The 57,671-nt window shown below is 62.8% G+C and carries 46 protein-coding genes (1 of these 46 only partly in view); 21 read left to right on the forward strand and 25 right to left on the reverse strand.

What is annotated here, in order from left to right:
* Positions 1-107 precede the first annotated feature (107 nt).
* Positions 108-911, reverse strand: coding sequence for a VacJ family lipoprotein (locus tag ACIPO9_RS16705; RefSeq protein ID WP_400782170.1), 804 nt, complete (start codon positions 909-911; stop codon positions 108-110).
* Positions 904-2,202 carry a serine/threonine protein kinase gene (locus tag ACIPO9_RS16710; RefSeq protein ID WP_400782172.1) on the reverse strand — a complete coding sequence of 433 codons (1,299 nt, stop codon included), beginning with the start codon at positions 2,200-2,202 and terminating at the stop codon, positions 904-906. The genes ACIPO9_RS16705 and ACIPO9_RS16710 overlap by 8 nt, the downstream gene beginning before the upstream one ends.
* Before the next feature lie 239 nt (positions 2,203-2,441).
* On the opposite strand from ACIPO9_RS16710, the gene ACIPO9_RS16715 reads away from it, so the two are divergent.
* Positions 2,442-2,816 carry a hypothetical protein gene (locus tag ACIPO9_RS16715; protein WP_400782175.1) on the forward strand — a complete coding sequence of 125 codons (375 nt, stop codon included), beginning with the start codon at positions 2,442-2,444 and terminating at the stop codon, positions 2,814-2,816.
* A 629-nt stretch (positions 2,817-3,445) separates the two neighbouring features.
* On the opposite strand, the gene ACIPO9_RS16720 is transcribed toward ACIPO9_RS16715, so the two are convergent.
* The gene (locus ACIPO9_RS16720) at positions 3,446-5,005 is read right to left on the reverse strand and encodes a glycosyl hydrolase family 17 protein (RefSeq protein ID WP_400782177.1); all 1,560 of its coding nucleotides are present in this window, start codon (positions 5,003-5,005) and stop codon (positions 3,446-3,448) included.
* Positions 5,006-5,458: 453 nt separating this feature from the next.
* On the opposite strand from ACIPO9_RS16720, the gene ACIPO9_RS16725 reads away from it, so the two are divergent.
* From ACIPO9_RS16725 to ACIPO9_RS16735, 3 genes are all read left to right on the forward strand, one after another.
* On the forward strand, positions 5,459-6,316 hold the full coding sequence (locus ACIPO9_RS16725; RefSeq protein WP_274135773.1) for a glycine betaine ABC transporter substrate-binding protein: 858 nt from the start codon (positions 5,459-5,461) through the stop codon (positions 6,314-6,316).
* Between the two features lie 334 nt (positions 6,317-6,650).
* Positions 6,651-6,962: a DUF485 domain-containing protein gene (locus ACIPO9_RS16730; RefSeq protein ID WP_274135774.1), complete on the forward strand. Its 312-nt coding sequence runs from the start codon at positions 6,651-6,653 to the stop codon at positions 6,960-6,962.
* Positions 6,959-8,617, forward strand: a complete 1,659-nt coding sequence (locus tag ACIPO9_RS16735) for a cation acetate symporter (protein ID WP_274135775.1) — start codon at positions 6,959-6,961, stop codon at positions 8,615-8,617. Before ACIPO9_RS16730 ends, ACIPO9_RS16735 begins: the two co-directional genes overlap by 4 nt.
* 187 nt (positions 8,618-8,804) lie before the next feature.
* Here the strand turns inward: ACIPO9_RS16735 and ACIPO9_RS16740 are convergent, their stop codons facing one another.
* A complete protein-coding gene (locus ACIPO9_RS16740; RefSeq protein ID WP_020290439.1) occupies positions 8,805-8,963 on the reverse strand; it encodes a DUF3309 family protein in 159 nt (52 codons plus the stop codon).
* Positions 8,964-9,189: 226 nt separating this feature from the next.
* Between ACIPO9_RS16740 and ACIPO9_RS16745 the strand changes: the two genes are divergently transcribed.
* The 3 genes from ACIPO9_RS16745 to csrA all read left to right on the forward strand — a co-directional run bounded on the left by ACIPO9_RS16745 (position 9,190) and on the right by csrA (position 10,816).
* Positions 9,190-9,996, forward strand: coding sequence for an SDR family oxidoreductase (locus ACIPO9_RS16745; RefSeq protein WP_400782180.1), 807 nt, complete (start codon positions 9,190-9,192; stop codon positions 9,994-9,996).
* A gap of 76 nt (positions 9,997-10,072) precedes the next feature.
* Positions 10,073-10,405 carry a YnfA family protein gene (locus tag ACIPO9_RS16750; RefSeq protein ID WP_400782183.1) on the forward strand — a complete coding sequence of 111 codons (333 nt, stop codon included), beginning with the start codon at positions 10,073-10,075 and terminating at the stop codon, positions 10,403-10,405.
* Between the two features lie 213 nt (positions 10,406-10,618).
* Positions 10,619-10,816 (forward strand): carbon storage regulator CsrA, encoded by a 198-nt coding sequence (gene csrA, locus ACIPO9_RS16755; RefSeq protein WP_274135779.1) that lies wholly within the window; start codon positions 10,619-10,621, stop codon positions 10,814-10,816.
* 30 nt (positions 10,817-10,846) lie between these two features.
* Here csrA and ACIPO9_RS16760 read toward each other — a convergent pair whose 3' ends face one another.
* The 8 genes from ACIPO9_RS16760 to mnmC all read right to left on the reverse strand — a co-directional run bounded on the left by ACIPO9_RS16760 (position 10,847) and on the right by mnmC (position 22,630).
* The gene (locus tag ACIPO9_RS16760) at positions 10,847-11,077 is read right to left on the reverse strand and encodes a YheU family protein (protein WP_081566003.1); all 231 of its coding nucleotides are present in this window, start codon (positions 11,075-11,077) and stop codon (positions 10,847-10,849) included.
* Positions 11,078-11,116: 39 nt separating this feature from the next.
* Entirely contained in the window at positions 11,117-12,304 is a 1,188-nt protein-coding gene (locus tag ACIPO9_RS16765) for an osmoprotectant NAGGN system M42 family peptidase (RefSeq protein WP_400782186.1), read from the reverse strand.
* A gap of 54 nt (positions 12,305-12,358) precedes the next feature.
* Complete coding sequence (ngg, locus tag ACIPO9_RS16770) at positions 12,359-14,107, reverse strand: N-acetylglutaminylglutamine synthetase (RefSeq protein ID WP_400610044.1); 1,749 nt, start codon at positions 14,105-14,107, stop codon at positions 12,359-12,361.
* Positions 14,108-14,110: 3 nt separating this feature from the next.
* A complete protein-coding gene (locus ACIPO9_RS16775) occupies positions 14,111-15,883 on the reverse strand; it encodes an N-acetylglutaminylglutamine amidotransferase (protein WP_400782189.1) in 1,773 nt (590 codons plus the stop codon).
* A 231-nt stretch (positions 15,884-16,114) separates the two neighbouring features.
* On the reverse strand, positions 16,115-17,203 hold the full coding sequence (locus ACIPO9_RS16780) for a lipocalin-like domain-containing protein (RefSeq protein WP_400782190.1): 1,089 nt from the start codon (positions 17,201-17,203) through the stop codon (positions 16,115-16,117).
* Complete coding sequence (locus ACIPO9_RS16785) at positions 17,193-19,673, reverse strand: FtsX-like permease family protein (RefSeq protein WP_400782193.1); 2,481 nt, start codon at positions 19,671-19,673, stop codon at positions 17,193-17,195. Before ACIPO9_RS16785 ends, ACIPO9_RS16780 begins: the two co-directional genes overlap by 11 nt.
* On the reverse strand, positions 19,673-20,341 hold the full coding sequence (locus ACIPO9_RS16790) for an ABC transporter ATP-binding protein (RefSeq protein WP_400782196.1): 669 nt from the start codon (positions 20,339-20,341) through the stop codon (positions 19,673-19,675). The genes ACIPO9_RS16785 and ACIPO9_RS16790 overlap by 1 nt, the downstream gene beginning before the upstream one ends.
* A gap of 315 nt (positions 20,342-20,656) precedes the next feature.
* Entirely contained in the window at positions 20,657-22,630 is a 1,974-nt protein-coding gene (mnmC, locus tag ACIPO9_RS16795) for a bifunctional tRNA (5-methylaminomethyl-2-thiouridine)(34)-methyltransferase MnmD/FAD-dependent 5-carboxymethylaminomethyl-2-thiouridine(34) oxidoreductase MnmC (RefSeq protein ID WP_400782199.1), read from the reverse strand.
* Positions 22,631-22,785: 155 nt separating this feature from the next.
* Here mnmC and pap point away from each other — a divergent pair, with 155 nt between their 5' ends.
* Positions 22,786-24,282, forward strand: coding sequence for a polyphosphate:AMP phosphotransferase (gene pap, locus ACIPO9_RS16800; RefSeq protein ID WP_400610054.1), 1,497 nt, complete (start codon positions 22,786-22,788; stop codon positions 24,280-24,282).
* Positions 24,283-24,770: 488 nt separating this feature from the next.
* Here the strand turns inward: pap and ACIPO9_RS16805 are convergent, their stop codons facing one another.
* The 3 genes from ACIPO9_RS16805 to ACIPO9_RS16815 all read right to left on the reverse strand — a co-directional run bounded on the left by ACIPO9_RS16805 (position 24,771) and on the right by ACIPO9_RS16815 (position 29,732).
* On the reverse strand, positions 24,771-26,114 hold the full coding sequence (locus ACIPO9_RS16805) for an HlyD family type I secretion periplasmic adaptor subunit (RefSeq protein ID WP_274136766.1): 1,344 nt from the start codon (positions 26,112-26,114) through the stop codon (positions 24,771-24,773).
* Positions 26,115-26,126: 12 nt separating this feature from the next.
* On the reverse strand, positions 26,127-28,301 hold the full coding sequence (locus tag ACIPO9_RS16810; protein ID WP_400782201.1) for a type I secretion system permease/ATPase: 2,175 nt from the start codon (positions 28,299-28,301) through the stop codon (positions 26,127-26,129).
* Between the two features lie 75 nt (positions 28,302-28,376).
* Positions 28,377-29,732, reverse strand: coding sequence for a TolC family outer membrane protein (locus tag ACIPO9_RS16815; RefSeq protein WP_274136767.1), 1,356 nt, complete (start codon positions 29,730-29,732; stop codon positions 28,377-28,379).
* 422 nt (positions 29,733-30,154) lie between these two features.
* Here ACIPO9_RS16815 and ACIPO9_RS16820 point away from each other — a divergent pair, with 422 nt between their 5' ends.
* Complete coding sequence (locus ACIPO9_RS16820) at positions 30,155-37,393, forward strand: retention module-containing protein (RefSeq protein ID WP_400782203.1); 7,239 nt, start codon at positions 30,155-30,157, stop codon at positions 37,391-37,393.
* A 690-nt stretch (positions 37,394-38,083) separates the two neighbouring features.
* Here ACIPO9_RS16820 and ACIPO9_RS16825 read toward each other — a convergent pair.
* Both ACIPO9_RS16825 and ACIPO9_RS16830 read right to left on the reverse strand, forming a co-directional pair.
* Positions 38,084-38,497 (reverse strand): YbaN family protein, encoded by a 414-nt coding sequence (locus ACIPO9_RS16825; RefSeq protein ID WP_400782206.1) that lies wholly within the window; start codon positions 38,495-38,497, stop codon positions 38,084-38,086.
* Positions 38,498-38,507: 10 nt separating this feature from the next.
* Positions 38,508-39,095 carry a YecA family protein gene (locus ACIPO9_RS16830; RefSeq protein ID WP_274134466.1) on the reverse strand — a complete coding sequence of 196 codons (588 nt, stop codon included), beginning with the start codon at positions 39,093-39,095 and terminating at the stop codon, positions 38,508-38,510.
* 211 nt (positions 39,096-39,306) lie between these two features.
* On the opposite strand from ACIPO9_RS16830, the gene recQ reads away from it, so the two are divergent.
* From recQ to ACIPO9_RS16860, 6 genes are all read left to right on the forward strand, one after another.
* Positions 39,307-41,433, forward strand: coding sequence for a DNA helicase RecQ (recQ, locus tag ACIPO9_RS16835; RefSeq protein WP_274134467.1), 2,127 nt, complete (start codon positions 39,307-39,309; stop codon positions 41,431-41,433).
* A gap of 270 nt (positions 41,434-41,703) precedes the next feature.
* Positions 41,704-42,138 (forward strand): MarR family transcriptional regulator, encoded by a 435-nt coding sequence (locus tag ACIPO9_RS16840; RefSeq protein ID WP_400782210.1) that lies wholly within the window; start codon positions 41,704-41,706, stop codon positions 42,136-42,138.
* Positions 42,139-42,366: 228 nt separating this feature from the next.
* Positions 42,367-44,556, forward strand: a complete 2,190-nt coding sequence (locus tag ACIPO9_RS16845; RefSeq protein ID WP_400782493.1) for a FimV/HubP family polar landmark protein — start codon at positions 42,367-42,369, stop codon at positions 44,554-44,556.
* Between the two features lie 3 nt (positions 44,557-44,559).
* Positions 44,560-44,856 carry a SelT/SelW/SelH family protein gene (locus ACIPO9_RS16850; RefSeq protein WP_274134469.1) on the forward strand — a complete coding sequence of 99 codons (297 nt, stop codon included), beginning with the start codon at positions 44,560-44,562 and terminating at the stop codon, positions 44,854-44,856.
* Positions 44,857-44,871: 15 nt separating this feature from the next.
* On the forward strand, positions 44,872-45,771 hold the full coding sequence (locus tag ACIPO9_RS16855) for a bestrophin family protein (protein ID WP_400610066.1): 900 nt from the start codon (positions 44,872-44,874) through the stop codon (positions 45,769-45,771).
* Between the two features lie 211 nt (positions 45,772-45,982).
* Entirely contained in the window at positions 45,983-46,804 is an 822-nt protein-coding gene (locus ACIPO9_RS16860) for a UDP-2,3-diacylglucosamine diphosphatase (RefSeq protein WP_274134472.1), read from the forward strand.
* A gap of 87 nt (positions 46,805-46,891) precedes the next feature.
* Here ACIPO9_RS16860 and ACIPO9_RS16865 read toward each other — a convergent pair whose 3' ends face one another.
* Positions 46,892-47,203 carry an Mpo1-like protein gene (locus ACIPO9_RS16865; RefSeq protein ID WP_400782211.1) on the reverse strand — a complete coding sequence of 104 codons (312 nt, stop codon included), beginning with the start codon at positions 47,201-47,203 and terminating at the stop codon, positions 46,892-46,894.
* A gap of 134 nt (positions 47,204-47,337) precedes the next feature.
* Between ACIPO9_RS16865 and ACIPO9_RS16870 the strand changes: the two genes are divergently transcribed.
* On the forward strand, positions 47,338-48,345 hold the full coding sequence (locus ACIPO9_RS16870) for an AraC family transcriptional regulator (protein WP_400782214.1): 1,008 nt from the start codon (positions 47,338-47,340) through the stop codon (positions 48,343-48,345).
* A 105-nt stretch (positions 48,346-48,450) separates the two neighbouring features.
* On the opposite strand, the gene ACIPO9_RS16875 is transcribed toward ACIPO9_RS16870, so the two are convergent.
* Positions 48,451-49,905: a TrkH family potassium uptake protein gene (locus tag ACIPO9_RS16875; RefSeq protein WP_400782215.1), complete on the reverse strand. Its 1,455-nt coding sequence runs from the start codon at positions 49,903-49,905 to the stop codon at positions 48,451-48,453.
* 172 nt (positions 49,906-50,077) lie between these two features.
* On the opposite strand from ACIPO9_RS16875, the gene ACIPO9_RS16880 reads away from it, so the two are divergent.
* Positions 50,078-50,638, forward strand: coding sequence for a nitroreductase family protein (locus ACIPO9_RS16880; protein ID WP_400782218.1), 561 nt, complete (start codon positions 50,078-50,080; stop codon positions 50,636-50,638).
* Positions 50,639-50,749: 111 nt separating this feature from the next.
* Here the strand turns inward: ACIPO9_RS16880 and ACIPO9_RS16885 are convergent, their stop codons facing one another.
* The 6 genes from ACIPO9_RS16885 to ACIPO9_RS16910 all read right to left on the reverse strand — a co-directional run bounded on the left by ACIPO9_RS16885 (position 50,750) and on the right by ACIPO9_RS16910 (position 55,082).
* Positions 50,750-52,081, reverse strand: coding sequence for a sensor histidine kinase (locus ACIPO9_RS16885; protein ID WP_400782220.1), 1,332 nt, complete (start codon positions 52,079-52,081; stop codon positions 50,750-50,752).
* A gap of 105 nt (positions 52,082-52,186) precedes the next feature.
* A complete protein-coding gene (locus ACIPO9_RS16890) occupies positions 52,187-52,621 on the reverse strand; it encodes a Spy/CpxP family protein refolding chaperone (protein ID WP_400782223.1) in 435 nt (144 codons plus the stop codon).
* 236 nt (positions 52,622-52,857) lie between these two features.
* A complete protein-coding gene (locus tag ACIPO9_RS16895) occupies positions 52,858-53,535 on the reverse strand; it encodes a response regulator transcription factor (protein ID WP_400782225.1) in 678 nt (225 codons plus the stop codon).
* A gap of 7 nt (positions 53,536-53,542) precedes the next feature.
* On the reverse strand, positions 53,543-53,962 hold the full coding sequence (locus tag ACIPO9_RS16900) for a translation initiation factor 2 (protein ID WP_400782228.1): 420 nt from the start codon (positions 53,960-53,962) through the stop codon (positions 53,543-53,545).
* Positions 53,963-54,172: 210 nt separating this feature from the next.
* On the reverse strand, positions 54,173-54,472 hold the full coding sequence (locus tag ACIPO9_RS16905; protein ID WP_400610078.1) for a YciI family protein: 300 nt from the start codon (positions 54,470-54,472) through the stop codon (positions 54,173-54,175).
* Position 54,473: 1 nt separating this feature from the next.
* On the reverse strand, positions 54,474-55,082 hold the full coding sequence (locus ACIPO9_RS16910) for a septation protein A (RefSeq protein WP_274134487.1): 609 nt from the start codon (positions 55,080-55,082) through the stop codon (positions 54,474-54,476).
* A 65-nt stretch (positions 55,083-55,147) separates the two neighbouring features.
* On the opposite strand from ACIPO9_RS16910, the gene ACIPO9_RS16915 reads away from it, so the two are divergent.
* The 4 genes from ACIPO9_RS16915 to scpB all read left to right on the forward strand — a co-directional run.
* Complete coding sequence (locus tag ACIPO9_RS16915) at positions 55,148-56,008, forward strand: PHP domain-containing protein (protein WP_274134488.1); 861 nt, start codon at positions 55,148-55,150, stop codon at positions 56,006-56,008.
* 13 nt (positions 56,009-56,021) lie between these two features.
* Positions 56,022-56,654, forward strand: a complete 633-nt coding sequence (locus tag ACIPO9_RS16920; RefSeq protein ID WP_274134490.1) for an L-threonylcarbamoyladenylate synthase — start codon at positions 56,022-56,024, stop codon at positions 56,652-56,654.
* 128 nt (positions 56,655-56,782) lie between these two features.
* On the forward strand, positions 56,783-57,481 hold the full coding sequence (locus tag ACIPO9_RS16925; RefSeq protein WP_274134551.1) for a ScpA family protein: 699 nt from the start codon (positions 56,783-56,785) through the stop codon (positions 57,479-57,481).
* Between the two features lie 16 nt (positions 57,482-57,497).
* Positions 57,498-57,671 carry the start of an SMC-Scp complex subunit ScpB gene (gene scpB, locus ACIPO9_RS16930; protein WP_400782230.1) on the forward strand. It continues 585 nt past the right edge of the window, so 174 of the gene's 759 nt are visible here — the first part of the coding sequence; the start codon lies at positions 57,498-57,500; the stop codon falls past the right edge of the window.

Raw genomic sequence — 57,671 nt, forward strand, 5'->3', positions numbered from 1 at the left:
AGATGGTTTACGCCTGTAGGAGCGCGCTTGCCCGCGATTACGGTCTGTCTGTGACATCACTGTCGGCTGACACACCGCCGTCGCGGGCAAGCGCGCTCCTACAGGGGTTATTCCGAAATCTGCAACTTGCGCGCTTCGGTGTACACGTACCGCACCTTCTCGTACTCGAACGGCGAGTTCATCTGCCCGTAGCGGAAGCTGGTGGTGTAGCGCCGGTCGATGGCGCGCAGCAGGTACAGCTCCGGATGGTCCTCGCTGACCTGAGCCACGTTCAGGAAGTTGATCTGCGATTCGGCAGTGAAGTCGAACACCAGGCCACCGGTGTCGCGGAAGTTCGACGGGCCGAGGATCGGCAGGACGAAGTACGGACCGGCCGGTACCCCATAGAAGCCCAGGGTCTGGCCGAAGTCTTCGCTCTGCTTGGGCAGGCCCATCTTGGTCGCCGGGTCCCACAGCCCTGCAATCCCCAGGGTAGTGTTGATGATCAGGCGCCCGGTGGTTTCCATCGAGCGCTTGCCCTTGAACTGCAACAGGCTGTTCAACAGGTTGGGCACATCGCCCAGGTTGCTGAAGAAGTTACTGACCCCGGTGCGCAGGAAACTTGGCGTGACGTATTTGTAGCCATTGACCACCGGCAGGAATACCCACTCGTCGAAGCGGTAGTTGAAGTGGTAGACGCGGCGGTTCCAGGATTCCAGCGGGTCATAGACGTTGAGGGCGTTGAGCGACGAACGCTCGAACTCCTGCTGGTCAAGGCCGGGGTTGAATTTCAGCGACTTCAGGGGCTCGGTGAAACCATCCGGGTTTTCCACGCGCTTGACGGGTGCGGCCTGGGACACGATGGGTGCCTCGGCGGCTTGAACAGCGCCTGCGCAGAGCAGTGCGGCAGTCAGCAAAAGATGTTTAGCCACGGAAGAACTCCAGCATGGCGTCGCTGTTGACGCGATAGTTCATGTTGCCGCAATGACCGCCATACGGATAAACGGTCAGGCGATCGCCAAAGGTCTTGCGCAGGAAGCCGAGGTCGCCCGGGCCCAGGATAACGTCGTCGGCGTTGTGCATGACGGCGATCTTCTTGCTGCCGGCCAGGTAATCCTTGAGGGCGTACAGGCTCACCTGATCGACCAGTTGCAGCAGGCTGCCACCGTCGGTGCGGGCGCGCCACATCGGGATCACCTGTTCGGTCACGTAGCAGTCGAAGTCACACTGCAAGGCGCGCTTGAGGAACGGCGACAGGCTGGTGCCCTCGCTGATCGGCGTCTTGGGCGGGGTGATCAGGCCACGGCGGTTGATCAGGTCGGAGGTGAACGCGATGTCGGCTGCCGAGAAACGGAACGAGGTGCCGATCAGCATCGCCATCTGTTCGTTGGACAGGTGCTGCTTGGACTGCTGGAAGTCGTAGAGCAGCGCGTCGTTGAGGTCGATGTAGCCTTTCTCGCGGAAGTAGCGGGTCAGCTTCTGCAGCACCAGTTCATAGAAGGTGGTGCTGTTGGTGATGCCTTTCACCTCGGTCTGCACCAGTTTGTCCAGGTTGGTGATCGAGGTGTAGAGGTTCACCGGCGGGTTGATCAGCAGCACTTTCTTGAAGTTGAAACTGCGGCGGGTCTCGTCCAGTTTGCTGACGAAGGCTGCGTCCAGCGCGCCGAGGCTGTAGCCGGTCAGGTAATACTCGGTGACTTGCAGCTTGCTCTGCTGGGCGCGCACGGCCTGCATGACCCGGTACAGGTCTTCGGCGTCTTCGCTGGTGACGCCGGGGGTGGCGAAACGCGAGGCGGCGCTCATGAAGTCGTAGCTGGTCGGCGACGAAAGCTGTACGACGTTATACCCGGCTCCGTAATACAGGCGCTTGAGGTATTCGTTGAGTGTGCTGTTGTACGGTGCGCCGGTGCCCGCGATCAGGAAGATCAGCGGCGCCGGCTTGTCCTGCTTGGCCAGGCGATAGCGCAGTTTCTTCACTGCCCAGAAGTTGTCCGGCAGGGTGAACTCGCGATCCGGGCGCAAGGTAAGGCTGTAGTCGTCCTGGTCGATATCGGCGTCTTCAGGCACTTTCGCACGCAGATCGGGAGGCGTGGTGGCGATGGTCGCTTCAAACGGGTTGGTCAGAGGGAAGCCATAGCTGGACGGATCGATGTCGACCGCCATCACGGACGCACTCAAGAACAGGCCGCCAGACAGGGCGGCGAGGCGTAAAAAACGAAGCATGACTGAATCCCTTGGGAAGAAGTGCTGTTGAGATACGCAGGCTATGACCCGGGTACGGGGCGAAAAGTGCCGTAGTGGCATTTTGCACCGTATTTGAGTCATCCCCGTACAGACCCTAGGCGACAATACAGGTTCCAGCACCTTTGGCGTGTCAGCTTGTGCTTTTTATGTGAGGCAGATGCCGTTCGCTGTCTGCTACGGATATGCTGAGCGTCGTTTTTTTGCCCTTGGGGTGTGTTGTGTCCCGTCGTCTGCCGCAGGTATTGCTGTTACTCGCCCTGGCGCTCTGGCTGGCTGCCAGCTATGGCGTGCGCTATGGCCTGATGGAGGATGTGCGTTGGGTGGGGGCCTGTTCCGACGAGGCCGTTGCGCACTGGCAATGTTCGGTGCGTTCGAACCTGGGGCTGTTGATTCACTTCGGGGTGCTGGGCTGGGGCGCGTTGATTGCGTCGGTGCTCGGGTTTGCCGTGCCGAACCGTGTTGGCCGCTACCTTGCCTGGGTGGGGTTGCTGCTGGGGATGCTGGCGCTGGTGCTGTACTCGGCCAGCCTTGCGGTGTTTGCGGTGGTGATTGCCGGGTTGCGGTTGGTGCGTAGAACAAATACGGCCCCGTAGCAGCACGGCTTGCCGGCGGGAGCGTCGTGTCAGGCGATGCATCTTTGGCTGATCCACCGCTCCCGCCGGCAAGCCGTGCTGCTACGGGTAGGGTGTGTTTGAGGACTGCAGACAGCATAAAGGGGAGCCGAGGCTCCCCTTTAAATCGTTGCACGTGCTCTTTTCTTATTGTTTTAGGGCGGTCTGTTGTTGTTTTTGGCAACCGGTCCCTTCACAGCGTTTTGGTGGTCCCCATCCGGGACACAAGAGCAAACGTATTTTTTTGAGCGCTTATCTGCTTTGGTCCACTTCGCTATGGCGACAGACCCAACCCGTTCGGACGCTACCTTGAGGTAGTTTTATTGTTCTCTGTAGGGTGGTGAGGCCGAAGCCCCTGCAAAGCACATCTACTCCAAAAAAATCAGTTGGCTGCGTCTCTGTACCGTTGTTCTTGTTATGTCAGAGCCGATTCATCTTATTTTTATTGGGTTTTCACATTTTGTTCTTGTTATGCAGGAGATATAGCAGGTGCCGTGCCAACTTTTTAAAAGCCTTTAAAATCAATGGTTTGTTGATTTCGCTGATTTGTCGGCTGCTCCGGCGTCAGCTATTCTGTTTCCGTGTTACCCGGATTCTGTTCTGCAATCCCCTCAGCGGTAACACAATGTGTTCCGCACGCTGCGCCACAGCGCCAGGGTCATCAAGGCGCAGGCCAGGGCCCATCCCAGCGCCTGCGGATTGCTCCAGCCCTCGCGCAGCAGTTGCGGGACGATCCCCGCGCCGACGATAAACGCCAGCAGCGCCGTCTCACGCAGCGACACCCTCACGGGCCTGAACAAATAGAAGAGGGCGGGCAGCCAAAGGGTTGCCGTGGGAAAACTGCGGTACCGGGGATCGAACACCATCGCCAGCATCATTACTGCCGCCGCGAACCCAGCCGCGCCCAGCCACCAGAAAGCCCTGGCATCCAGCCAATTGAATGCCCGCCCGCGCCAGCCGGTTCTGGCCGACAGGGTCAAGGCGGCGTGGGCCAGCACCAGCAGATTTAACGCCACCAGTGCCAGCGCCCACAGGTACTCCCCGGTAAAACGGCTGGTGACCCGCGCCAGTTCGCCCCAAGTACCGATGCAACAGCCGCCGAACACCGCCAGCAATGGCAGGATCAGCGCCTGGCGCGGCTGGGTCACCCGTCCGGCCAGCGCCAGCGCGATCAGGGCAATCCCCCCGCTGACGGCCAGCCATACCGGCCACAGTGGCAGGTTCGACACGGGGCCGGCCAATACGCCTTTCTCCTGGCGATCAGCATCGAACAGTCCCCAGTAACCCCCGACCGCACCTTCAGCCCCGCGTTTCCACGGCTGGTCGAAGGCTTCGATCAGGTTGTAGTGCCAGCCGTTGTGCTCGGCCATGGCGACAAAACTGCGAATGAACCTCGCCTCATTGACCCGGCTCGGCAGCGCGGTTTCCCGCTGCCGGCCTTCGCTGGGCCAGCCGGTTTCACCGATCAGGATGTCTTTGGGGGCGAACTTCTCGCCGAAGGTCTGACGGATCTGCGCCACGTGAGCCAACGCATCGTCGATGCCCCTGGGGTCGTCTTCCCAGTAGGGCAGCAGGTGGATGGTCAGGAAATCCACGGCGGGCGCGATGTCCGGGTATTGCAGCCAGTACTCCCAGACATCGGCGTAGGTCACCGGTTGTCTGACCTGGGCCTTGACCCGGCCGATCAGCTTCGCCAGTTGCGCGCCGGTCACTTCCTTGCGTAACAGGGTTTCGTTACCGACGATCACAGCGGTGACAACATCGGGGTAGGCGTTGGCCTCCTTGATCAGCGCCTTGATCTCCTTGTCAGTGTCCGCTGCACTGGCGCTGACCCAGGCGCCTAGCATCACCTTCAGCCCGTGCTTGCGCGCAAGATCCGGGATCGCCTCCAGGCCCGTCATCGAATAGGTGCGGATGCATTCAAAGCGCGTCGCCAGCAAGGCAAGGTCCGCATCCATGCGTGCGGGGCGCGGCTTGAAGGGCTGGTCGAACGGAGACTGATCCTTGTCGAACGGCGTGTAGGAGGCGCATTGCAGCTTGTGCGTGGGTGTCGCGGCGTCAGGCAAAACCACAGGTTTCCCGAGGCCGTACCAATAACCGCACAGGGCAAACAGAGCAATCAGACAGGAGCAAAGGTAAAGGACGACAGGCGAGCGGGAAGTGGCGGGCATGATCGGGCCAAAAGAGGGCAGACGGCCCGCAGCATATCACCGGCCACCGCTGTCCCGCAGGAGCGCGCTTGCCCGCGATTGCGTGGTGTCAGACGCCAAACTTGTCGATGACGCACCGCAATCGCGGGCAAGCGCGCTCCTACGGTTCGGGGCTGGGCGCAGCATTTTCGTTAGCCATGCAATTTTCGGACGGACTGCGACTGCTTTTACGACCTGTTTGTCGTTGATGGCCCAGTGATGTCGTTTCCCGTTGCCTGAGTGTCGCTAAGAGGAAAGGCACAAGGTTGGTGGGGGTTGATGATCGTTTCGTCAACGCAGCGAGTGCGGCTGCGCAGGCAAGTGGTTAAAGCGTGAAGGCCGGGCGATGCGCCAAATGTGGGCGAGCGTCGAAGGCCAAAAAAAACGTTAACGAAATCCGACGACCGTCGGGTTCAGACTACCGGGGAAGTACAGATGAAGATGCGAAAAATCCTGGGTGCCGGTGCCGCTCTGGCACTTGCCATCAGTTCCACGCTGGCCCTTGCCGACACCAAACCTGAGCTGAGCATCGGCTACGTGGATGGCTGGTCCGACAGTGTTGCGACCACCAACGTGGCCGCCGAAGTGATTCAGCAGAAATTTGGCTATCCCGTGAAACTGCAGGCAGTCGCTGCCGGGATCATGTGGCAGGGCGTTGCTACCGGTAAACTGGACATGATGCTGTCGGCCTGGCTGCCAGTGACCCATGGCGAGTACTGGGCCAAGAACAAGGACAAGGTCACCGACTACGGCCCCAACTTCAAGGACGCCAAGATCGGCCTGATCGTGCCTGAGTACGTGAAAGCCAACTCGGTCGCCGACCTGAAGACCGACGAGTCCTTCAAGAAGAAAATCGTCGGGATCGACGCAGGTTCAGGCGTGATGATCAAGACCGACCAGGCGATCAAGGACTACGGCCTCGATGGCTACAAGCTGCAGGCCAGTTCCGGTGCCGGCATGATTGCCGAACTGACCCGTGCCGAGAACAAGAAAGAGTCCATCGCAGTGACCGGCTGGGTGCCGCACTGGATGTTCGCCAAGTGGAAACTCAAGTTCCTGGAAGATCCAAAGGGCGTGTACGGCGCGGCTGAAACCGTGGACAACATCGGCAGCCTGGACCTGGCCAAGAAAGCCCCGGACGTTGCCGACTTCCTGAAGAAATTCCAGTGGTCGAGCAAGGACGAGATCGGCGAAGTCATGCTGGCGATCCAGGACGGCGCCAAGCCTGAGCAGGCGGCGAAGGACTGGGTGGCCAAGCACCCTGAGCGCGTCAAGGAATGGACTGGCAAGTAATCCTGCCATAAAAGATTCATGTTCATCGAAACCGCCCGGCGAGCCCTCGCCGGGCGGTTTTTTATTTGCGCCTGCAACTGTAGGAGCGCGCTTGCCCGCGATTACGATCTGTCTGTGACATCACTGTCGGCTGACACACCGCCGTCGCGGGCAAGCGCGCTCCTACAGGTGTCTCTTTCGCCAAAGTTGCCTCTTCTTTTTCCTGCGACGAGCAAGTTTGCGCGCACGGATGTAACAACTAATGTCGTTCTAATACTAAGGTCGTCTGGAGTACGGCCCAGAGCGGGCTAAAGTTGAATACGTGACATCCATCTGTGCTGCGAGGACAAAAACAATGAACGACAGCATTTACCTCTCGATTCAGAACAGCCCGCGCTTCAAGGAGCTGGTCTCGAAAAGGGAACGATTCGCCTGGATTCTCTCGGCGATCATGCTTGGGCTTTATGCCGCATTCATCCTTCTGATTGCGTACGGGCCTCAGATTCTGGGCGCCAAACTCAGCGCCACATCATCCATCACCTGGGGAATGCCGATCGGAGTCGGGTTGATCGTCTCTGCGTTCGTGCTGACAGCCATCTACGTGCGCCGCGCAAACGGCGAGTTCGATGAGCTGAACAACGCGATCCTGAAGGAGGCACAACAATGAGCCGGCGCCTGTTAGCAGCTCTGGGCCTTGCCGCTTTCGCACCGACACTCATGGCGGCGGACGCCCTGACCGGCGCCGTGCAGAAGCAACCCCTGAACATCGCCGCGATCATCATGTTCGTGGCCTTTGTAGCCTTCACCCTCTGCATTACGTACTGGGCGGCGAAAAAGAACAAAACGGCAGCTGATTATTACTCGGCGGGCGGCAAGATCACCGGTTTCCAGAACGGTCTGGCAATCGCCGGGGACTACATGTCGGCGGCGTCCTTCCTGGGTATTTCCGCACTGGTGTACGCGTCCGGCTACGACGGCCTGATCTACTCGATCGGCTTTCTGGTCGGCTGGCCGATCATTCTGTTCCTGATCGCCGAACGCCTGCGCAACCTTGGCAAATACACCTTCGCTGACGTGGCGTCCTACCGCCTCAAGCAGAAGGAAATCCGTACCCTGTCCGCCTGCGGTTCGCTGGTGGTCGTGGCGTTCTACCTGATCGCGCAGATGGTCGGCGCGGGCAAGCTGATCCAGCTGCTGTTCGGCCTGGACTACAGCGTGGCGGTGGTGCTGGTCGGTATCCTGATGTGCCTGTACGTGCTGTTCGGCGGCATGCTGGCCACCACCTGGGTGCAGATCATCAAGGCGGTGCTGTTGCTGTCCGGCGCATCGTTCATGGCGCTGATGGTGATGAAGCACGTCAACTTCGACTTCAACGTGCTGTTCTCCGAAGCCACCAAGGTTCACCCCAAAGGCGAGGCGATCATGAGCCCGGGCGGTCTGGTCAAAGATCCGATCTCCGCGTTCTCGCTGGGTCTGGCACTGATGTTCGGTACCGCTGGCCTGCCACACATCCTGATGCGCTTCTTCACCGTCAGCGATGCCAAGGAAGCCCGTAAATCGGTTCTGTACGCGACCGGCTTCATCGGCTACTTCTACATCCTGACCTTCATCATCGGTTTCGGCGCGATCCTTCTGGTCAGCACCAACCCGGCGTTCAAGGATGCAGCAGGCGCGCTGATCGGCGGCAACAATATGGCGGCGGTGCACCTGGCCGATGCCGTGGGTGGCAGCCTGTTCCTGGGCTTCATCTCGGCGGTGGCGTTCGCGACCATCCTGGCAGTGGTTGCCGGCCTGACCCTGGCTGGCGCCTCGGCGGTGTCCCATGACCTGTATGCCAGCGTGATCAAGGCGGGCAAGGCCAACGAGAAGGATGAAATCCGCGTCTCGAAATACACGACTGTTGCGCTGGCCATCGTGGCGATCCTGCTGGGTATTGCCTTCGAAAGCCAGAACATCGCGTTCATGGTCGGCCTGGCATTCTCCATCGCGGCCAGCTGCAACTTCCCTGTGCTGCTGCTCTCGATGTACTGGAAAAACCTGACCACCCGTGGCGCCATGATCGGCGGCTGGATGGGCCTGATCAGCGCGGTCGTGCTGATGATTCTCGGCCCGACCATCTGGGTGCAGATCCTGCACCACGAGAAGGCGATCTTCCCGTACGAGTACCCGGCGTTCTTCTCGATCATCATCGCGTTCGTGGGCATCTGGTTCTTCTCGGTGACCGACAAGTCCAAGGCTGCCGAAGGCGAGCGTGAACTGTTCTATCCACAGTTCGTGCGTTCGCAGACCGGCCTGGGTGCCAGCGGTGCGGTGTCGCACTGATTCGCACTGATGTTTGAGTAAAACCCGCTAAAACAAAACGCCCCGATCATTCGGGGCGTTTTTGTTCGCGCGGATTGACTCAACCCTGTAGGAGCGCGCTTGCCCGCGACAGCAGTGTGTCAGGCAACGGTGAGGTCACAGACACATCGCGATCGCGGGCAAGCGCGCTCCTACAATGCGGGGACCGTCATATCCTGCCGAGCAGGACCAATATCAGCAGGATGACCAGAATCGTACCGATGATGCCCGATGGCCCGTAACCCCAGCTTCTGGAGTGCGGGAATACGGGAAGCCCCCCGACCAGCAGGAGGATCAGAATGATGATCAGGATCGTGCCTATGCCCATGATGAGTTCCTTTTCGTTTTTGTGAAGTGGTGTTTCATTCGGGTCGTTGCCCGGCGGGCAAAAAGGCGAACCGCTTGCAGATTCCGACCTGTGGGATGAGCAAAAGGTTCGACGAATCTGACGTAGCGGTTTGCCCGGCATATTCAGCGAGCTAATGAAGGCATTGTCTGACAATGCCGCTGTTTACACTGAGGTCACTTCCTCGGGAAACGACAAGGCACTGGCTATGCAAAATCGCATCATGATCACTGGCGCAGGATCGGGCCTGGGACGGGAAATCGCACTGCGCTGGGCCCGCGATGGCTGGCAACTGGCATTGTCCGACGTCAACGACGCCGGCCTTCAGGAAACCCTGAAGCTGGTTCGCGCAGCCGGTGGCGACGGTTTCGTTCAGCGCTGCGATGTTCGGGACTACAGCCAGCTCACCGCCTTCGCACAGGCCTGCGAGCAGAAGCTGGGGGGCATCGACGTCATCGTCAACAACGCGGGCGTGGCGTCCGGCGGCTTCTTCGACGAGCTGTCGCTGGAAGACTGGGACTGGCAGATCGCGATCAACCTCATGGGCGTGGTCAAGGGCTGCAAGGCCTTCCTGCCACTGCTGGAAAAAAGCAAAGGCACCATCATCAATATCGCGTCCATGGCCGCCCTGATGCAGGGCCCGGCGATGAGTAACTACAACGTGGCCAAGGCCGGCGTGGTGGCGCTGTCCGAAAGCCTGCTGGTGGAGCTGCGCCAACAGGAAATCGCTGTGCATGTGGTGTGCCCGTCGTTCTTCCAGACCAACCTGCTGGACTCCTTCCGCGGCCCGACGCCCGCCATGAAAGCCCAGGTCGGCAAGCTGCTGGAAAGCTCGCCGATCAGCGCCGCCGACATCGCCGAGTACATCCATGAACAGGTGCACAAGGGCGAATTCATGATCCTGCCCCACGAGCAGGGGCGCATGGCCTGGCAGGTCAAGCAACAGAACCCGCAGGCCATTTACGACGAGATGACCCACATGGCCGAGCGGATGCGGGCCAAGGCGCGGGGCTGACCGTCTCGCACGATCCGGGCTGCATTTTCTGATAGGGTGGCGCGCATCTTTTCGCACACCCTTGAAGGCAACCCTCGTGCTCAACTACCTCTGGTTCTTCCTCGCCGCCCTGTTCGAAATCGCCGGCTGCTATGGCTTCTGGATGTGGCTGCGCCAGGGCAAGAGCGTGCTGTGGATCATTCCCGCGTTACTCAGCCTGACCCTGTTCGCCCTGCTGCTGACGCGCATCGAAGCGGCCTACGCAGGGCGCGCCTATGCCGCATATGGCGGGATCTACATCATTGCCTCGATTGCCTGGCTGGCGGTGATCGAGCGCGTGCGGCCACTGACTTCTGACTGGATCGGCGTGGCGTTGTGCGTCATTGGCGCCACGATCATTCTGCTGGGCCCGCGCTGGTCAGTCTCTTGATCGTCCCGGCCAGAGATTGCCCCGGGAAAAATCCTGATTCTGGATGCGGACCTTTCGGCAAGGTTGTGACGCTTTTGGCCGCTTTGTAGGACGTGTCTGTCAGCCAGCGCCTTGCGGTGTTGAAGGGCATGACTGATTTGATCGCGGCGCATTGAAGCGCCAGGGCGGGCGCGTCAACCTGCTCCCTCGGTTACATCCAAGGGAGTAGGAAAAATGCTGGTACTGACGAGAGAAATAGGAGAAACCTTCTCCATCGGTGATGACATCACGGTGCAGATTCTGGGCATCACCGGCAATCAGGTGCGCCTGGGGATCGACGCCCCGCAACACGTGAAGATTCACCGCGCCGAGGTCTATAAACGGATCGCGGCACGGCTTGCGCTGATGGCAAACCAGTCGACGGGCGTCTAGACCCGAGTCCTCACGCCTTGCGGCACTTTTTCATTCGTCGAAATACTCTTTGGGCACTTCGTGCTTGAGCATCAACTGGCATTGCTGGCTGTCCAGATCGAAAAAGATCACCGCCTGACCTTTACTCAACGCATGCCGGACCCGCAGGACGCGGGTCTCAAGCGGCGTGTCGTCGCCATTGTCAGTGCCGTCGCGGGTCACGAAATCCTCGATCAGACGCGTCAAAGTGTCGGCTTCGAGTTGGTCGTGGGGGATCAGCATGGCAGTTCTCGGGTGTGGAGGTGGTCAGATGGCGGGATGCTAGCGCGATCCCACCAAGGTATCCACCGCTGGCACCCGGGTATCGGACTCCATCTGTGCGTCATGCTCCAGTTGATGGCTGAAGTTCTCCAGCGATGCATTGGCGGGTTTGGCGTCACTGGCGAACACCGGCGGGCTCATCATGTAGGCCGCGAGCAGGCGGCTCAGGGTGTTGAGGCTGTCGATGTGGGTGCGCTCGTAGCCGTGGGTCGCGTCGCAGCCGAACGCCAGCAGCGCGGTGCGGGTGTCGTAGCCTGCGGTGATCGCCGAGTGGGCGTCGCTGTAGTAATAGCGGAACAGGTCGCGGCGTACTGACAGCTCTTTTTCCTGTCCCAGGCGCAGCAGGTGCCGGGACAGGTGATAGTCGTAAGGCCCGCCGGAATCCTGCATCGCCACGCTCACGGCATGCTCGCTGGAGTGCTGGCCCGGGGCGACGGGCGCGATGTCGATGCCGACGAATTCGCTGACGTCCCACGGCAGGCTGCCCGCGGCGCCGCTGCCGGTCTCCTCGGTGATGGTGAACAGCGGGTGGCAGTCGATCAAGGGTTCGGCGCCGCTGTCGACAATGGCCTTGAGCGCCGCGAGCAGGGCGGCGACGCCGGCCTTGTCGTCCAGATGGCGGGCGCTGATATGGCCGCTTTCGGTAAATTCGGGCAGCGGATCGAAGGCGACGAAATCGCCGACGTTGATCCCCAGCGATTCGCAGTCGGCCCTGGTTGAGGCGTAGGCATCCAGGCGCAGCTCGATGTGGTCCCAACTGATGGGCATGGTATCGACGGCGGTGTTGAACGCATGCCCCGAGGCCATCAGCGGCAGCACGCTGCCACGGATCACGCCGGTGTCGGTGAACACGCTGACCCGGCTGCCCTCGGCAAACCGGCTGGACCAGCAGCCCACCGCCGCCAGGCCCAGGCGGCCGTTGTCCTTGACCTCGCGCACGATGGCGCCAATGGTGTCCAGGTGCGCGGAAACGGCGCGGTCGGGGCTGTTCTGCTTGCCCTTGAGCGTGGCGCGGATGGTGCCGCGACGGGTGAGTTCGAAGGGAATGCCCAACTCATCCAGACGCTCGGCGACGTAGCGCACGATGGTGTCGGTAAAGCCGGTCGGGCTTGGAATCGCGAGCATTTCCAGCAGGACTTTCTGCAGGTAATTCAGATCCGGTTCGAGGATTTTCTTTGCAGTGGTCATGGGAGCTCCTCAATTGATGGCGCAAGACGCCCCGTGTAGGAGCGCGCGCCGATTTCAGCCGTGCACGGGCAGGCTATGGGGAAACAACAGATCGACGAAGCGCTCGGCTGTCGGCTGTGGCTCGTGGTTGGCCAGGCCGCAGCGTTCGTTGGCTTCGATGAACACGTATTCCGGCTGGTCGGCGGCCGGGACCATCAGGTCCAGGCCCACCACCGGGATGTCCAGCGCTCGGGCGGCGCGGATGGCGGCGTCTTTCAACACCGGGTGGAGGATCGCCGTGACGTCTTCCAGGCAGCCACCGGTGTGCAGGTTGGCCGTGCGCCGCACCGCCAGGCGCTGGTCGGCGGGCAGCACGCTGTCGAAGGTGAAGCCTGCGTCCTCCACGGTGCGACGGGTTTCCTCGTCCAGCGGGATCTTGCTTTCGCCACCGGTCGCGGCGGCACGACGGCGGCTCTGGGCTTCGATCAACTGGCCGATGGTGTGGCGCCCGTCGCCCATGATCTCGGCAGGGCGGCGAATGGCAGCGGCCACCACGTCAAAGCCGATGACGACGATGCGCAAATCCAGCCCTTCATGAAAGCTTTCCAGCAACACCCGTGAATCGAACTGCCGCGCACGCTCGACGGCGTCTTGCACGTCTTCAATGGTGCGCAGGTCCACCGCCACGCCCTGGCCCTGCTCGCCGTCCACCGGCTTGACCACGATGCGTTCGTGCTCGTCGAGAAAACCCAGGTTGTCGTCGGCATTGCCCGCCAGTTGCTGCACCGGCAATTGCAAGCCGGCGGCTTTGAGGGCCTTGTGGGTCAGGCGCTTGTCCTGGCACAGGGTCATGCTCACGGCGGTGGTCAGGTCGCTCAGCGACTCGCGGCAACGAATGCGTCGCCCTCCATGGATCAGGGTGAACAGGCCGGCTTCTGCGTCGTCCACCTGCACATCGATGCCGCGACGATGGGCCTCCTCGACGATGATCCGCGCATAGGGATTGAAGTCCGCCTGCGGGCCCGGGCCGAGAAACAGCTTTTCGTTGATGCCGTTCTTGCGCTTGATGGCGAAGGTCGGCAGGTTGCGAAAACCCAGCTTGCCGTAGAGGTTCTTGGCCTGCTGGTTGTCGTGCAGCACCGAGAGGTCGAGATACGCAAGGCCGCGGCTTTGGAAGTGCTCGATCAGGTGCCGCACCAGCACTTCGCCCACGCCGGGGCGGGTGCATTGCGGATCGACCGCCAGGCACCAGAGGCTGCTGCCGTTTTCCGGATCGTTGAAGGCCTTCTGGTGATTGAGGCCCATGACGCTGCCGATCACCGCGTTACTGGTTTCGTCCTCGGCGATCCAGTACACCGGGCCACCCTGATGGCGCGGGGTCAGCAGGGTCGGGTCGATGGGCAGCATGCCACGGGCGATGTACAGGTTATTGATGGCGGTCCAGTCTTCCTGGCTCTGGGCGCGGCGAATCCGAAAGCCGCGAAACACTCGCTGCGACGGACGATAGTCGCTGAACCACAGGCGCAGGGTGTCGGACGGGTCGAGGAACAGCTGCTGCGGCGATTGCGCCAGCACCTGTTGCGGCATCGCCACGTACAGCGCGATGTCTCGCTCGCCGGGCTTCTCGTTGAGCAGTTCGTTGGCCAGTGTCGCAGGGTCGGAGTAGGTGTGGCCGATCAGCAGCCGGCCCCAGCCGCAGTGCAGGGCCAGGGGCTCGGCGTCCGGCGTGCTGCCGTCTTCGGCAAAGCGCGCCTGCAGGCGCTCATAAGACGGCGCCTGCCCGCGCAGCAAGCGCTGGTTGAAGCTCGAAGCATTGGCTTTCATCAATCACAGTCCTTGTTCACTGAGCCACAGGTTCAGGGCCGCGAGTTGCCACAGCTTGGAGCCGCGCAATGGGGTCAATTGACCGTCGGGGTTGGTCAGCAGGGTGTCGAGCATGGTCGGGTTGAACAGGCCGCGATCCTGGCTGGGGTCCAGCAGCAGGTCACGCACCCAGTTCAGCGTGTCGCCCTCAAGGTGCTTGAGGCCCGGCACCGGGAAATAGCCTTTCTTGCGGTCGATGACCTCGGACGGGATCACCAGGCGCGCCGCTTCCTTGAGCACCTGCTTGCCGCCGTCAGGCAGCTTGAAGCGCGCCGGAACACGGGCCGACAGTTCGACCAGGCGATAGTCCAGAAACGGCGTGCGCGCTTCCAGGCCCCAGGCCATGGTCATGTTGTCGACGCGCTTGACCGGGTCGTCCACCAGCATCACCGTGCTGTCCAGGCGCAGCGCCTTGTCCACTCCAGCGTCCGCACCCGGCATGGCGAAGTGTTCGCGGACAAAATCACCGGCCGCATCATTGGCGGTCAGCCATTGCGGCGCGACGGTCTTCGCGTATTCGTCGTAGCTGCGGTCGAAGAAGGCGTCGCGATAGGCCGCGTACGGGTCGCTCGCGCCGTCCACCTGCGGGTACCAGTGGTAACCGGCGAACAGTTCGTCCGCACCCTGGCCGCTCTGCACCACCTTGCAGTGCTTGGCGACTTCGCGGGACAGCAGATAGAAGGCGATGCAGTCGTGGCTGACCATCGGCTCGCTCATGGCGCGGAACGCCGCAGGCAACTGCTCGATGATCTCGCTTTCCTTGATGCGCAACTGATGGTGATGGGTGCCGTAATGTTTGGCGATCAGGTCCGAATACTGGAACTCGTCGCCGCGCTCGCCGCCTGCATCCTGAAAGCCGATGGAGAAGGTCGACAGGTCTTTCACGCCGACTTCACGCAGGAGGCCGACGAGCATGCTCGAATCGACGCCGCCGGACAGCAGCACGCCCACATCCACCGCCGCCCGTTGGCGAATCGCCACCGCTTCACGGGTGCTGTCGAGCACACGGTCGCGCCAGTCTTCCAGGGTCAGGTTGGCTTCATCGGTGTGAGGGCCGTAGGGCAGGGTCCACCAGGTTTTCTGCTCGACCTTGCCCCCGGCACTCACACGCATCCAGGTGGCGGGCGGAATTTTTTCGACGCCGGCCAGCAAGGTGCGCGGGGCAGGGACCACGGCATGGAAGTTCAGGTAGTGGTTCAACGCCACCGGATCGAGCATCGGACTGATGTCGCCGCCTTTGAGCAAGGCAGGCAGGGCCGAAGCGAAACGCAGGCGCTTGTCGGTGAGCGACAGGTACAGAGGTTTGACGCCCAGGCGGTCGCGGGCGATGAACAGGCTATTGTTGTCGCGCTCCCAGATGGCGAAGGCAAACATGCCGTTGAGCTTGGGCAGCATGTCGGCGCCCCAGGCGTGATAACCCTTGAGCAGCACTTCGGTGTCGCCACCGGAATGGAATTGATAGCCCATGTTTTCCAGTTCGGCACGCAGTTCGGGAAAGTTGTAGATCGCGCCGTTGAAGGCCAGGGAAAGGCCCAGATGGCTGTCGATCATCGGCTGCGCCGAGCCGTCGGACAGGTCCATGATTTTCAGGCGGCGATGGCCCAGGGCAATCGGCCCCTGGCTATGAAACCCCCACGCATCCGGCCCGCGAGGCGCCAGGTGATGGGTGATGCGTTCTACTGCGGCGAGGTCCGCAGGTTGGTTGTCGAAACGTAACTCTCCAGCTAATCCGCACATAAGTCCTTACCGGTTTTCCGTTGGGGAACGTGGCCGGGGAAGTCCGGCTACCCTAAGACTGACCGGTGAGGATTGTGAGAGTTTTAGAACGATCGGTTATAAGCGGGTGCGCACATCTGATCTCTGCAGGAGCGCGCTTGCCCGCGACATCGGTATGTCTGCGATGCAAATGTCGGCTGATCCGACGCTGTCGCGGGCAAGCGCGCTCCTACAAAACCAAGGGCGCGAGGTTCAATACCCCGTCATTTCCAGATACCCCACGCCTTTCTGGCTGCCGCTGACGGTCACCGGGCCTTCCCAGTAGGGAATCTGCAAATCCATCCACGCCTGTGTGTTGAGCGCTTCGACCGAGATATCCAGACCTTTGGCCGGGATCTTCACCGACCATTGTGTGGGCATGTCGCGGCCATCGACGTCGGTGGTGTCCTGGGGCTCAAGTTCTATGTCGCCCGCCTTGAGCAACTGCGTGCTGCCATCGGCACCGATCCAAGTGCCGGTCAGGTACGGCGCGCCTTCTTTTTGCCGCATGCGGTAGAGCATCAACTCCGAGCCGTCATTGAGGTGCAGGGAGAACCAGTCCCAGCCGGTCTGGTTTTCGGTCAGCGGCTGGCTGCTCCATTCCCGGTCCAGCCATGCCGGGCCTGACACTTGATAAGCCTTGCCGTCGATCTCGATGCTGCCCTCGGCCTGAAAGAATGGCTGGCTGTAGTAATACGACGCCTGGCCCTGCTCGGACTTCTGGCTGAAGCCCTGCTTGCCTTGCAGCACCAGCGGCTTGCTGGCGGTGAGGTGCAGGTTGTAGGCGAACTTCGGATCCTGCGCGGTCAATTGCATGCTCGCCAGTGGATCGTCAGTGGTCGATTGGCTGCTCAGCGTCCAGTTGTCGATCCACGCCGAAAACGGCGCAAAGGTGACGCCCGCCTGGCCAACGCCGCCTCGGGCGTAGCGTTCGGCGGCGTAGTGCTCGTCGCTGGAGGTCACTGCTGCGTGGCCCATCCACAGGTTGCGGTTGCTCCAGCCCTGGTCGCTGCTTTCAACGTTGGCCGAGCGGGGCAAAGCGTTGCGGAACAGCGTCCACTGCACACCGAATGACTCGCCGTCGGCGTTTGTCAGGTTGGCGGTGATGTACCACCACTCGATGCGAAAATCGTTGTGCGGGCCGTGATCCTCCGGGAACGACCAGCGCTTGTCCGGCGTCACCTGCGCGTAGCTGGCGGCATCGTCGGCGAGGCCAGCGAAGCCTTTCTCTTCTTCGGGCTTGTCATCGCAGCCGCCCAACAGCAGTACTGCCATCAGCAGGGCAATCGCCTTAGGTTTCATTGGCGAAGGTCCTCAGCAAATCGGCAGGGCGGGTGCGGTACAGGCGATACAGCGGCCAGGCTGACGCCAGCAGGGTGGCAAGCATCGCCAAGAGCATCAGGCGCAGCAGCTGCATCGGGAAGATCTGCCACGGCAGGCGCCAGCCGAAGGCCTGCACGTTGATCACTGCATCCAGGCACCACGCCAGCAACAGCCCCAGCGGAATCGCCAGCACCAGGGTCAGAACCGCCAGCAGCCAGGTTTGCGCCAGGTTGAGCAGCATCAGTTGCCGGCGCGTCACGCCCAGCGCCCACAGCGGCGCCAGTTGTCCCAGACGGCTCTGGCTCTGGGTCAGCAGGCTGATGAACAGCGCCACACCGGCCACCATCAGCGTCAGGCTGTTGAGGGCGGCAGTGGCGGCGAAGGTGCGTTCGAACACCTGGCGCGACCAGGCCTTGAGCTGGATCTGGTCGACGATGCGGTTGTCGTCGATGGTGAATTTGTTGTGCAGCACCCGCAGCAATTGCGGGATGGCGCGAGGGTCAATGCGCAGGTTGAAGCGATTGGGTGCCAGGTTCGGCCAGTGTTCGAGCAGGTGGTCCGAGTTGACCAGAATGTGGCCCTTGGGGTTGCCGTAGTCGGCATAGATACCGACCACACGCAGCTGCCATCCGCCTTCGGGGGCGGGCAGCGTGACCTCGTCGCCGACGCCGACGTTGAGCCGCCGGGCCAACTGTTCGCTGAGCATCAGGGTGTCGTCCTTGGCCAGTTGCCCCCAGGGATCGTCGCCCGCCGCTTCCAGCAACGGCCAGTGTTGCCGGTAGTGCGGGTTATCGATGATGCCGTACAGCTCGGCAGGCCAGCCGTGCAGTTGCAGCGACACCTGCCAGTTGGGCAACACGGCGGAAGTCAGCGGTTGCTCGCTCAGCCATTTCTGCAAGGGTGCTGCCTGGGCGGCGTTCTGCGGATTGATGTACAGCTCGGCGCTCAGGCGTTGTTCCAGCCAGTGATTGAAGGTCTGGCGAAAACCTGCGGTCATGCTGCCCGCACCGATGTTGGCGGCCATCGCCAGCAGCAGCGCCATCAACGCCAGACTCAGGGCGGGCAGTTGTTGCCGGCAGTCGGCGAGGAACCACTGGCCGAGCACCGAGCGGCTTTTGCCCAGCAAGACGTTGAGCAGGGCATTGAGCAACACCGGCAACCCCAGCGCCGCACTCAGCAACAGGCTGGCCATCAGGACGAAACCTAGCGCCAGGCTGTTGCCGAATACCGCAGCCAGAATGGCGATCAGCGCGGCGATGGCGGCAATCCAGCCCTGGCGCTTGAGCCAGCGGGCGTGGGTGTCCTGCCAGGCCTGGGCGTTGGCCAAGGCCAGCAACGGCAGGCGCGCCGCGCGCAACAGGCTGCTGGCACCGGCGAGAAACGCCCCCAGCAGGCTGACCCCCAGCCCGCTCAGCCACCACCAGATGCTGAGGTTGAGGTGCCCGGCCACTTCGGCGCCATACAGCCCGCGCAGGCTGGCGGCGACGTCCGGCAGCAGCACGCTGGCCAACCAGTAACCGCTGATGACCCCGGCAATGCCGCCGAGCAGGGCCAGCACGCCCAGTTCGATCACCAGGCTGCCGATCAGCCCTCGTGCACTGACCCCGCAAGCCCGCAGATTGCGCAGCAGGCCACGGCGCTGTTCCAGGGCCAGGCCAATTGCCGCATGCACGATGAACAGCCCGACCACGAACGACAAGAAGCCCAGGGCGTCCAGATTCAGGTGGAAGCTTTCGGTGAGGCGACCCAGGTCGTTGTCTTCGCCGCTCTTGCGCATCACCAGTTCGCCTTTGATCCCGTCGGGCAGCTCGGGGCTGCTGTCGGCGAAATCCCTGGGCAGGATCAGCCGGGAAATCTGCCCCGGCTGGTTGAGCAGTTGCTGGGCGAAACCGATGTCCATCATCAACAGCCCCGGCGCCATGTCGGCCTGGGCCCGCAAGGGCGGCAGGATCTGCCCGTTCTCGCTGACAGGGCGCTCGCCTTCGTGCAGCCCCAGCGCCTGCATGGTCTGCGGGGAAATCCAGGTGCTGCCCGGCGGGGTGAAGAAGTCGACGATCTGCTCGGTGTCCAGCGATTGTCCCGCCAGCGCGGTGTTGACGGGCAGCGACACCGGTTCGATGCCCAGCACGGTCAGGCGCTGGTCGGGCAAGTCCTTGAGCGTGACCCGCCCGCGCAGCGCCGGCGATACCGGCCAGCCATCGCGGCGCAGGGTGACGAACAGCTCCTGGGAGAAGTTCGCGCCGTTGGGCGCCACCAGAATCTTTTGTGGCTCGCCGCCAATCAGTTGCGCGGCACGGGAATAGCTTTCCTGGGCCTGACTGTTGAGCGCCTGCACGCCGGTCAGCAGGCTGGTGGCCAGCCACAGCCCGGTCAGCACGCTGAAGAACTGCACCGGATGGCGTCGCCAGTGGCTGAGCAGCGCCTTGAGTGTCCAGAAGAATACCGGCATCAGGCGCCGCCTTCGCCGGCCAGACGGCCGAGATGCAGCACGGTCTGGCGATGCAGGCGCGCTGCGATACGCGGGCTGTGAGTCACCATCAAGAGGCTGGTGGGGGTATCGGCGAGCAGGTCCATCAGCAGTTGCAGGACTTCGTCGCTGGTGTTTTCGTCGAGGTTGCCGGTGGGTTCGTCCGCCAGCAACAGGCCGGGGCGCGACGCGAGGGCGCGGCCAATGGCGACGCGTTGTTGCTGGCCGCCGGAGAGTTGTTCGGGGTAGCGCTTGAGCAGGGCACCCAGGCCCAGACGCTCGGTCAGCTCGGCTTGCCAATGGGGATCGAAACGCCCGGCCAGGCGCGCCTGAAAGGCCAGGTTGTCCTCGACCTTGAGGCTGCCGATCAGGTTGAACTGCTGGAACACCAGGCCGATTTCCGTGCGCCGCCAGTTGGCCAGTTGCGGCTCGTTCATCTGGTCCAGCCTGTGGCCGGCGATGTCGATGCTGCCCTGATCGACTTGGTCCAGGCCGGCCACCAGATGCAACAGGGTGCTCTTGCCGCTGCCGGACTCGCCCATCAGCGCCAGGCTTTCGCCCTGGCCCAATTGCAAATCCACCCCCTGCAATACCGCCAGCGGGCCCTGGGCCGTGGCATAGCTCTTGAACACGCCTTGGACTTGCAGCATCGACATGCACCTGACAGAAGGGTACGAGGAGCATACCGGGCAGGCCTCTGTTCTGCACCTGCCGCGTCCCCCCACCCGTAGCAGCACGGCTTGCCGGCGGGGGCGGCGGTACATCCGACACATCTCCATCGAATGTACCGGCCATTCGCGGGCAAGCGCGCTCCTACGGTTCCAGGGGTGCCGAAAAATCGGGATTCACCGCATGATTGTAGGAGCGCGCTTGCCCGCGACGGCGTCGTGTCAGACACCCCATCCGTCGATGACCCACCGCAATCGCGGGGCAAGCGCGCTCCTACGCCCTTCGGGCTGAATCAATCACTTGCCGCGAATCAGACTGCGCAACACAAACCGGTTCGGGTGACACGCCTCTGCGACGCTGCGGGGCAGGGGCAGGGGTTCGTTGTCGAGCCAGGCAGCAATCAGTTCGCCCGACAGCGGCGCGGTAATCAGCCCACGTGACCCATGTCCGCTGTTCACATACAGCCCGTCAAGCCAGGGGCATGGGGTGTCCGGCACCTGCCGGGCGTCCTTGCGCAACACCGCATAGGCTTCCAGAAAGGCCGCCCGGTCGGCCAGCGGCCCGACGATGGGCAAGTAATCCGGGCTGGTGCAACGAAACGCCGCGCGCCCTTCAAGTTGCTCGGCGGGCAAGGTATCAGCCTGCAGACGCTGGCTCAGGTCTGGCGAGATTTCCCGCAGCAACTCAAGGTTGCCCAGGTGCTCGGCGGTGGTCGGCGTCAGGTCATCGCTCTTGAAATCGAAACTGGCCCCCAGCGTATGCTCACCCAGCCGCCCCGGCGCGACGTAGCCCTCGGCACACACCACCGTGCTCAACGATGTGCTGGCCGGCGTCTGCGCCAGGCACGTGATCTGCCCGCGGATGCGCTTGAGCGGCAAGCCTTCGCTGGCCGGGAAACGCTTGATCTCCGCGGCACCGGCGAGCACCACCACCGGCGCCGAGTCCAGCAGCCGTTCGCCGTCGAATGCCTGCCACAGATCGCCCTCACGGCGCAGCTCGACCACGTCACGGTGGGTCAACAACTGAATGTCTGGATCGCTGGCCTGATGACGGCACAGCGCGGGTGGGTGGACCCAGCCCCCTTGTGGATAAAACAGGCCGCCGCTGTTCAGCGTGATTCCGGCTTTCGTCTCGGCTTCATCCTTGCCCAGCACCTGCAGCAGGTCGCTGGAAAACGCAGCCCCCAGTTGCGCCTGACGCTCGCCTTCCTTGTCGTCGAAGGCCAGTTGCAACACGCCACAGCTATCCCAGTCCACACCGCGTTCAAGGCGTTCGAGCAGGCGCCGGGTGTGGCCGAAACCGCTAAGTATCAGCTGCGAAAGAGCCGTGCCATGGGCCGACAGCTTCAGGTAGAGCACACCTTGAGGATTGCCCGAGGCTTCTTGCGCCAGATCCCCGTGGCGCTCCAGCAGGCTGACCTTCCAGCCCCGCGCTGCCAGGCTCGATGCCGTCGCACAACCGGCAAGCCCGGCGCCGATCACCAGCGCCTTGCGCTCGCCGCTCACAGGTGTGGGGCGAGCGAACCAGGGCTTGGGCGTCGCCAGCGGAACATCCTCGGGCCAGCCGATGAAACTGCCCCTGAGCACTTCCCATTTATGGCCGATCCCCGGCACCCGTTTCATCTTGAAGCCCGCCGCATTCAGCGCGCGCCGCACCCAGCCGGTGCTGGTGAAGGTGCCGATGGTCGAACCCGGCGCAGCCAGGCGTGCCAGTTCTGCGAACAGTTCCGGGGTCCACATTTCCGGATTTTTTGCAGGCGCGAAACCGTCGAGAAACCATGCGTCGATGGGCCCGCCCAGCTGCGGCAACATTTCAAGCGCGTCGCCGATCAACAGCGTCAGCATCACCCGTCCGCCATCGAACACCAGGCGCTGAAAGCCTTCGTGGATCGCCACGTATTGCGCCAGCAGATGATCGGCGAACGTCTTCAGCTCCGGCCACAGCGTCAGTGCGCGTTCCAGGTCGGCCCGGCTGAGGGGGAATTTCTCGACGCTGACGAATTGCAGCCTCGCGCCCGGTGTCGCGCAGGCTTCGAACAATTGCCAGGCGCAGAGGAAATTGAGCCCGGTGCCAAAACCGGTTTCGCCGATCACCAGGCGCCCGTCGGCAGGCAGCGCCGTGAAGCGCTCGTGCAACTGGTTCTGGGTCAGGAACACATGGCGTGTTTCGTCCAGGCCCGACTCGGTGGAAAAGTACACGTCGGCAAAGGCCCGCGAGTGCGGGTTGCCGCGTTCGTCCCAGTCGATCTGGGCGTGCTGGATAGTGGTCATGGTCAGGCTTAGGCGGGAGCAAGGCCGCTATATTAACCCAGCCTTGGGCCAATCTTGCGCAACCCGGATTGACCCCTGACACGGTTTCGCGGTCATAGCCCTCACTGACTCGCTCGATCCGCTAATCTTGAGCGATCCGACCCAGGGAGTTGTACATGTTCGAATCCGCTGAAATCGGCCACACCATCGACGACGACACCTACCACGCCGCAGTGCCCGCCTTGCGCGAGGCCTTGCTTGAGGCGCAATACGAACTGCACGAGCAGGGCAAGCGCCAGATCATCGTGCTGATCAACGGCATCGAGGGCGCGGGCAAGGGCGAAACCGTCAAGCTGCTCAACGACTGGATGGACCCGCGCTTCATCGAAGTGCGCACCTTCGACCAGCAGACCGACGAAGAGCTGGCTCATCCGCCGGCCTGGCGCTACTGGCGCCAGCTGCCGCCCAAGGGGCGAATCGGGATCTTCTTTGGCAACTGGTACAGCCAGATGATTCAGGGGCGCGTGCACAAGCGCTTCAAGGACCCGGTGCTGGATCAGGCGATCAATGGTGCCGAGCGTCTGGAGAAAATGCTGGTCGACGAAGGCGCAGTGATCTTCAAGTTCTGGTTTCACCTGTCCAAGCGGCAGATGCGCAAACGCCTCAAGACCCTCAAGGACGACCCGCTGCACAGTTGGCGCATCAGCCCGCTGGACTGGCAGCAGTCCAAGACCTACGACAAGTTCGTGCGCTTCGGCGAGCGGGTGCTGCGCCGCACCAGCCGCGACTATGCGCCCTGGCATGTGATCGAAGGCGTGGACCCCCATTACCGTAGCCTGACCGTCGGGCGGCTACTGCTGGAAGGTCTGCAGAATGCGCTCAAGACCCCGGAAGGCAACACCAACCTGGTCAACCTCGGGCCGTTGCCCAGCAACACCGACGAGTTGAGCCTGCTGGACAATCTGGACATGACCCTGGCGCTGGAAAAGGACGACTATGAACAGCAGTTGATCGCTGAACAGGCTCGGCTGTCCGGGCTGATGCGTGACAAGCGCATGCGCAGGCATTCGTTGGTCGCGGTGTTCGAAGGTAACGATGCGGCAGGCAAGGGTGGGGCGATCAAGCGGCTGGCCGGAGCGCTCGATCCGCGTCAGTACCACATCGTGCCGATTGCCGCGCCCAGCGAGGATGAGCGGGCGCAGCCTTATCTGTGGCGCTTCTGGCGGCAGATTCCGGCGCGGGGCAAGTTCACGGTGTTTGACCGGTCCTGGTATGGGCGGGTGCTGGTGGAGCGGGTCGAGGGGTTCTGCTCTGAGGCGGACTGGCTGCGGGCCTACAGTGAGATCAACGATTTCGAGGAGCAGCTGACTGACGCCGGGATCGTGGTGGTCAAGTTCTGGCTGGCCATTGATGACAAGACTCAGCTTGAGCGCTTCAAGGCCCGGGAGAAGATCCCCTTCAAGCGTCACAAGATTACTGAGGACGACTGGCGCAACCGCAGCAAGTGGCCGCAGTACCGTGAAGCGGTGGGTGATATGGTGGACCGCACCAGCACCGAAATCGCCCCCTGGACCTTGGTGGAAGCCAATGACAAGCGCTGGGCAAGGGTCAAGGTGCTGCGCACGATCAATGAGGCACTGGAGGCGGCGTTCAAGAAGGCTGACAAGAAATAATGATCCTCCTGACGCTCCGTGTCTTCTTGCGCCTGCTCCCGTAGCAGCACGGCTTGCCGGCGGGAGCGATCTCAAGTCCGCCCCCGCCGGCAAGCCGTGCTGCTACGGGACTGGGTTCGCATCTGTAGGAGCGCGCTTGCTCGCGACGGCGGAGGTGCGTCCGGCACATCTGCATCGGATGTACCGGCCATTCGCGGGCAAGCGCGCTCCTACGGGTTCCGGGGATGCTGAAAAATCGGGACTCACCGCATCATTGTAGGAGCGCGCTTGCCCGCGACGGCGGTGGTGCATCCGGCACATCTGCATCGAATGTACCGGCCATTCGCGGGCAAGCGCGCTCCTACGGGTTCCGGGGATGCCGGAAAATCGGGACTCACCGCATCATTGTCGGAGCGCGCTTGCCCGCGACGGCGGTGGTGCGTCCGGGACATCTCCATCGGATGTACCGGCCATTCGCGGGCAAGCTCACTCCTGCGGGTCCGATGATCCTACCTTTCGCGCAACGCTTCGGTCCGGGCCTTGAGCACGGGTTTGAGCAGGTAATCCATCACGCTTTTTTCGCCGGTGATGATGTCGACGGTGGCGACCATGCCGGGGATGATCAGTAGCGGCTTTTCATCACTGCCCAGATGGTTGCGGTCGGTGCGGACCTGGATCAGGTAGAAGGTGTTGCCCTTGTCGTCGGTGGTGGTGTCGGCGCCGATCAGTTCCAGCTTGGCCGGCAGACCGCCATAGATGGTGTAGTCATAGGCGCTGAACTTGACCATGGCTTTCTGGCCCGGATGCAGGAAGGCCACATCTTGCGGCCGGACCTTGGCTTCGATCAGCAGGTTGTCCTCCAGCGGGACGATTTCCACCATGTCGCTGCCCGGCTGAACCACGCCGCCGATGGTATTGACCTTCAGCGTCTTGACGATCCCCTTGACCGGCGAGGTCACCGTGGTACGCGTCACGCGGTCGTCGATGGCGATGCTGGTGGCGCTGGCTTTTGCCAGGTCTGCACGCTTGTCGTTCAAATCCTTGGTGGCATCGGAGCGGAAGCTGTCCAGGGATTCCTGGATCTTGCTCTTGATCTCGTTGATCGCCGCTTCCGCCCTCGGAATCGCCAATGATGTCGCGTCCATCTGCCCACGCGCCTCGGACGCCTTGCCCTTGAGCCGGATGATTTCCACCGGCGACACCGCACCGCTGTTGACCAGCGGCGCCGACATGCTCAGCTCCTGCTGAATGAAACCCAGCTGGTTGCGGTACTGATCCTGCTTGGAGCGAAACTCGGCGACTTCCTGGGTTTTCTGCCGCAGTTGTTCCTGCAAGGTGCGCTGCTCGCTGGCCAGGCGACGCTGGCGCGAGTCGTACAGCGACTGCTCATCGGCGGCCACCTGCGGCGCCTTGGCCAGCACCTCGGCGGACGGCTTGAACGGTCGGCCTTCGGACTCGGCAGACAGCCTGTCGACCTGGGCCATCAGTGTGTATTTGTCGACCTCGCTCTCGCCCTTGTTCGACAGGAATCGCGTGTCGTCCAGGCGCAGCAGGGTGTCGCCCTTGTTCACGATCTGCCCTTCACGCACGAAGATTTCAGTGACGATGCCGCCTTCCAGGTTCTGGATCACCTGAACCTTGCTCGACGGAATCGCCTTGCCTTCGCCCATGGTGACTTCCTGCAGCACGGCGAATTTGGCCCACACCAGAGCGCTGACGATCAGCGCAGCGGCGATCCACACCGTGATCCGCGAACCCCGTGACGAGTCCTGCGCGGCGACGCCGGCGACTTCCGGCATGAACTCGGTATCGACCTGGCGGCCCGGATGAAAATAGCTTTGAGCGGATGACATGATGAACGCTCCTTAAACCGTGGCCGGGCCGACACGGCCCTTGCGCAGTGCCTCGACGACAAGCTCCTTCGGACCATCGGCGACCACCTTGCCGTTGTCCAGCACCACCAGCCGCTCGACCAGGCTGAGCATCGACATGCGATGGGTGACCAGCAGCAGGGTCTTGCCTTGCATCAGGCCCAGCAGTTTCTGGCGCAGCAGGTCTTCGCTGCTGTTGTCCATGTGGCTGGTGGGTTCGTCCAGCAGCATGATCGGTGGATCGAGCAGCAGCGCCCGGGCCAGCAGCACCGCCTGGCGCTGGCCACCGGAGAGCAGTTGCCCGCGCTCGCCCACCGGCCGGTCGAAGCCCAGCGGGTGATTGCGCGCAAGCTCGGTGACGCCGGTCAACTCGGCCACTTCCAGCATCCTTGCGTCGGTGACGTAGCGTGCGCCCAGGGTCAGGTTGTCGCGCAGACTGCCCGCCAGCAACGGCAGGTCATGGGCGACGTAGCCCACTTGCTGGCGCAGGTCGGCGACATCCACCTGACGCAGGTCCAGGCCGTCGAGCAACAGTTGCCCATCGTCGGGTGTATAGAAGCCCATCATCAAACGCGCCAGTGTGCTTTTGCCCGAGCCGCTGCGACCGATGATGCCGATCCGCTCGCCGGGTTTGACGCTGATACTGACCTCGTTCAGCGCCGCCGCAGTGCCGCTGCCGCCATAGGCGAAGGTGGCCTTGACCACATCGATGGCGCCCTTGAGCTGGGTGTGTTGCAGCGGGTGCTTGCCGGGCTCGCGTTCCTGGGGCAGGGCCATGAGCGCGTCGGTGCTTTTCATGGTGACCTGCGCCTGCTGATAGCGCGTGATCAGCCCGGCGATCTGCCCGAGCGGGGCGAGCACGCGGCTGCCAAGCATGTAGCTGGCCACCAGTGCGCCGACGCTCAGGTTGCCGGCGATGATGATGTAGACCCCGGCCACGATGGTCGCCATGCCCGAAAACTGCTGGATGAACAGCGTGCCGTTGCTGGCCAGGGCTGAGAGATCGCGGGCATGGCTGTCCAGGCGGGTCAGGGCGCCGTGGGTCGATTCCCATTTGTGCTGGCGCTCGCTTTCGGCGCCGCAGGCCTTGAGGGTTTCCAGCCCGCCCAGTGTTTCCACCAGCAACGCCTGGCGTTCGGCGCCCAGCGCCAGGCTGCGCTCGACGGTGTCGCGCAGGCGCATCTGGATGATCCAGGCGAAGAGGATGGTCACCGGGAAGGCCACCAGAGGAATCACCACCAGCCAGCCACCGAGCAGGCCGATCACCGCCAGCATCAACACGGCGAAGGGCAGGTCGATGATGCTGGTCAGGGTCACGGCGGTGAGAAACTCCCGCAGCCCCTGGAAGTCATGAATACTCTGGGCGAAGCCGCCGATGGAGGCCGGGCGGGCTTTCATCGACATACCGGTGATGCGTTCGAACAGGGTCGCGGAGAGGATCACGTCGGTCTTCTTCCCGGCCTGATCCAGCAGGTGCGCGCGCACCAGGCGCAGTGTCAGCTCGAAACCGGTGCCGATCAGCAGCCCGATGGCCAGTACCCACAGCGTCGAGGTGGCCTGGTTGGGCACCACGCGGTCGTAGGTCTGCATCACGAACAGCGGCACCATCAGCCCCAGCAGGTTGATCATCAGGCTTGCCAGGATCGCGTCGCTGTACAGCCAGCGCGACAGCTTGAGGGTGTCGCGAAACCACGCGTTTACCCGCGGCACCAGCGGCGTGCGCAGGTTTTCCAGTTCGTGGCGGGGGCGGGCGAACAGCGCCTGACCGGTGTAGAGCGCGTCCAGTTCTTCTCGGGTGACGCGCTGTTCGCCGCCGTCGGCTTCGCTTGGGAGGATCAGCGCGCGGCCGTCTTCTTCCCAGCGCAGCAACACCGCGCAACGGTTGCCCTTGAGCAACAGCAGGACGGGCAGGTTGAGGCGGTCGATGGCGTCGAGCTTGCGGCGCAGGACGCGGCCCTGGAGCCCTGCGCGGGCAGCGGCGCGGGGCAGAAGATCGACGGTCAGTGCCTGCTGTGCCAGCGGCAGGCCAGCGCTGAGGCTGGTGCGGCTGGCGTTGCAGTCGTGAAGCCGGCACAGGATGAGCAGGCCATCGAGCAGCGGGTCGTCGAAATTCGAACGTGGGTCGAACGGTTGCGATGGTTCTATGTGGGGCAGTTCCATGCTGGTCACAGACTTCTCCCGCGCTCACGCGCTACTACGTTACTTCAAGTCGGGCGGCTTCAAGTCGGTCTACTTCAGGTTGATCTATTTCAGGTCCGGCAGCCGCGCATCGCTCTTGACCTCGGTCAGGGCGACTGCGGCAGTCGGCAAGACGACACGCGCCTTGTTCAGCAGCTCGCCCTCGGTGGCCAGCACGCGGTACATCGAATATTCCTCGGTGTAGCGCAGCTCGGTGTAGCGGCGGGCGGCGTTGTAGAGCTCGTTTTCGCTGTCCAGCAGGTCGAGCAGGGTGCGCTGGCCCAGGCCGAACTGGTCCTGATACGCGGCGCGAACCTTGGTCGTGGTTTCGGCGTATTCCCGGGCGATCGGGGTCTGGGTGCGGGCGTTGTTCATGGCATTCCAGGCCAGCGACAGGTTCTCGTTGAGCATGCGCAGCGCGTTGTTGCGGATGTCCATGGCCTGGCCGGTCTTGTAGGCGTTGGAGTTCAGGCGCGCCTTGTCACGATTGCCGTTGAACAGGTTGTAGTTCATCACCACTGCCGCTCGCCATTCGTTGTCGTGGCCTTCTTCGCCGGCGATGTTGTTGTTCGCGCCAACGGCCAGCTCACCGTCGAAGCGCGGATAGAACGGCGACTTGGCGATCTCGTACTGCTTCTCGGCGGCATTGATGTCGGCCTGGGCCGACTTCAGGAAGGAGTTGTTCACCAGCATGCTCTGCTTGGCGTCGTTGAGGCTGGTGGGTACTTCGCCCTTGATCGAGGGCGGCGCTTCCAGTTCGTCGGGCATCCTGCCCACGGCGCTGAAGAAGTTGGCCTCGGCGTCTGCCAGATCGACCTGGGCGGTGTAGAAGTTGTTCTCGGCCAGGGCGCGACGGGCCTTGGACTGATCGCTGTCGGCGTTGCTGCCGATGCCGCGGTTGGTGCGCAGGCCGATCTGGTCGTTGATGCGCAGGTGCGCCTGCAGGTTGTTCTTGGCCAGGTCCAGCAGCTCGCGGCGCTTGAGCACTTCCAGGTACACCTCGATGGCGCGCAGCGCGAGGTCTTCCGATGTGCCGCGCAGGTAGTACGCGCGGGAGTTGACCACCGCCTGGGTGCGGCCGACTTCGTTCTTGGTGTTGAAACCGTCGAACAGCATCTGGCGCAGGCGAAGTTCGGACTGGGTGTAGTTCAGGGTTTCTTCGTTGTGATTGCCGAACGCCCGGGTGGTGGGGCTGTCGGTGTGCTCACGGCCATAGGCGGCCACCAGGTCAACGCTGGGCAGGTAACCGCCCTTGGCGATCTTGACGTCCTCATCGGCAGACAATCGGTTGTTCACGTTCGAGTGAATTTCCGGGTGATTGTCGATGGTGGTCTGAATCGCCTGATTCAGTGACATGCCGTGCGCCTGGGCGCAGGCGACCGCCAACACAACTGCACTGTAAAGCGGGGTCAAGTCGCGCATGAGCTTCTCCGTGATTTTGTTGTCGTGCCGAGTTCGCCAAAAAACCGACGATTCCTTCGGCTAAGACCGTATCAGGTTTGTAACATCAGAGCTAAACACAAGTTTGCAAAAAGCTCAGACGTTTTTTTCATAACCCTTATTCCAAAAAAAACTTATGCCATTTGCCTGTTTCAAGCGATGGTTGCTTGCAGGGAAATGCCTGTAAACAAGGTTTTACAAGCATCTTACGATTGTTATGGGAGTTTCAGCGGAAATTTGACGGCGTTCGATCAAGTGGTTTTTCGAGCAAAAAACTTGAAAAAATTCAGCGACATAAATTTGTCGTTTGATGCTGGCTCCAAGCCATTTATGTACGCCGTTCGAACAGTTCTTGTTGGATTCGTAACATTTTCTGATCCGGTATGCGTAGCTAGGGAGTGGATATGGCCAGGTTGATCGGTACGGTGAAACAGGTAGTCGGGGACGTTTTTGCGGTGGCCAGCAACGGCACCAAGCGTCTGGTGATCGAAGGCGACAGGGTCTACGCCGGCGAATCGCTGGAAACCGGACCAACGGGCGCGGTGGATGTGAGGCTGGCCAAGGGCGGTGAGCTGACCCTGGGCCGGGACAGCAGCATGGCGCTGACGCCGGAGATCCTCGCCAATCACGCCACGCCTATCGTCACCCCCGATGCCGTGGCGCCGAGCCAGCAGCAACTGGCCGACGTGCAGCAGGTGCAGAAGGCAATCGCGGCGGGCGCCGACCCGAGCAAAGTCACCGACGCCCCGGCTGCCGGCAATGCCAACCCCGGCGGCTCGCCCACTGCGCTGGGCGGCGGCCATACCTTCGTTCTGCTGACCGAAACCGCAGGGCATGTGGATCCGGTGATCGGCTTTCCGACGGCCGGTCTGAATTCCACCTTCATCATCCCCGAGCCTGAAGTGGGCCTGCTGGTCAACGGCTCCGACAACGGCAATCCGCCGCCCGTCATCACGCCGCCTCCCGTTGAACCACCGCCAGTCGAGCCTCCGCCGGTCGAGCCGCCACCTCCCGTCATCGACAACGGCGTGACGCTGGGCAGCAGCGATGTGACCCTCAATGAAGCCAATTTCGAAAACGGCAGCGCGCCCAACAGTGCCGCGCTGACCCAGACCGGCACCCTCAAGGTCACTGCCGCCGACGGCCTGCAGACCCTGAGCATTGGCGGCATCAACGTGGTGACCAATGGCGTGGCGATCACCGGGCCGCAGTCGATCACCCTGCCATCGGGCAACACGCTGACGATTCTGGGATACAACCCGGCCACCGGCGAAGTGACCTACAGCTATACCCTCAACGGTCCTGAAACCCACAACCAGGGCGACGGCACCATCAACAACGAACAGATCCCCGTGCATGCGGTGGACAGCGATGGCGATGTGGCCGACGGCAGCATCAACGTGCATGTGCTCGATGACGTGCCCCACGCCAACCCGGATATCGGCTACGTGCTGGAAGGCGGGGAGACCAGCGGCAACATCCTGGCCAACGACACGGCCGGTGCCGACGGTCCGGGTGCGGGCGGGCTGATCATCGGTGTGCGTGCCGGAGGCGATACCTCGACGCCAGTGACCACCGGGGTAGGCACCATCATTCAAGGCCTGTACGGTTCGTTGATCGTCGATGCCAACGGTAACGCTTCATATGTCGCCAACCCCAACAGCGGCGCGACCGGCGATCACCAGGATGTGTTCACCTACACCATCCGCGACGCCGACGGCGACACCAGCACCACCACGGTTACGGTCAACGTGTTCCACAACGATGGCGTGAGCATCGGTGGCAGCGATTGCACCCTCAATGAAGCCAACTTGCCAGACGGCAGCGACCCGAACGCGGCAGCCCTGACCCAGACCGGCACCGTGAAGATCACTGCGCCGGACGGGCTGCAAACCCTGACCATCGGCGGCATCAACGTGATCGAGAACGGCGTGGCGATCACCCAGCCGCAATCGACCACCTTGCCGTCGGGCAGCACCTTTACCGTGCTGAGCTACAACCCGACCACCGGTGAAGTGACCTACAGCTATACCCTGAACGGCGCAGAAAACCACAATCAGGGCAACGGCACCGTCAACAACGAACAGATTGCCGTGCACGCCGTGGACAGCAACGGCGACGTGGGCGACGGCAACATCAATGTGCACGTCAACGATGACGTGCCCCATGCCAATCCTGACATCGGCTACGTGCTGGAAGGCGGGGAGACCAGCGGCAACATCCTGGCCAACGACACGGCCGGTGCCGATGGCCCCGGTGCGGGCGGGCTGATTATCGGGATACGTGCAGGCGCTGATACCTCCACTCCGGTCACCACCGGCGTCGGCACGGTGATTCAAGGCTTGTATGGCTCGCTGATCGTCGATGCCAACGGCCAGGCGTCCTATGTCGCCAACCCGAATAATGGCGCGACCGGCGACCATCAGGACGTGTTCACCTATACCATCCGCGATGCCGACGGCGACACCAGCACCACCACGGTCACGGTCAATGTCTTCCACAATGACGGCGTGATCATCGGCGGCAGCGATTGCACCCTCAATGAAGCCAACCTGCCAGACGGCAGCGACCCGAACGCGGCAGCGCTGACCCAGACCGGTACGGTGAAAATCACCTCGACCGACAGTCTGCAAACCCTGACCATCGGCGGCATCAACGTGATCGAGAACGGCGTGGCGATCACCCAGCCGCAATCGACCACCTTGCCATCGGGCAGCACCTTTACCGTGCTGAGCTACAACCCGACCACCGGTGAAGTGACCTACAGCTACACCCTGAACGGCGCGGAAAACCACAACCAGGGCAACGGCACCGTCAACGACGAACAGATTGCCGTGCACGCCGTGGACCGGATCGGTGACGTGGCGGACGGCAACATCAATGTGCACGTCACCGACGATGTGCCCCATGCCAACCCTGATATCGGCTACGTGCTGGAAGGCGGCGAGACCAGCGGCAATATCCTCGCCAACGACACCGCCGGTGCCGATGGTCCGGGTGCGGGCGGTCTGATCATCGGTGTGCGCGCAGGCGCGGATACCACCACGCCAGTGACCACAGGTGTGGGCACTGTCATCGCCGGCCTCTACGGCAGCCTGATCGTGGATGCCAACGGCCAGGCGTCCTACGTCGCCAACCCCAACAATGGCGCCAGCGGCGATCACCAGGATGTATTCACCTACACCATCCGCGACGCGGACGGCGACACCAGCACCACCACGGTCACGGTCAATGTGTTCCACAATGCCGGGGTGACCATCGGCGGCAGCGATTGCACCGTCGACGAAGCCAACCTGCCAGACGGCAGCGACCCGAACGCGGCAGCGCTGACCCAGACCGGTACGGTGAAAATCACCTCGACCGACAGTCTGCAAACCCTGACCATCGGCGGCATCAACGTGATCGAGAACGGCGTGGCGATCACCCAGCCGCAATCGACCACCTTGCCATCGGGCAGCACCTTTACCGTGCTGAGCTACAACCCGACCACCGGTGAAGTGACCTACAGCTACACCCTGAACGGCGCGGAAAACCACAACCAGGGCAACGGCACCGTCAACGACGAACAGATTGCCGTGCACGCCGTGGACCGGATCGGTGACGTGGCGGACGGCAACATCAATGTGCACGTCACCGACGATGTGCCCCATGCCAACCCTGATATCGGCTACGTGCTGGAAGGCGGCGAGACCAGCGGCAACATACTGGCCAACGACACTGCAGGTGCCGACGGTCCGGGTGCGGGCGGTCTGATCATCGGTGTGCGCGCAGGCGCGGATACCACCACGCCAGTGACCACCGGTGTGGGCACTGTCATCGCCGGCCTCTACGGCAGCCTGATCGTGGATGCCAACGGTCAGGCGTCCTATGTCGCCAACCCCAACAATGGCGCCAGCGGCGATCACCAGGATGTATTCACCTACACCATCCGCGACGCGGACGGCGACACCAGCACCACCACGGTCACGGTCAATGTGTTCCACAATGCCGGGGTGACCATCGGCGGCAGCGATTGCACCGTCGACGAAGCCAACCTGCCCGGCGGCTCGAACCCGAACCACGACGCCCTGACCCAGACGGGCACCGTCCACATCGGTGCGCCCGATGGCCTGCAGACCCTGAACATCGGCGGCGTCTACGTGATCGAGAACGGCGTTCCGATCACCTCGCCACAATCGACCACCCTGCCATCGGGCAGCACCTTCACGGTAGTGAGCTACAACCCGACCACCGGCGAAGTGACCTACACCTACACCCTGAACGGCGCAGAAAACCACAATCAGGGCAACGGCACCGTCAACAACGAGCAGATCCCCGTGCACGCCGTGGACAGCAACGGCGACGTGGCGGACGGCAATATCAACGTGCACGTCAACGATGACGTTCCCCACGCCAACCCGGACATCGGCTACGTGCTGGAAGGCGGCGAGACCAGCGGCAACATCCTCGCCAACGACACCGCCGGTGCCGATGGTCCTGGCGCAGGCGGGCTGATCGTCGGCGTGCGCGCAGGCAACGATACTTCCACCCCAGTGACCGGTGGCGTGGGCACGATCATCCAGGGCGCGTATGGCACCTTGATCGTCGATGCCAATGGCCAGGCGTCCTACGTGGCCAACGACAACAACGGCAGTGTCACCGGTGATCATCAGGACGTGTTCACCTACACCATCCGCGACGCGGACGGCGACACCAGCACTACCACAGTCACGGTCAACGTGTTCCACAACGTCACGAGCTGCCCTCCGGTGGCGTGCGACGACCACGATGTCACCGTCAAGGAAAGCGCGCTGGACACCCACAAGGACGGCAAGGATCTGGCTCCGGGCAATGTCACCGGCAGCCACCCAGGGTCCACCGCCGAAACCGGGACCGGCACCGTGGCCGACTCGGTGCACGGTGGCAATGGCGCGCTGACCTACAGCCTTGGCGGCGCGCAGAACGGCACCGCCCAAGGCCAGTACGGCGTGCTGCACCTGAACGCCGACGGCAGCTACACCTACACCCTGACCTCAGCGCCGAAGACCACGCCGCCGGCCAACGATGGGCCGAACGTCACCCATGACACCTTCACCTACACGGTGACCGACTCCCAGGGGCACAGTTCGAGCGCGCAGATCGTCGTCAACATTGTCGATGACCAGCCCAAGGCGGCGTGCATCGACAAGACGGTGACCAGTGAAGGGGTCAACACCAACCTGATGCTGATCGTCGACAACTCGGCGAGCATGAACGAGGCGTCAGGGGTGAACGGCCTGAGTCGCCTAGGCCTTGAGAAACAGGCCATCATCGAGCTGCTGAACAAGTACGAAGCGCTGGGCGACGTGCGCGTGCAACTGGTGACCTTCAACAGCCAGGCAAACATCGGCAGCAACGAGTGGGTGGACGTCGCCACGGCCAAGGCCATGGTCAACGCGCTGACCGCAGGCAACGGCACCAACTACGACGCTGCCCTCGCCGCCGCGCAACAGGCGTTCGTCGAGAAGGGCGCGATTGCCGGCGGGCAGAACCTTGCGTACTTCTTCTCAGACGGCAACCCGACCACTTCGCCGCAGCACTCCGATCCTGACCGCGTGCCCAATCCGGCGCGCGGCGATGGCATCGACGCGAACGAGGAGCATGCCTGGACCACCTTCCTCGACAGCCACCACATCAATGCCTTTGCCATCGGCGTGGGCACCGATGTCAGCAGTACCTATCTGAACCCTGTCGCGTGGAACGGCGCCACCGGCAGCAACAGCAACGCGGTGATCGTCACCGACCTTGGGCAACTCAACGTGGTGCTCAGCGGCACGGTGCAGGGCGGGGTGCATGGCAGCCTGCTGGAAGGCGGCACGTTCGGCGCCGATCAGGGCTTCATCAAGTCGGTCAGCCTGGACGGCACCACCTACACCTTCGATCCGAAGGCTGCCAACCAGCAGGGTTCGGTCACTGCCAGCGGCGGCGACAACCACGGGGCGTTCAACGCCCAGACCCACACCCTGACGGTCACCGGCGAGCACGGCACGCTGGTGGTCAACATGAGCACCGGTGAATACAGCTTCACGCCAGCCATTGGAGTGACCCAGCCGGTCACCGAGAACATTCATTATGTGCTCAGCGATAACGACGGCGACCTGGCCTCGGCCAACCTGAATGTGCATGTGGTGCCGCCACCTGTGTACGAGGCGCCGATGGCGGTGGCCGACAACGTCATCACCAACCTGGGCGGGTCGAGCATCGTCATTCCGGGCGCTGCTCTGGCGGCCAACGATGTGCCGGGTAACGGCGGCGCGCTGACAGCGTCCCCGACCACCTTCAACACCGGCTGGACCGCCAAGGGCGCCGACTTCAGCGCAGGGTCGCTGAAGACCATCCAGTTTACCGGCACCCAGAACAAAGACAGCAACCAGTTGAAGAACCTGGAACGCAGCGACTTCTTCAACACCACCGCGACCACGGCGTTGCTGGTCATCAGCGGTTATCTGGGAGCGGTCAACGGTGCGCCGTCCAATGCGCAGGACCTGTATAGCGTTCATCTGAAAGCGGGCGAAACCGTCACCGTCGATCACAACCTGACCAACGATGTGTTGGGCATGGCCTGGAAATTCGAAGACGGCGCCTATCACGGCATCAACGACGGCGGCACCTTTACCGCCACGCAGGATGGCGTGTACCGGCTGATCGTGGTCAACGAGGCCGATCACGGGGTCAAGGAGCATTACAACCTGAGCCTGTCGATCGACTACTCGGCGGTCAACACCACGCCTGACGTGCACAGCACCTACACCGTGACGGACCCGCATGGCGGCAGCAGCACGGCGGCGGTGAACATCGTCCATCAGGACGGCCATGTGGTGCTCGGCACGACAGGAGACGATGTGCTGGTCGGTGCGGCAGACAGCCATCTGCATGGCGGCGACGGCAACGATGTGCTGGTGGCAGGCCCGGGCAACAACGAGCTGTACGGCGACAACGGCAATGACATGCTCTTCAGCGGGCCGGGCAATGACCTGCTCGACGGCGGCGCTGGCAACAACACCGCCAACTACTCGCTGGCCACTGCAGGGGTGACCGTGAGCACCGCGGAACTGGGGCCGCAGCACACGGGCGGGGCGGGGATCGACACGCTGGTGAATATCCAGAACCTGATCGGTTCGAACTACAACGATCACCTGACCGGGGATTCGGGGAACAACGTCCTCAACGGCGGGCTGGGCAACGATGTGCTCAATGGCGGCGCCGGTGACGATATCCTGATCGGCGGGCCTGGCAACAACACCCTCACGGGCGGGCCGGGGCATGACACCTTCCTCTATCAGGCAGGCAATACCGGGCATGACACCATCACCGACTTCAACTTCGGCATCGACAAGCTCGACCTGTCGCAGCTGTTGCAAGGTGAGCATGGGGACGCGAATTCGCTGGAGAATTTCCTTCACTTCAGTGTGAGCGGGAGCGGCGCGTCGCTGGTTTCGAGTATTGACGTGAGCAGTGTGGCGGGCGGAGCAGCCACTCAAACCATCGATCTGGCCGGGGTCAACCTTGCCCAGCACTACGGCGTGTCCCCTGGGGCCGGCGGAGTGGTGGCGAGTGGGCACGACACGGCGTCGATCATCAACGGGATGTTGGGGGATCATTCGTTGAAGGTCGATACGGTTTGATTGGGAGGCTTGCGGTGTGCCTGGAACACCGCACCAGTTTTTTGTGGTTGGTGCGACGCTCTGCGTGGTAACGGGTGACTTGGTGATCGTTCCCACGCTCTGCGTGGTAACGCTCTGAACGACGCTCCGCGTCGGCGGGTGACGCTGTAATTGTGTGTATATCCGTTGTCGCGGTGGCTGGACTCTAGGGTTTCGCCCCTTACGGGCGACCTACTTTCCTTACGGGGAAAGTAGGCAAAGCCATTGCGACAGGCTGGGGTCCTTCGGACTTCCCTCGCTCCGGCGCCGTTCCGGGGGCACGCCGTCCCGTCCATCTGAGCGCCGTCCATGGCCTGCACGGCTAGCGGCTTCCTGCCGCTCATCCCCCTCCACGACACCTGCGCTCGGCCTGGCGCCTTGACGTCGCGTTCGGCGGCGCCTGTGCCATCGCGCATGAAGATCAAAAGCGAGATCAAAATCTTTGGTTGTACACCGCCCCGTAGCAGCACGGCTTGCCGGCGGGGGCGTCCTTGAAATCGCCCCCGCCGGCAAGCCGTGCTGCTACGGATGTCGGGTATGGTGAGAAAATGGGATTCACCCCAATCCTGTAGGAGCGCGCTTGCCCGCGACGGCTGCCTGGAGATCAGCCCGCCGGCAAGCCGTGCTGCTACGGTCGGTGTTGTGTTTCAGGGGATTTTGCTTTTACCCGTATCAGCGCTTCAACGTAGGCTGGCGCAAGATGTAAACCGTCACGCCCACCGCGCAGACCAGCATGAACCCGCGGGCCCACACCAGCGGCACCAGCCAGCAGGAAAACCCGATGCTGATCCACATCAGCCCGATGGCGTATACCTTGCCCTTGAGGGGAATGCCTTCACCGTCCAGGTACCCGCGAATCCACGGGCCAAGCCTGGGATGCTCGACCAGCCAGTGATAGAAACGCGGAGAACTGCGGGCAAAACAGGCGGCGGCCAGCAGCAGAAAAGGCGTGGTCGGCAATACCGGAAGAAAAATCCCGATCACCCCCAGCGCCACGCTCAGCCAGCCGATGCCCTGCAACAGATAGCGCACGAGCCGCGAACGACTCGTACGTGGAGAGGAATTACCTGAACCGCCGTGCGCCATAGGCGCCCACTCAGTGGTGGCGCGGCTTGAGGATTGCCGGTTTTTCGTCCGGCGCGTGCAGCAGCAGGAACAGCGCGGACAGCGCTTCCGGGATCTGCACGATCATGTCGTCCATCAGATTCGCATCGGCTGCGATGTCCGAGAACTCGGGCTGCTCGTCGAACAGACCGGAACCGACCATGATCGGCAGCAGCATTTCGCTGACTTCTTCCTCGTCATTCTCGAACCATACCGCTTCACGCAGGAACACGCCTTCCATGAAGCCGATGCACCAGCCGCGCAGTTCAGAGTCGTCCGGATCGTCGCCCAGGTCCAGGTCGCATGGCAGTTCGAACTCTTCGTCCGAGGCCAGTTGACGTGCGATGTGCGCCTTGAGCAGCACCAGGGTGGATTCGATTTCCTCGCGCTGGGCCGCGTCATTGTAGTGCGGCGGCTCGGCGAACAGGGCGTCGATCCACTCGCGGTCCGGCACTACTTCAGAGCAGATCGACAGCGCGGTCAGGTAGCCGTGGGCGGCTACATAGTCCAGCGCTTCGTCATGCAGCTCGTCGGCGTCGAGGAAGGCTTGCAGGCGGTGTAATTGCTCAGCGAAGGACATTGAAGGACTACCTTGGAAATAAACGATGCTGAATTCTAGGCCCTGAGGGCGCCAGATGCCAGCGAAGAGGGCCATCCAGGCCCGATTGCGATGAATTTCGACCGCTCGTGTCACGACTGTCCTATCTGTCCGGGCGCTCCGGTATACTGCCGCGCTTTGCGATTTTCACAGCGACTGTTCATCCGCTGTAGTGGCACCATCCGGGGTATCTATGCTCGACCAGGCTCAACGCGTACTTAAAGACATCTTCGGCTACGACAGCTTCCGTGGTCGCCAGGGTGCCATTATCGAGCGCGTGGCCAGCGGGGGCGATGCCCTGGTGCTGATGCCTACCGGCGGCGGCAAATCCCTGTGTTTCCAGGTGCCGGGGCTGCTGCGCGATGGCCTGGCGGTGGTCGTGTCGCCGCTGATTGCGCTGATGGACGACCAGGTCGCGACCCTCGACGAACTGGGTGTGTCGGCCGCCGCGCTGAACTCCACGCTCAGCGCCGAACAACAGCGTGACCTGGCCAACCGGATTCGCCTGGGTGAAGTGAAGATGCTGTATCTGGCGCCCGAGCGCCTGGTTCAGCCGCGCATGCTGGCGTTTCTGCAGAACCTCAAGATTGCCCTGTTCGCCATCGACGAAGCCCACTGCGTATCGCAATGGGGCCACGATTTCCGCCCTGAATACCTGCAACTGGGCCAGTTGGCCGAACTGTTTCCCGATGTGCCGCGCATCGCCCTGACGGCCACCGCCGACAAGCGCACCCGCGAGGAAATCGTCACGCGCCTGCATTTGCAGAACGCCGAGCGTTTCCTGTCGAGCTTCGACCGCCCCAACATCTTCTACCGCATCGTGCCCAAGGAGCAGCCGCGCAAACAGTTGCTGGCGTTCCTGTCCGAGCGGCGCAGCGATGCGGGCATCGTCTACTGCCTGTCGCGCAAGAAGGTCGAGGAAACCGCGGCATTCCTGAGCGACAACGGCTACCCCGCATTGCCCTATCACGCCGGATTGCCCATCGACACCCGCGCCGAGAATCAGCGCCGCTTCCTCAACGAGGAAGGCCTGATCATGGTCGCCACCATTGCCTTCGGCATGGGCATCGACAAACCCAACGTGCGGTTCGTTGCGCACATGGACCTGCCCAAGTCGCTGGAAGCCTACTACCAGGAAACCGGCCGGGCAGGGCGCGACGGTCTGCCTGCCGATGCCTGGATGGCCTACGGCCTGCAGGACGTGGTGATGCTCAAGCAGATGCTGCAGAACTCCGAGGGTGACGAGCGCCACAAGCGCGTCGAGCAGCACAAGCTCGATGCCATGCTGTCGCTGTGCGAAGAAACCCGTTGCCGGCGTCAGGCGCTGCTGGCCTATTTCGACGAAGACATGCCCAACCCCTGTGGGCATTGCGACAACTGCGTCGATGGCGTGCAGACCTGGGATGCCACCGAGGCCGCGCGCCAGGCGTTGTCGGCCATCTATCGAACCGGCCAGCGTTATGGCGTCGGCCACCTGGTGGACGTGTTGCTGGGCAAGGAAAACGACAAGGTGCAGAGCTTCGGTCATCAGAAGCTGGCGGTGTTCGGCGTAGGCAAGGGGCGCAGTGAGGGCGAATGGCGCTCGCTGTTCCGCCAGTTGGTGGCCCGTGGTCTTGCCGATACCGATCTCGAAGGCTACGGCGGCCTTCGATTGAGCGACACCTGCCGCCCCTTGTTGCGTGGCGAAGTCACCCTGCAACTGCGCCGCGACCTCAAGCCACAGACCACGCCCAAGGCCTCCGGCAGCCCGGCGAGCCAACTGGTGCGCGGCGAAGAGCGCGAGCAGTGGGAAGCTCTGCGGGCCTTGCGCCGCAAGCTGGCCGAAGAGCACGGCGTGCCGCCTTACGTCATCTTCCCCGACTCGACCCTGCTGGAAATGCTGCGCAGCCAGCCCGGCACCATGGCCGAGATGGGCCGGGTCAGCGGCGTCGGCGCGCGCAAGCTGGAGCGTTACGGCGAGGCATTCCTGGAAGTGCTCGGCGGTGCGGCGCCTGCGCCACGGGTGGTCACCGACCTGCGTCACGAACTCATCAGCCTGGCCCGCGCCGGCATGACCCCTGCGCAGATCGCCGGGCAATTGCAGTGCACGGAGAAGAACGTCTACACAATGCTCGCCGAAGCCATCGGCAAGCAGCAGTTGTCGCTGGAGCAGGCACTGGATCTGCCCGAAGAACTGCTGAGCGAAATCCAGGACGCCTTCCTCGACGGCGAAGGCGAACTGCCGCCAGTGGCCGCCATCGCCGAGATGTTCACCGGCCGGGTGCCGGAAGGCGTGCTGTATTGCGTGCGTGCGGCGTTGCAGTCTGAGTTCGAAGTCTGATTGAAAGCGTCATTGCTGGCGCAGTTCCCGTAGCAGCACGGCTTGCCGGCGGGGCGGCGTGTCAGACGGCACATTCGTCACAGACACACCGCTCCCGCCGGCAAGCCGCGCTGCTACGGGGCGGGGCCAGGCAGATAACGCCAAACCCGCCGCATTCCGGTCTACCCCGGCGCTGTGCGACGAAACACCACACCCCGACACTTGCCTCGTCACAAGCTCCATGGTTAGCTGCCTATTAATTAGGATTAGCCTTTAACCATCGAGTTACCTATGCCGTTAACAGAAGAACATCGCTTTGGCATGCAGCTGGCCCATATGTCCCGGGGCTGGCGTGCCGAGCTGGACCGCCGTCTGGCCGATCTTGGGTTGTCCCAGGCCCGTTGGCTGGTCCTGCTTCATCTGGCGCGCTTCAAGACGCCGCCGACCCAGCGTGAGCTGGCGCAAAGCGTCGGTGTGGAAGGCCCGACCCTGGCCCGGCTGCTGGACAGTCTGGAGAACCAGGGCCTGGTCCGCCGTCAAGCGGTTATCGAAGACCGCCGGGCGAAAAAAATCCTGCTCAGCGACACGGCTCGCCCTCTTATCGAAAAAATCGAGACCATCGCCACCGCCCTGCGGCATGAATTGTTCGTCGGTATAGATGAAGAAGACCTGCGCGTGGCCATGCGTGTGCACCAGACTATTCTCGACAATCTGGAAAAATCCTGACGTTGTGGCTCAATGCCTGCAATAAAACGTTGAACCTGTGGAAACATCCTGTTCTATTTGCAGCCATACTGGTTTGACCCCGACAGGGTGTTCGTACAACGCATTTGCAGGGAAGCCTGCCTCATAAGGGTTCGCATGCTGAAGAGTTTTCAGGCCGGTAGTCGGCGCGGGAGTTACCTTCCATTTCGCGTTCAGTCGGGTCTGCGCACAGGATTGCTGACATTGGCCGTGGCCTCGGCGTCCATGCTGCACACCTCCATGGCGGCAGCGTTGGGGCTGGGGGAGATGACCCTGCACTCGGCGCTGGGGCAGCCATTCAACGCGGATATCGAGCTGATCGAAGCAGCGGGGCTGAGCCCTGACGAAATCGTCGTGGCGCTTGCACCTGCCGACGCCTTCGCCAAGGCCGGCGTGGAGCGCGTGTTCTTCCTCAACGATCTGCGCTTCACCCCGGTGATCCGGGGCAATCGTGCTGTGGTCCATGTCGAGTCGCGCAAGGCGGTGACCGAGCCGTACATGGATTTTGTCGTGCGCCTGGTCCGCCCCAGCGGCGATCAACTGCGCGAATACACCGTGCTGCTCGACCCGCCCAACTCGCCAACCGGTCTTGCGGCCACCCGCAGCCGTGCCCAATCCCCAGCCGCCGGGCCGAGGAACGATGGCTCGCGGCTTCCCGTGGCGCCGCCCAAGGCCGTCCAGGGCAAGCATTACACCGTGGTTTCCGGTGACACCCTGGCCGGAATCGCCCGTCACGTGCAGGCGCCCGGCAGCAAGGCCAGCCCCGCAGAGCTGATCAGCGGCATCCAGGCACTCAACCCGCAAGCCTTCCCCAATGGCGAGCGCAGCCAGTTGAAGGTCGGCCAGAGCCTGTTGCTTCCCGACAGCGCCCTGGAACCCAAGGCTGCAGGCGTGCCTGCCGGCGCTGCGACTGCACCATCTGCACCCTCGAGTCCTGCCGCGCCAACTGCGGGCACGCCAAGCCCTGCCGAGCAACTGTCGGCCACTGCGCTGCAGAACCAGCAGCTCAGCAAGACCGTCGATGAGCTCAAGGATCAGGCGCAGAAAGCCGCCGAAGACGAGGCGGGCAAAGACAAGCAGATCATCGAGCTGCAGACCCAACTGGCTGAAATGAAGGCGCTGGCTTCCCGGCCTGCTCCGGCACCAGCCCCTGCCGCGCCCGTGCAGAAGACCGAGCCTGCGGCCACCGCCCCTGCGCCAGTGGCCGCCCCTGCGCCGGTTCAGCCTGTGCAGGATGACGGTCTGCCATGGCCCATTATCCTGGCCGCCCTGCTGGTCCTGGCGTTGCTGCTGGCGCTGGCCTGGTCCGTTCGACGCAACCGCATCAAGAACCAGTTGGCCCTGCAGCCAGAGCCGGCCGAGCCGATCCTCAAGCCTGCCCAGGCAACCGTCACCCCGGTCTACGAAGTGCCGTCCGTGTCGCCGAGCGCCCCCAGCCCGGCGCCTGCTGCCAGCTCGTCGGGCCAGCGTCTGGCAGGGGCTGCGACCGACGCCCTCGATGGCGCCAGCATCTACATCGCCTACGGCCGGTTTGCCGAGGCGCTGGCGATCCTGCGCGACGCTCTGGACAAGCAGCCGCAACGCACCGACGTACGCCTGCGTATTCTTGAGTTGCTGGGCGAGCAGGGCGATCTCGAAGGCTTCAACGCCGAGGAGAAAGTGCTGCTTGACCACGGCATCGAAGCCGAGAAACTCGCTGAAATCCGCAGCCGCTACCCAAAACTCAAGGTGGAACCTGCGCCCGCCGCCCCGGCCCCGGTGCAGCCACCGGTTGCCGCGGCAGTGGTGGCGGGGGCTGCGACCGTCGCCGCTGCGGCAGCCGCCAGCAGCACCCCGGCCAGCCAACTGGACGAGAACGCTGCGGCATCACTCAACCCGGCACCGGCCGACGACTTCCAGCTCAACCTGGACGACTTGTCGATGGACGCCGATTGGGACCTGGTCGACCCGTTCGAAAGCGCCCCACCCCCACGCAAGGCCGCGCCAGAGGCACCGCCTGCGGTGGATCCGGCGTTCGCCTCGAACCTGACCGAGTTGCCGGAAGTCTTCGAGATGCCGGAAGAGCAATTCCTCAGTGACTTCGCTGAAGAAGAGGCCGCGCCGGAAGAAATCGAGATGACCTTCGACCTTCCCGATGAGCCTGAAAGCCACGTCGATTCCCTGGTCCAGAGCCAGAGCGACCAGCTCGACGACGCGTTTCTCGACAGCTTCATGACCGACGACACCGAGTTCGACCTCATGGATCTGGACGAGGAGCCCCTGAGCAAGATCAACGAAGCCCAGGTGCTGATCGACGACGGTAACATCGAAGAAGCCCGCCGCCTGTTGCAGGAAGTGATCGACGAATCCGACGACGGCCCGCAACAGACCGCTCGCGACCTGCTGGCAGGGCTGGGCTGAGCCATGACCACCAAGGCGGAAATCACCATCACCTACTGCACGCAATGCCAATGGCTGTTGCGTGCAGCCTGGCTTGCGCAGGAACTGCTCAGCACCTTTGGCGACGATCTGGGCAAGGTTTCGCTGGTGCCGGGCACCGGCGGCGTGTTCCGGATCACCTGCGATGAGGTGCAGATCTGGGAGCGCAAGGCCGATGGCGGCTTCCCCGAGGCCAAGGTGCTCAAGCAGCGGGTGCGGGACCGGATCGATCCGGACCGCGATCTAGGCCACAATGACCGCACGAGCAGCCCTGACAGCTGAACCGAGCACCGCGCCATGATCGTTCGCCCCCATCCCAACCTGCTCAACGTGCTCTCGACCCTCAAGGGCTCGATTGCCCGTCGCATCGCCGGTCGCAGCCTGCTGGTGACCTTGCTGGCGGCGGGTATCGTGTTGATCGAAAGCCTGCACCCGGACTACTTCGCCAAGGTCAGCGCCACGCCGTTCACCTTGCTGGGCCTGTCGCTGTCGATCTTCATGAGCTTTCGCAACAACGCCTGCTATGACCGCTGGTACGAGGCGCGCAAGGCCTGGGGCGACATCATCACCGAGACCCGCTCGATCATTCGCGAGACCCAGGCAATCAAGGATGACGGCGCTCGCGCAACCATCCTGCGTGACCTGTGCGGCTTCGCCCACGGCCTGAACGCCGCATTGCGCTGCCAGGATGCGCGAAAGGCCATGGCCCCCTGGGTCAGTCAGTTGCCAGCCCTGAACCGGGCCAATTGCTGTGACATCGTGCTGCGCGACGTCGGGCGGCAGTGTTCCGAGGCGAGCGAGGCGGGGCAGATCAGCGAATGGCGCTATACGCTGCTGGCCAATCACCTGAGCGTGATGAGCCGGGCGCTGACCACCTGCGACCGGATCAAGAACACGCCGCTGCCATTTCCCTACACCTTGCTGCTGCACCGCACCATCTATCTGTTCTGCATCCTGCTGCCCTTCGCCATGGCCGAGCCGCTGGGCTGGATGACGCCGCTGTTCATGGCCATCGTCAGCTACACATTCTTTGGCCTGGACGCGATTGGCAACGAACTGGAAGACCCGTTCGGCTACGACGAAAACGACTTGCCGCTGGACGCGCTGGTGCGGGTGATCGAGCGCGATATCCTCGATGCCCTGGGCGTGCAGCCATTGCCGCCTGTGCTTGAGCCGGTGGAGTTTGTGTTGACCTGAGACGCGGTAATACCTCCGTAGCAGCACGGCTTGCCGGCGGGGCGGTGTGTCTATGACGAATGCGCCGTCTGACACAACGCTCCCGCCGGCAAGCCGTGCTGCTACGGTCGGGTGTGGTGGCGTTGAATCATGTCATTAAATTTCAACATCCTCGTCATGTTCGGTTCACCGACCCGGTCCACCCTTGTGGAAACCCGAGCGGAGGCTATCCATGAGCATTGCCGAGAACGCGAAACCCAGTCGTAAACAACGTGTCCGGACCTTGTGGATCTCCGACGTGCATCTGGGCACCCGGGATTGCCAGGCCGAGCACCTGTCCGCATTTCTCAAGCAATATCATGCCGACAGGATCTATCTGGTCGGCGATATCATTGACGGCTGGAAGCTGCGCGGCGGCATGTACTGGCCCCAGGCGCACACCAACGTCATCCGCCGGCTGCTGACCATGAGCAAGCGCGGCACCGAGGTGATCTACGTCACTGGCAACCACGACGAATTCCTGCGTCGCTACTCCAAGCTGATCCTGGGCAATATCCAGCTGGTGGACGAAGCCGAGCACGTCACCGCCGACGGCCGCCGTCTGCTGGTGATCCACGGCGACCAGTTCGATGTCATCACCCGCTATCACCGCTGGCTGGCATTCCTGGGGGACTCGGCCTACGAATTCACCCTGACCCTCAACCGCTGGCTCAACCATTGGCGCGCCAAGTACGGCAAGGGTTACTGGTCGTTGTCGGCGTACCTGAAGCACAAGGTCAAGACGGCGGTGAACTTCATCAGCGACTTCGAAGAAGCCATCGCTCACGAATGCGTGAAGCGGGGGCTGGACGGGGTGGTCTGCGGGCACATTCACCACGCCGAAATCCGTCAGGTGGGTGGCGTCGAGTACCTGAACTGCGGTGACTGGGTCGAGTCCTGCACCGCCCTCATCGAGCATTGGGACGGCACCATCGAGCTGTTCCGCCTGGCCGATGCGCACGTCAAGGCCAAATCCGTTGAGGCGAATCAACCGGTTGGCGAGACCGTCTCGTAGCAGCCCGGTCGGGCGGCGTTCCGCTTGCCGGCGGGAGCGATTTCAATTACGCCCCCGCCGGCAAGCCGTGCTGCTACGAAAAGCGCGTTAAAACGGCACCTTGCCCCTGAGCATGTCCCGGTACATGACGAAATCCCCCAGCAGGCTGTAGAAGGGATGCTTGAACGTCGCCGGGCGGTTCTTCTCGAAGAAGAAATGCCCGACCCACGCAAAGCTGTAGCCCGCCAGCGGCAACACCCACAGCAGCAGCCATTTGCCGCTCAACAGAGCGCTCGCCAGAATCACGATCACCAGCGTAGTGCCGATGAAATGCAGGCGCCGGCACGTGCTGTCTGAATGTTCGTGCAGATAGTACGGATAGAAGTCGGCGAAACGGTCGAAGGTCTTGACGTTATCCACAGCTCGATTCCTGGATGTGAGTCAGTCAACAGTTTAACCAACCCCACCTGCCAATCAGTGACAATGGGTGCCAACGTAGTATCCTTCGGCTATCAGTCGCAGGGGGCGACCGACTTCAGTCAGAAGACGTAAGCATGGAAAAAACGACTTCTTCAAGTTGGGCCATGGGGATCGTCAAGTCCCTGGAAATGGACGGTCTGGATTGCCGGGCGTTGTTCAAGGAACTGGGGCTGGTGTACGCCGACCTCGAGAACCCCGATGCGCGTTTCGCCCAGGATTCCATGACCCGCCTCTGGCAGCGCGCGGTGGAATTGTCCGGCAACCCGGCGATTGGCCTGAACATGGCCCGGGTCGTGCGGCCTGCGTCCTTCAGCGTCGCGGGTTATGCGCTGATGTCCAGCCGCACCCTCAAGGAAGGCTTCGAGCGCCTGGTGCGTTACCAGCGGATCATCGCTGACAGCGCCGACCTGAGTTTTCGCCTGCTGCCTGAAGGCTATGCCCTGATTCTTACCGTGCACGGCGACCTGCTGCCTCCCACCCGGCAAAGCGCCGAAGCGTCGCTTGCCTTCGCGCTGGCGTTCTGTGGCTGGCTGACCGGCCGGCCGTTGCATCCGCGCCAGGTGTTGATCCAGGGTGAGCAGCCCAAGAATATCGAACCCTACAAGAAGTTCTTTCACGCCCCTCTGACGTTCAGCGCGCCCTACAACGCGCTGGTGTTCGCCCGCAGCGAAATGGAAGCGCCGCTACCCACCGCCGATGAGGCCATGGCCAAGCTGCATGACCGTTTTGCCGGGGATTATCTGGCGCGCTTCGCCAGCAGCCGGGTGACGCACCAGGCGCGCCAGGTGCTGACCCGCTTGCTGCCCCAGGGTGAGCCCAAGCGGGAGGCCGTCGCCCAGAGCCTGCACCTGTCACAGCGCACCCTGCAGCGGCGCTTGCAGGAGGAGGGCACCAGTTTCCAGGCCCTGCTCGACGACACACGGCGCGAACTTGCCGAGCAATACCTGGCGCAGCCGCAGATGACGCTTCTGGAGATTGCCTACCTCCTGGGGTTCGCGGACCCGAGTAATTTCTTCCGCGCGTTCCGGCGCTGGTTCGATGAGACGCCGGGGGAGTATCGGGTGAGGAAATCCATTCAATAAAACCTGTAGGAGCGCGCTTGCCCGCGACGGCGGTCTGCCTGACTGCGATGCCTCGCCTGACACACCGCCGTCGCGGGCAAGCGCGCTCCTACAGGGGCGTCGGCGTTAGTGGCGCCAGAACGCCGGGATGCACAGCACCAGAATGGTGATGATCTCAAGCCGCCCCAGCAGCATCCCCAGCGACAGAATCCACTTCGCCGCATCCGGCAGGGTCGAGAAATTGCCGGCCGGGCCGATGGTTTCGCCAAGGCCCGGGCCCACGCCTGAAACGGTGCTGGCGGCGCCGGTCAGGGCGGTCATCCAGTCCAGCCCCAGCAACGACAACGACAGCGCGATCAGGCAGATGGTGATGGTGAAGAAGAACGAGAAGGTCAGGATCGACCGCACGATCTCGTCGTCCAGCCGATGGCCGTTGTACATCTGCCGGATCACCGCGCGGGGGTGAATCAGCTGATGCAGGTTGGCCTTGAGCAGGATGTAGGCGACCTGGAAACGGAACACCTTCACGCCCCCGGCGGTGGAGCCCGAACAGCCTCCGATGAAGCCCAGGTAGAAAAAGAACATCAGCGCAAAGTTGCCCCACAGGCTGTAGTCACCCAGGGCAAAGCCGGTGGTGGTCACCACCGAGGTCACGTTGAGCGCCACATGGCGCAGCGCGTCGTACCAGGGCAGGTCGGTGGTTGCCCAGTACCACAGGGTCATCACCAGCCAGGTGACCAGCAACAGCCCGATGAATCCCTGAACCTGCTCGTCCTTGATCAGCGCCTTGCGATGGCCGCGCAATGTCGCGACGTACAGGGTGAACGGCAGGCTGCCGAGGATCATCACCACCACGGCCACCCAGTGCACCGAGGGTTGCGGCCACTTGGCCAGGGACTGGTCGGAGGTCGAGAACCCGCCCGTGGAGATCGCCGACATCGCGTGGTTGATCGCATCGAACAGGCTCATGCCGGCCCACCAGAACGCCAGACTGCCCAGGATGGTGATGCCGACGTACACCAGCACGATGTACTTGGCCACCATGTGCGAGCGCGGCATGACCTTCTCGGAGCGGTCCGAAGATTCGGTCTGGAACAGCCGCATGCCGCCGATGCGCAGCAACGGCAGAATCGCCACCGCCATGCCGATGAAGCCGATGCCGCCGAGCCAGTGCAGCAACGAACGCCAGATCAGGATCCCCGGCGACATCTTGTCCAGCCCGCTGAGCACCGTGGAGCCGGTGGCGGTGATGCCGGACATGCTTTCGAAGAACGAGTCGGTGTAGCTGATGTGCTGGGTGAACAGGAAGGGCAGCGCCGCGAAGACGCAGACCACCACCCAGCTGCTGACGGTCAGCAGGTACATGTCCCGTGGGCGCAGGTGAACGTGCTCCGGGCGGCCCTGACCGACCAGCGCAAGACCGGCGATGAAGGTGACCAGGCTGGACCAGAGGAAAGAGGGCATGTCGCCGGTGCGGTCGAAGATCACCAGGGTCGCCATCGGGATGACCATGGCGATGGCCAGGGTGATGAGGAAGATGCCGATAATGAAACCGATGATGCGAAGGGTCGGCAACGCCATGCAGTCGCTCTGATCTGGTAGTGGAAAGGCGCTCATTCTACCCGCAGGTCCGGGCAAGTAAACCGAAGGCATTTCCCAGAGTCGTGTAAGTAAATGCCACTGTCATTCGTTATTGAAGTTCAAGAATGCATTTGCGGCACTACAATGCCCCATCATTTTCAGGAGACGACTTATGCAAGCGCTCGACCTTTTGCTCAATCGCGTGTCAGTTCCCCGGCTGATCGAACCGGCCCCGGACGCCGCTCAGCGTGAAGCGCTGTTCAGCGCTGCCCTGCGTGCGCCGGACCATGGCGGGCTCAAGCCCTACCGCTTCCTGACCGTGGAAGGCGAGGCGCGCAACCGCATGGGCGAGTTGCTGGCCCAGGCGCTGATCGACAAGGGCGGCGAGGCGGACGAGAAGGCGCTGGAGAAAGCCCGCTCGGGCCCGCTGCGCGCACCGCTTGTTGTGGTAGTGATCGCCCGTTTGCAGGATCACTACAAGGTGCCGAAGAAAGAGCAGGTCATCACCGCAGGCTGCGCGGCTCATGGGGTGTTGCTGGCGGCGTACTCGATGGGCGTGGGCGCGGTGTGGCGCACCGGCGATCTGGCGTACTCGCCGCAGGTGGCCAAGGGGCTGGGGTTGTCGGCCGATGAGGAAGTGGTCGCGTTCCTGTACCTGGGCACCCCGCTGAATCCGCCGCGCGAGGCACCAAAGGCTGACGTCGCTGATTTCGTCAGCGAGTGGCAGGGCTAAAAAGCCGACACCCGCCTTTGTAGGAGCGCGCTTGCCCGCGACCGCGGTCTGTCTGTGCCGAATGTGCCCTCTGACACACAGCAGTCGCGGGCAAGCGCGCTCCTACAGGGGTTATGCCTTGGTTTCGTTCGGGACGACGATACTCGCCACAAACCCGCCCTGCGGGTGATTCTCGAACACCAGGTTGCCGCCGTGTTTCTCCGCCGCGCGCCTGGCAATCGCCAGGCCCAGGCCGTAGCCCGGCGCGGTCTGGTTGGGGGCGCGGTAGAAGGGTTCGCCCAGTTGCGCCAGGTTTTCTGCGCTGACGCCCGGACCGTGATCGCGCACGCTGATGTGCAACGCGTCGTCGATCATGCTGGCGGTCAATTCGATGGGCTGGCCCGCCGGGTTGAAACGCAGGGCGTTGCGCAGCAGGTTGTCCAGAGCGCGCTCCAGCACATTCGGCCAGCCTGACAGGCTGACGCCGGGCTCGGTGTGCACCGCCACCGTCTGCTCGGTGCTGCTCAGCTCGGTTTCGGCCTTCAGGTGTTCGAGCAGCCCCGGCAGGTCCACCGGCGCGGCGCTGCCCATGTCGGCGTCCAGCCGGGCCAGTGCCAGGATTTCACTGATCAACTCCTCCAGACGATCGCACTCGCGGGTCAGGCGCGGCCAGAGCTTTTCCCGCTCGGCTGGTTCCGCGCGCTCGGCCAGTGCCAGGGCGATGCGCAGCCGCGCCAGTGGCGAGCGCAACTCGTGGGACACGTCACGCAGCAACTGGCGCTGGCTGGTGATCAGGCTTTGCAGGCGCGCGCCCATGCGGTTGAAATCGTGGGCCAGCACGCCGAATTCATCCCGCCGGTTGGCCAGTTGCGCCAGGCTGTTCTGTTGATAGGTGGTCTGCCCCAGGTCATGCACCGCGCCGCGCAGGCGGCTAAGGGGGCGGGTGATCGAGAAGGTCACCAGGAGGCTGAACAGGGTCAGCACCACCAGCGCGATCCCCAGCGCGCTGAGCGGCCACATCAGGCTCTGACGGTGCCAGGCGTCCAGTTCCGGGTGCGGGATTCGATAGATCAGCAGGTAGGTCTCGCCGCTTTTTTCGCTGGTGTATTCCGCTGTCAGACGGCGCCAGGGCAGGGGTCGCTGGTCGTCTTTCTGCTGGCGCGCCTCGAAGGCAGCGGCGCGCATCGGGAAGGTGCCGGGCACCACCGCCTCGCCGCTGTCATTGAGCACCTGGACGTCAAAGTGGTACTTGCGCTTGAGGTCCTGAAGGAAATCCTGGGCCGCGTCCTGGCCTTTTTCTTCGTACAGTTGCGTCCATTTCTCCGGCAGCTTGTGCAGGCCGGGGTGGCGGCTGAGGATCCAGGCGTCCTGATTGAGCATGTGCCCAAGCAGGATCGACAGACCTGCCACCAACGCGATTGCGAGCCAGAAGCTCGCCAGGATTCGCCAGAACAATGAACGCACGTGAGGCCCTCGTATGGGCCCCGGACGGCGGCCCTTGAATTGGAAAAACCCGACACGCTTGGGGTCGTGTCGGGTTGGGGAGTGTAACGCCGCGTCAGCTGCGGGTTACTGGGTCTTGGTCGCTTTCTGTGCTTTCCAGGCCTCGAATTCGGCGCGGTCGGCACGGCGTTGCTCGCGATCCTTCTGCATCTGGTCGAAGGTCTTCTGCTGATCCGGGGTCAGCATGGCGCGGATGTCAGTCTGGGTTTTAGCCCGGCTGGCCTCCATTTCATCCTTCATCGCCTTCTGGTCGGCTGGCGAGAGCTTGGCCAGGTATTTCTGGGTGATCTCGGAACGGCCGCGCCATTGATCGCCCATCAGTTTGCCGATTTTCTGGTGCTGCTCAGGGGTCAGGTTCAGTTTGTCGAACGGGCCCTTGTGATGATGCATGCCAGGGCCGTCGAAGCCAGGACCGCCCATGTGACCGCCTTCCGGTGGCGTGGCCATCGCAACGGTAGGCAGAGCAGCAGCGAACATCAAAGCCATCAGAGTCTTACGCATGGTGAATCTCCTTGTCTCGAATCCGGCTCTGTGCCGGTTGTGGCCAGTTTATGGAGATCAAGGTCAAGCGAGGTCAGGCGTGGGTAAAGCTTGGGTAAAGAGGGTTTTGAACTGACCTGACACAAGGCTGCTTTCGTGTAGGAGCGCGCTTGCCCGCGACCGCTGAGTATCAGACGGCACATCCGTCTCGGACAGCATGCGGTCGCGGGCAAGCGCGCTCCTACAGGATTGTGGTGCTAGGGAGCGTAGTAGTAACCACGGCTACGCAGCGCCACGATCCGCGGGCGGCCGTCGGCGTGGGGGCCGATCTTCTTGCGCAGGTTGCTCACATGCATGTCCAGGCTGCGGTCGTACAGGGTCAGCTTGCGCCCCAGCGCCAATTGCGCCAGTTCCTGTTTGTCCAGCGGCTCGCCGGGCTGGCCGAGCAGGGCCTCGAGCAGGCGCGCTTCGGACACGGTCAGGGTGAATTCCTGTTCGTCGATGGTCACCACGCCACGGGCCGGGCTGAAGCACAGGTCGCCCAGCTCGATCTGGCTGGACACGGCGGTCGGGTGGCTGCGGCGCAGCACCGCGCGCAGGCGGGCAGTCAGCTCCCGGGGATCGCAGGGCTTGGCCAGATAATCGTCGGCGCCGAGCTCAAGGCCCAGGATACGATCAAGGGGTTCGCCGCGGGCCGAGAGCATCAGCACGGGCAGGTCAGGGTGGTCGGTGCGCAATTGCTTGAGCAGCTCCAGACCGCTGCCGTCGGGCAGCATCACGTCCAGCACCACGGCCGCAGGCGCAGCCTCGGCCAGTGCTTTGCGAGCACTCATGCCATCGTGGCAGGCCCGCACCTGAAAGCCTTCCTGGCTCAACCAACTGCTCAGGAGCTCGCACAGCTCCTGGTCATCATCAATAAGTAACAGCTCGCTCATGACTCACTCAATTTAGCCATTGCCGACGCTGTCTACGCCAGCCGCTGGCAAAGATACCGCACAGCAGGGCCACCATTGCAACGCCGCCCCCTGTGACGAACCATTGTTGTTGCTCGGTCAGCATGCGCGCAGGCATCGCCGATTGTACTTCTTTGAGCTGCAGTTTAAGCCTTTGGTTCTCCTGGCGCAGGCGCCCAAGCTGAATACTTTCGCGCTCGGCGTCGGCATTCTGCAGCTTGCGGGTCAATTCTTCGCGTTGTTTCTCGCTTTCGGCCAGGCGCTGGCGCAACTCGGTCAACTGGGTGGCCGTGCTGGGCAGCGGCAACGCATGGCTGACGCTGTCAGCGGTTTCTTCGGCTTGAACGTTGAGACTCATCGCTGAGACGGCGAGCGCGGCCGCCAGCAGACACCACGGACGTGGACGCATCTGGACTCCTGACTATTGTTGGTCTTGGCAGGATATCGGCAGGTGGGTGCGAATGATGAGCGGTGGGGGAGGGGCAGTGCCGGGGGGATCGATGATCCTGAATCAATAACGAACTGTGGGAGCGGGCTTGCCCGCGAAGGCGGCGGTCCAGACAACATCGCATTGCCGGACATCCCTCTTCGCGGGCAAGCCCGCTCCCACAAGGGGGGCTTACGGCAGCACTTGCTTGAACGGCTTGACCACCACGTGATCGTACACACCCGCGGCGATGTACGGATCGGCGTCGGCCCAGGACTGAGCCGCGCTCAGGGATTCGAACTCGGCCACGATCAGGCTGCCGGTGAAGCCCGCAGCACCCGGGTCATTGCTGTCCACGGCAGGCATCGGGCCGGCCAGCACGATGCGGCCTTCGTTTTTCAGCGCGGTCAGGCGCTCAAGGTGCGCAGGGCGGGCGGCCAGGCGCTTTTCCAGCGAGTTGGCGACGTCTGTTGCCACGATTGCGTAGAGCATTTCAGTCCTCGGTCTTTTTGGTGGAAGGCTGCGTCGATGCGTCGGCATCGTGCATGTGACGGGCGAGGAAAATACCCTGGCCAATCAGGAAAATCAGGGTCATGCCCAGGCTGCCGAAGACTTTGAAGTCAACCCAGAAGTCCTGGTAGGTGAAAGCCACATAAAGGTTGGCGGCGCCGCAGAACAGGAAGAACACGATCCAGGCGATGTTCAGTTTGACCCAGATGGCCTGGGGCAGCGTCAGCGCGTGGCCCATGATGCGCTGGATCAGCAGGCGGTCGCCGATGAAGTGGCTGCCGGCGAAGATCAGGGCGAACACCCAGTTGACCACCGGGGCTTTCCATTTGAGGAATGTTTCACTGTGGAAGGCCAGGGTCAGGCTACCGAAGACCAGGCAGGCGGCGAGGGTGAGCCACTGGCTTTTTTCCAGTTTGCCCTGACGCACGTAAAGAATGCCGTACACCACGATGGAACTGGCGATCAGCATCGCGGTGGCGCTGAAAATCCCGCCTACCATGAAGCTGTGGCCCATGATGTCGACGGCTTGGGGGCTGATTTTATAGACGATGAAAAACAGGATAAGCGGGATGAAGTCGATGAATTGTTTCACAGTAAGAGCCAGAAGCTGGATGTGACGGCATAATAACAAACATCAATGACTGCGAAAGCGCCCCCATGAATGTCGATCTGCATTGTCACAGTACTGCTTCCGATGGCGCTCTGGCGCCCGCGGCACTCGTCGCGCGCGCCCATGAAAACGGCGTCCGGGTGCTGGCGCTGACCGATCACGACACCATCGAAGGCCTCGAAGAAGCCCGCACGGCGGCGCTTGCGCTGGACATGCAGCTGATCAACGGCATCGAGCTGTCCTGCACCTGGGGTGGTGCCACCATCCATATTCTGGGCTACGGTTTTGATGTCGATGCAAGGCCGTTGCTCGATGCCATTGAGCAATTGCACACCGGGCGCTGGTTGCGCGCCGAAGAAATCAGTCGCAAATTGGCGATGAAAGGTATGCCCGGGGCGCTGGAAGGTGCCCGAGCGGTCCAGATGACCCTCGGCGACAGCGGCAATGCGCCGGCGCGGCCGCACTTCGCCGACTTTCTGGTCAATGAAGGTTTCGTCAAGGATCGTGCCGAAGCCTTTCGCAAATGGCTGGGCGCGGGCAAGCTGGGCGACGTCAAGCAGCACTGGCCGACCCTCGAAGACACCGTCGCCACGTTGCGCAGCGCCGGGGCCTGGGTCAGCCTGGCGCACCCCTGGCATTATGATTTCACTCGCAGCAAGCGCCGCAGGCTGGTGTCCGAGTTCCTTGCCGCCGGAGGCCAGGCGATCGAGGTGGTCAACGGCCTGCAACCTGCCGACCAGGTGGGCAGCCTCGCCATTCTGGCCCGAGAGTTCGGTCTGCTGGTGACTGCCGGCAGCGATTTTCATGCCCCAGGCGCCTGGTCCGAGATCGGCGTCTACCGTCCCTTACCGGAGGATCTGCCGCCCTTGTGGCGTCGGTTCAAACATGACCAGCCTACTGCCGTCTGAACAGGAAGATACCGTGAGTCAATTTTTCCAGGTCCACCCGGAGAACCCGCAGGCGCGTCTGATCAAACAGGCCGTGGACATCATCAAGCGCGGGGGACTGGTGGTGTACCCCACCGATTCGTCCTACGCGCTGGGTTGCCAGATGGGCGACAAAAGCGCCGTAGAGCGCATCCGCCGTCTGCGCCAGCTCGACGACAAGCACAATTTCACCCTGATGTGCTGCGACCTGTCGCAACTGGGCCTGTTCGCCAAGGTCGATACCGCCGCCTTTCGCGAACTCAAGGCCCACACGCCGGGGCCCTATACCTTCATTCTCAACGCCACGCGGGAAGTGCCGCGCCTGGTGCTGCACCCCAAGCGCCGCACCATCGGCCTGCGGGTCCCGCGTCACCCGGTGGCCCAGGCGCTGTTGCAGGAACTGGGCGAGCCGCTGATGAGCGTGAGCCTGATCATGCCCGGCGAAACCCTGCCGATGAGCGACCCGTTTGAAATGCGCGAAGTGCTCGAACATCAGGTTGACCTGATCATCGACGCAGGTCACGGCGGGGTTTCCGCCTCCACGGTCATCAACCTGTCCGAAGGCGAGCCCCAGGTGGTACGCGTCGGTTGCGGCGACCCGACGCCGTTCGGGGTTGAAGTCGAGTGACCGAGGCGCAGTTGCAAGAGCCGGCGCTGGATCCCCAGGCCGATGCCCAGCAGGAATTGCCGTTTGCCATGGTCTACGGCCAGGCCGTCACGCAGATGCCGCTGGACCTGTACATTCCTCCGGACGCGCTGGAGGTCTTTCTCGAAGCCTTCGAAGGCCCGCTCGACCTGCTGCTGTACCTGATTCGCAAACAGAACATCAACATCCTCGACATCCCGGTGGCGGAGATCACTCGCCAGTACATGGGCTACGTCGAGCTGATGAAGACCGTGCGCCTGGAGTTGGCCGCCGAGTACCTGGTCATGGCCGCAATGCTTGCCGAGATCAAGTCGCGCATGCTGCTGCCGCGTTCGGAAGCCGCCGAAGCCGAAGAGGATGACCCACGGGCCGAGCTGATTCGCCGCCTGCAGGAGTACGAGCGCTTCAAGGCCGCCGCCGAGGGCATCGACACCCTGAGTCGCGTGGGCCGTGACGTCGTGGTGCCCAGGCTCGACGCCCCGGAGGCACGGGCGCGCAAGTTGTTGCCAGACGTTGCCCTGGAAGAACTGCTGGTGTCCATGGCCGAGGTGCTGCGCCGTGGCGACATGTTCGAAAGCCACCAGATCAGCCGCGAAACCCTGTCCACCCGCGAGCGCATGAGCGATGTGCTGGAGCGCTTGAAAGGCGCAGGCTTCGTCCCCTTCGCCGAGCTGTTCACGGCAGAGGAGGGGCGCCTGGGTGTGGTGGTGACCTTCATGGCCGTGCTGGAACTGGTCAAGGAGCAACTGGTGGAACTGGTGCAGAACGAACCCTTCGCTGTCATTCATGTGCGCGCCCGAGCCGAATAAAGAGCAAGACTGATCGATGAACCTCAACGAACCCCGTGACCTTGCCTCGCTGCTCGAAGCCTTCCTGCTGGCCTCCGGTAAACCGCAATCGCTGGAGCGCCTTTACGAGCTGTTCGAGGAGGCCGAGCGCCCGGCGCCTGCGGTCTTCAAGAAAGCCCTGACGCTGCTGGGCAAGTCCTGTGACAGCCGC

This window comes from Pseudomonas sp. NPDC090203, assembly GCF_044746765.1.
GTDB classification, from domain to species: domain Bacteria; phylum Pseudomonadota; class Gammaproteobacteria; order Pseudomonadales; family Pseudomonadaceae; genus Aquipseudomonas; species Aquipseudomonas putida_AD.

Bases quoted from the DNA above. Each gene is read 5' to 3' on its own strand.
- ACIPO9_RS16710 (WP_400782172.1), bottom strand. From the start codon at position 2,202: ATGCTTCGTTTTTTACGCCTCGCCGCCCTGTCTGGCGGCCTGTTCTTG.
- ACIPO9_RS16720 (WP_400782177.1), bottom strand. From the start codon at position 5,005: ATGCCCGCCACTTCCCGCTCGCCTGTCGTCCTTTACCTTTGCTCCTGT.
- ACIPO9_RS16725 (WP_274135773.1), top strand. From the start codon at position 5,459: ATGAAGATGCGAAAAATCCTGGGTGCCGGTGCCGCTCTGGCACTTGCC.
- ACIPO9_RS16730 (WP_274135774.1), top strand. From the start codon at position 6,651: ATGAACGACAGCATTTACCTCTCGATTCAGAACAGCCCGCGCTTCAAG.
- ACIPO9_RS16735 (WP_274135775.1), top strand. From the start codon at position 6,959: ATGAGCCGGCGCCTGTTAGCAGCTCTGGGCCTTGCCGCTTTCGCACCG.
- ACIPO9_RS16740 (WP_020290439.1), bottom strand. From the start codon at position 8,963: ATGGGCATAGGCACGATCCTGATCATCATTCTGATCCTCCTGCTGGTC.
- ACIPO9_RS16745 (WP_400782180.1), top strand. From the start codon at position 9,190: ATGCAAAATCGCATCATGATCACTGGCGCAGGATCGGGCCTGGGACGG.
- csrA (WP_274135779.1), top strand. From the start codon at position 10,619: ATGCTGGTACTGACGAGAGAAATAGGAGAAACCTTCTCCATCGGTGAT.
- ACIPO9_RS16760 (WP_081566003.1), bottom strand. From the start codon at position 11,077: ATGCTGATCCCCCACGACCAACTCGAAGCCGACACTTTGACGCGTCTG.
- ACIPO9_RS16765 (WP_400782186.1), bottom strand. From the start codon at position 12,304: ATGACCACTGCAAAGAAAATCCTCGAACCGGATCTGAATTACCTGCAG.
- ngg (WP_400610044.1), bottom strand. From the start codon at position 14,107: ATGAAAGCCAATGCTTCGAGCTTCAACCAGCGCTTGCTGCGCGGGCAG.
- ACIPO9_RS16775 (WP_400782189.1), bottom strand. From the start codon at position 15,883: ATGTGCGGATTAGCTGGAGAGTTACGTTTCGACAACCAACCTGCGGAC.
- ACIPO9_RS16780 (WP_400782190.1), bottom strand. From the start codon at position 17,203: ATGAAACCTAAGGCGATTGCCCTGCTGATGGCAGTACTGCTGTTGGGC.
- ACIPO9_RS16785 (WP_400782193.1), bottom strand. From the start codon at position 19,673: ATGCCGGTATTCTTCTGGACACTCAAGGCGCTGCTCAGCCACTGGCGA.
- ACIPO9_RS16790 (WP_400782196.1), bottom strand. From the start codon at position 20,341: ATGCTGCAAGTCCAAGGCGTGTTCAAGAGCTATGCCACGGCCCAGGGC.
- mnmC (WP_400782199.1), bottom strand. From the start codon at position 22,630: ATGACCACTATCCAGCACGCCCAGATCGACTGGGACGAACGCGGCAAC.
- pap (WP_400610054.1), top strand. From the start codon at position 22,786: ATGTTCGAATCCGCTGAAATCGGCCACACCATCGACGACGACACCTAC.
- ACIPO9_RS16805 (WP_274136766.1), bottom strand. From the start codon at position 26,114: ATGTCATCCGCTCAAAGCTATTTTCATCCGGGCCGCCAGGTCGATACC.
- ACIPO9_RS16815 (WP_274136767.1), bottom strand. From the start codon at position 29,732: ATGCGCGACTTGACCCCGCTTTACAGTGCAGTTGTGTTGGCGGTCGCC.
- ACIPO9_RS16820 (WP_400782203.1), top strand. From the start codon at position 30,155: ATGGCCAGGTTGATCGGTACGGTGAAACAGGTAGTCGGGGACGTTTTT.
- ACIPO9_RS16825 (WP_400782206.1), bottom strand. From the start codon at position 38,497: ATGGCGCACGGCGGTTCAGGTAATTCCTCTCCACGTACGAGTCGTTCG.
- ACIPO9_RS16830 (WP_274134466.1), bottom strand. From the start codon at position 39,095: ATGTCCTTCGCTGAGCAATTACACCGCCTGCAAGCCTTCCTCGACGCC.
- recQ (WP_274134467.1), top strand. From the start codon at position 39,307: ATGCTCGACCAGGCTCAACGCGTACTTAAAGACATCTTCGGCTACGAC.
- ACIPO9_RS16840 (WP_400782210.1), top strand. From the start codon at position 41,704: ATGCCGTTAACAGAAGAACATCGCTTTGGCATGCAGCTGGCCCATATG.
- ACIPO9_RS16850 (WP_274134469.1), top strand. From the start codon at position 44,560: ATGACCACCAAGGCGGAAATCACCATCACCTACTGCACGCAATGCCAA.
- ACIPO9_RS16855 (WP_400610066.1), top strand. From the start codon at position 44,872: ATGATCGTTCGCCCCCATCCCAACCTGCTCAACGTGCTCTCGACCCTC.
- ACIPO9_RS16860 (WP_274134472.1), top strand. From the start codon at position 45,983: ATGAGCATTGCCGAGAACGCGAAACCCAGTCGTAAACAACGTGTCCGG.
- ACIPO9_RS16870 (WP_400782214.1), top strand. From the start codon at position 47,338: ATGGAAAAAACGACTTCTTCAAGTTGGGCCATGGGGATCGTCAAGTCC.
- ACIPO9_RS16875 (WP_400782215.1), bottom strand. From the start codon at position 49,905: ATGGCGTTGCCGACCCTTCGCATCATCGGTTTCATTATCGGCATCTTC.
- ACIPO9_RS16880 (WP_400782218.1), top strand. From the start codon at position 50,078: ATGCAAGCGCTCGACCTTTTGCTCAATCGCGTGTCAGTTCCCCGGCTG.
- ACIPO9_RS16890 (WP_400782223.1), bottom strand. From the start codon at position 52,621: ATGCGTAAGACTCTGATGGCTTTGATGTTCGCTGCTGCTCTGCCTACC.
- ACIPO9_RS16895 (WP_400782225.1), bottom strand. From the start codon at position 53,535: ATGAGCGAGCTGTTACTTATTGATGATGACCAGGAGCTGTGCGAGCTC.
- ACIPO9_RS16900 (WP_400782228.1), bottom strand. From the start codon at position 53,962: ATGCGTCCACGTCCGTGGTGTCTGCTGGCGGCCGCGCTCGCCGTCTCA.
- ACIPO9_RS16905 (WP_400610078.1), bottom strand. From the start codon at position 54,472: ATGCTCTACGCAATCGTGGCAACAGACGTCGCCAACTCGCTGGAAAAG.
- ACIPO9_RS16915 (WP_274134488.1), top strand. From the start codon at position 55,148: ATGAATGTCGATCTGCATTGTCACAGTACTGCTTCCGATGGCGCTCTG.